Below are 55,644 nucleotides of genomic sequence, written 5' to 3' on the forward strand. Positions count from 1 at the left end.
ATGTCCCCCAGCCTCCGGCCGGGAGGTGCCCCCACCGCATGGACTCCCTCCTCCGCCTTGCGATGCACGCACCCTGACGCCGCGGCCCTCCGACCCGAGCCGACGGACACACCCGTCACGCGTACGGGTCCTTTTCGGGGCTGTAGTGCCAGAACTGGTTGTCCCCGGCGTGGAAGTCCCACTGGATGACCGGGGTGCCGTCGGCGATCACGCCGCCGGCGACGTCCAGGCTGAGCCCGCTGTTGGCGTTGACGATGTGGCGGGGGGTGTCGGCGTGGCTGACCGGCGGGTCGCTCCACTGCTGGTTGCTGCCGCCGTTGCAGGTCCACTGGCCGGCCTGGGTGCCCGGGGTGGTGCTGAAGGCGGGGATCTCCAGGCACTTGCCGCTGTGCAGGTTGATCCAGCCGTGGGCGGTCTGGGTCCACTTCTGGTTGTCGCCGCCGGTGCAGGTCCAGATCCGGACCGGGGCGCCGTCGTCGGTGCGCCAGTCGGCGACCTCCAGGCACAGGTCGTTCTGGCCCGCGTACATCCCGGTGCGGATCTCGGCGGGCCCGAAGTCGGTGGCGGTCGTCGCGGTGGCGGCACCGGCGGTCGGTGCGGCCAGCACCGACCCTCCGGTGAGGGCGAGGACGGCGGCGGCCGTCGCGAGTCTCGTGCGATGGGTCATCGGTGCGCTCCCCGTGGTCGACGTTGGAGTGTTCGACCGCGCCCGGCGCGGAAAAGTTGTGCGCCGATCCGGGGGAAGACGCGGGGGTGCCCGTCGGGTCAGAGCGTCGAGAGGTCGTTGCCCGCCGGGGCGCTCACGCCGCTGGACGGGCCGTCGGGTGCGTTCCGCCCGCTGCGGCGCAGTGCCCCGGCGCTCGGTACCAGGGCGAGGGCGAGCGCGGTGACGAGGACGAAGGAGACGGTCAGCGAGGTGGCCTGGGCGAGCCCGCCGACGACGGCCGGGGCGATCAGGCCCGAGGTGTAGGTGACGGTGGCGACGCCCGCGATGGCCTGGCTGGGGTTGGGGCCGCTGCGCCCGGCCGCCGCGAAGGCCAGCGGGACGATGACCGCGATGCCGACGCCGATCAGCGCGAAGCCCGGGATCGCGAGGGCCGGTTCGTCGGCCAGCACGACGAGCACGCCGCCCGCCGTCGCGGTGGCACCGCCGAGGCGGGTCGCCCGGACGGCGCCGAGGCGGCGGATCACCGCGTCCCCGGCCAGCCGGCTGACGGCCATGGTGAGCGCGAACGCGGAGTAGGAGACCGCGGCGACGGTGGCCGAGGCGCCGGTGATGTCGCGCAGGTAGACGCCGCTCCAGTCCATCGAGGCGCCCTCGGCGAACACGGCGCAGAAGCCGACCAGCCCGATCACCAGCGAGCTGCGCGGCGGCAGCGCGAACCGCGGCGGCGCCTCGGCCTCCTCCGGTGCCCGCAGGTCGGGCAGGCCCCGGCAGACGGCCTGGGCGAGGGCCAGCAGCACGAGGGCGGTGACGGCCAGCTGGAGGCGCGCGTCGAGGTCGAGGTGGGCGGCGAGGATGCCGAAGCCGGAGGCCAGCAGCCCGCCCGCGCTCCACATCCCGTGCAGGCCGGACATGATCGAGCGGCCGAGGCGCTCCTCGATCTCCACGCCCTGCGCGTTCATCGCGACGTCGGACATGCCCGAGGTCGCGCCGTAGACGAACAGGGCCGCGCACAGGACGGGCAGCGACGGCGCGAGCGCGGGCAGGGCCAGCGCCAGGCACCACAGCGAGATGAGCCCGCGCACGGCGGCCCGCCCGCCGTAGCGGTGGACGAAGCGGCTGGCCAGCGGCATCGCGAGGAACGAGCCGACGGCGGGCATCACCAGGGCGAGCCCGAGCTGGCCGGGGGAGAGGTCGAGGCGGTGCTGGATCCACGGGATCCGGCTGACGAAGGTGCCCGTGACGGCGCCGTGCACGGCGAACACCAGGGCGATGCTCGCCCTGGCCCGCCGGGGCGCGGGCAGCGGGTCCAGTGGTGCGGTCGTGGTCATGTGGGGTTCCCTCCCGGTCGCACGCGGCGGATCGGCCGTCCGGCGGCGGGTTGCGGCGGCGGCAGTTTGCTGCGGCGGGCGATAAATTATCAGGAAGGGACCCTGATAGAAACACTCTGGAAGGATGAGCGTCCATGACCACCGTGCGTACGGCCACGCCGAGCACCGCCCGGGCGATCAACGACCGGCTGGCGCTCAACCTGCTGCTCGAACAGGGCCCCCTCACGGCCACCGAGCTGCGGGGCCTCACCGGCCTGTCCCGCCCCACCGTCGCCGACCTGCTGGACCGCCTCCAGCGCACCGGCCTGGTCGCCGTCGTCGGCGAGCGCGGCGAGCAGCGCCGCGGTCCCAACGCCCGGGTCTACGCACTGGTCGCCTCACGGGCCCACCTCGCCGCCTTCGACGTCCGCTCCGGCGGCGTCAGCCTCGTCGTCGCCGACCTGGCCGGGCGCACCCTCGCCTCGGCCGAGGTCCCGGTCGACGGCGGCGGCACCCCCGGCACCGCCGACCGGATCGTCCGGACGCTGCTCGACGTCGCGCACGGGGTCGGGGTCGAGCGGCTGCACACCGTCGCCGTCGGCGCGCCCGGCCTGGTCGACCCGGCCACCGGGCGCCTCCAGAGTACCGGGGCGCTACCCGCCTGGCACGGCGAACTCCTCGCCGCCCTACGCGAGTTGCCCGGCACCGAGGTGATCCTGGAGAACGAGGTCAACCTGGCCGGCCGGGCCGAGTACCGGGTCGGCGCCGCCCGCGACCGGGACACCTTCGTGCTGATGTGGCTCGGCCACAGCGTCGGCGCGGCCGTCGTCCTCGACGGGCGGCTGCGCCGCGGCTTCTCCGGAGGCACCGGCGAGATCTGCTTCCTGCCCGTCCCCGGGACCGCCGGCCTGCCCAGCGCCGCCAGCTGCGAGGGCGGCTTCCACGGGCTCGTCGGCAGCGCCGCCATCTGCGAGCTCGCCCGCGCCCACGGCCTGCCCGCCGACCCGGCCGGGGACGCGGCCGCCGCCGAGGCCGCCGTCCGCGCGGCGCTCGAAGACCTCGGCGCCGTCGACGACCTCGATGCCGTCGACGGGCCGGGCCGGGCGTTCCTGGACGAGCTCGCCGAGCGGATCGCCCTCGGCGCGGCCAGCGTCTGCGTCGTCCTCGACCCCGGCTGCGTCGTCCTCGGCGGCGAGATCGGCCGGGCCGGCGGCCCCGAACTCGCCGCGCGGGTCGAGCGCCGGCTCGCCGCGCTGTCCCCGCTGCGCACCGAGGTGCGGGCCGGCACCGCGGGCGGTGGCGCGGTGCTGGCCGGGGCCGTCCTGACCGCCGGGGACGCGGCCCGGCGGGACCTCTTCGGCGAGCCGTAGCGCCGAGCCGCAGCGTCCAGCCGTGGCGCCGAGGACCTGCGCCGCTTCGCGGGCCGGGGCACCGGTACGGCAGGATGGCGGCGATGCGCCCCGCGCGCGCCCGTTCCCGAACCACCATCAGGAGTCGCACATGGGCCAGCCCGACCTGCCGGTCAACCCGTACCGCATCGGCGAGGCCGCGTCGCTGCTCGGCGTCAGCGCCGACACCATGCGGCGCTGGGTGGACGCCGGGCGGGTCGCCGCCGAGCGGGACGAGCACGGCCACCGGATCATCCCCGGCGCCGAACTGGCGGCCTTCGCCCGCGAGTTGGCCCGGCCGGAGAACGCCGAGGCGGAGGGCAGGCCGTCCTCCGCGCGCAACCGCTTCCCCGGGATCGTCACCGACGTCGTGCTCGGCGACGTGGCCGCCCAGGTGGAGGTGCAGGCCGGGCCGTTCCGGGTGGTCTCGCTGATCAGCCGGGAGTCGGCGGAGGAGCTGAACCTGGTGCCCGGCGCGCCCGCCACGGCCGTCATCAAGTCGACCAACGTGATGATCGAACGCCGCTGACGCCGCCGACCCGTCCGTCGCACCCAGTCCCAGCCAGCCCCCAGCCATTCGCAGAGCAGCCCGAGCCGAACGAGAGGCCCCGACCGGGATGACCCACCCGCACCTGCCGACCACCCAGAGCGCCGTGCTCGCGATCGAGGCCGTCGCCGGCCGGCACGGCCGCACCGCCCGCGCCCAGCACGACATCGGCCGCGACCGGACCTTCGCCGGACTGGTCGGCGCCGGCGACCCGGGCGGCGAGCTCGACGCCATTCCGCACGAGGCGCTGCTGGAGTTCGACGGCCGCCCGGCCGTCACCGTCCGCCTGTTCACGCACGACGAGGCCGTCGTGAGCGTCGAGGGCATCGCCTTCGACGTCCAGCGCGACAGCGTCCCGGCGTTCCTGAACTCGGTGTGGGGCGGCCTGGTGCAGGTCAAGGCCCGCACCTTCCCGCCGTCGACCACCATGACCGTCACCGTCCCCGGCGAGCCGACCTACCGCGAGGGCGTCGGCCTGCCGGACCTCACCCCTTGGATCGCTGGGCAGATTCGATGACCGCCGACCGTACCCCCGCCGACCGTACGCCCGTCCTCGCCGTCGCCCACCGGGGCGACCCGTACCGCTTCCGCGAGAACACCCTCGCCTCCGTCGAGTCCGCGCTCGCCCGCGGCGCCGACGCCGTCGAGGTGGACGTCCAGCTCACCCGGGACAAGGTGCCCGTCCTCCTCCACGACCGCACCCTGGAGCGCCTCTGGGACGACCCCAGGGACATCGGGCGCGTCACCCTCGACCAGCTCGACGAGCTGCGCCGCGGCCCGCTCGCGGTACCGACCCTCGCCGAGGCGATCAAGACCGTGGCCGCCGCCCCCGAGGGCCGCCGGCTGCTCGTCGACCTCGACGAGCCCGGGCCGGCCGCCGCCACCTGGTCCGTCGTCACCGGCCTCGGCGCCGAGGAGCTCGTCGCCTTCTGCGGCCCGGCCACCGCGATGCTCGCCGTGCGCGCCGTCGCCCCCGGCGCCGAGATCGCGCTCACCTGGAAGCAGCCCCGGCTGCCCGTCCGCGCCCTGCTCGACGACCTGCGCCCGCGCTACCTCAACCCGCCGTTCGGGCTCGTCACGCCGGAGTTCACCGCCGCCGCGCGGGACGCCGGACTGGCCGTCTCCACCTGGACCGCCGACCTGCGCCGCACCATGCGCCGGCTGCGCGACACCGGCGTCGACTCCATCACCACCAACCGGATCGACGTGCTGCGCTCGGTCCTGGACGGCCGCCGGTGATCGGTCCGAGGTCCCTCGGCCGCGCGGTGCTGGCCCGCCAGCACCTGCTCGACCGCTCCCGCCCGGAGCCCGCCGCGGTGGTCCGCCACCTCGGCGGCCTCCAGGCCCAGGCCGCGCCGCAGCCGCCCTACCTCGGCCTGCTCTCCCGGATCGACGGCTTCGAGCCCGGGCAGCTCACCACGCTGATCGAGGAGCGCGCCGTCGTCCGGACCGCGCTCCAGCGCGGCACCATCCACCTCGTCACCGCCGAGGACTGCCTGACGCTGCGCCCGCTCCTCCAGCCCGTGCTCGACCAGGCGCTGCGCACCACCTACGGCAAGCGGCTCGCCGGGCTCGACCTCGCCGCGCTGGGCGCCGAGGCCAGGGAACTGGTCGAGGAGCGGCCCCGCACCTTCCAGGAGCTCGGCGGGCTGCTCGCCGCCACCCGCCCCGACCGCGACCCGGCCGCGCTCGCCCAGGCGGCGCGCTGCCTCCTGCCCCTCGTCCAGGTGCCGCCGCGCGGGATCTGGGGCCGCGGCGGCCCCGCCGCCCACACCACCGCCGAGGCCTGGATCGGCCGCCCGCTCGACCCCGCGCCGTCGCTCGACGACCTCGCTCTGCGCTACCTCGCCGCCTTCGGCCCCGCCACCGCCGCCGACCTGCAGAAGTGGTGCGGCCTCAGCCGGCTCGGGCCGGTGCTCAAGGGGCTCGCCCCGCGGTTGTTCACCGACCGCGACGAGCAGGGCCGCGTGCTCTACGACCTCCCGGACGCGCCCCGGCCGGGCCCGGACACCCCGGCGCCCGTCCGGCTCCTCGCGCCCTTCGACAACCTGCTGCTCTCCCACGCCGACCGCACCCGGGTACTGGCCGACGAGCACAAGGGCCGCGTCATGACGCAGAACGGGCTCGTGCACCCCACCCTCCTCGTGGACGGCGTCGTCGCCGGGACGTGGCAGCTGACGGCCGGGCAGGACGTCGTCGTCCGCCCGTTCGCGCCGCTGCGGCGCGCCGACCGGCAGGCGGCGGAGGCCGAGGCGCAGCGGGTGGCGGCCTTCGGGGGCGGTGCCGGGTCCGTTCGCTTCGAGGACGCCCAGTAGAGGACGCGCAGTAGAGGACGCCGAGCAGTGGGCATCAAAAGGTTGCAAAACGGGCAATTCGGCTGATCGTCTGATGGGATGGGTCGGTTCGCACTGATGTGACGACCCGGAGGTCCCGTGTCCGTGGAGCCCCCGTCCGGCGGTGCGCCGGACCACCGCAGGCCGTACCTGATGCTGCCGCCCGCGATGCGGCGGGCGGCGGCGTGGTCGGTGGCGGTCATCCTGCTGATCGCGGTCGCCTCGCTGGTGGTCTTCGCGCTGGTCGAGCTGCGGGCGGCGACCGTGCCGTTCGTGCTGGCGCTGCTCGGGGCGTCGCTGCTGTACCCGGTGGTGCCGTGGCTGGTCCGGCGGGGCGTGGGGCGCAGCCTGGCGGCCGCCCTGACGTGCGTCGTGCTGGTCGCGGCCGTCGGCGGGGTGATCGCGCTGCTGGTCAACTCGCTGGTGCACAGCGCCCCGCAGATCGCCACCTCGCTCCAGCGTGCCGGACACCGGATCGCGGACTGGCTGGGGCCGTTCGGCGAGAAGATCCAGCACGCGCTCGACAACGCGAAGGGCGAGACGAACTCGCTCGTCTCCACGCTCACCAGCGGCGTGCTCTCCGGGCTCGGGCTGCTCACCCAGCTGCTCACCGGCGGGGTGCTGGCGCTGGCCCTGGTGTTCTTCTTCCTGCGGGACGGCCACCGCACCGGCGACTCGATCCGCTCCTACCTGCCGGGGCGCGGCGGTGACACCGTGGTCGCCTGCGCGGAGCGGGCGTTCGACGCGATGGCGGGGTTCATGCGCGGTACGACGCTGATCGCGCTGATCGACGCGGGCTTCATCACGATCGGCCTGGTGGCCCTGGGGGTGCCGGGCGCGCCGGGGCTGGGCGCGCTCGTGTTCATGGGTGCCTACATCCCGTTCGTCGGGGCGTTCCTGTCCGGGACGGTGGCGGTGCTGGTGGCGCTCGCGGACGGCGGGCTCGGGACGGCGCTGTGGGCGCTCGGGGTGGTGCTGACGGTGCAGATGATCGAGGGCAACATCCTCCAGCCCGTCATCCAGAGCCGGACGGTGGAGCTGCACCCGGCCACCATCATGGTCGCGGTGGTGGCCGGCTCCGGGGTCGCCGGGATCCTCGGGGCGCTGCTCGCGGTGCCGCTGTGTGCGGCGGGTGCGGGCATCGTCTCCGTCCTGCGCGGCGTGCCCGGCCCCCGCGGGGCGCGGCGCGCGGCGGAGGGTGCCGGCGGTCAGGAGTAGGTGACGGGCCGGCCGGTGCGCAGGACGAACTCGGCGGCGCGGAGGTGGACGGTGACGTGGAAGGCGGCGTCGAGGTCCTCCGTCCAGGGCCCCGGGTGGAGCGCGGCGGCGGCCTGCGCCCGGTCGGCGAACCAGCTGTTGAGGAAGAGGTTCTCGGAGGTCGCGGGGATGCCCGGGGGCAGGCCGAGGACCTCGGCCAGGTGCCGGGCGGCGGCCAGGGCCGCGGGGGCGCCGGCCACCCGGGTGGTGTCGGTGTAGGCGGACTCGGCGGGCAGCTCGATCTCCTCGTCGAGGTCGACGGGTATCAGCACCTCCCAGTCCAGCAGTTCGCCGGACACGTCGTGCGCACGGCAGAGGCGTCCGAAGCTGTCCATCGGCACGTTGATCTTCACGTCGAACCGCTCGCCCGTGCCGTCCGCCGGCTCCGGCGGGCACGTGTACGGCGGCAGCCCGAGCTCGGCGAGCTCCTCGGCGAGCTCCTGCGCGATCGGCGCGTAGGCGTCCTCGTCGGCCCAGTCGTCGGCGCCGATGTCGACCAGATAGATCCCCATGCGGCACACCGTAGGGGGTGCCACCGACAATCCGGTTGCCGGGGGCGGGCGGGAGGTGCGAGGATGTTAATGCGACGGAAGTCGCAATAGCGAACGAGGGGCGTGGATGACGCAGCGCGTGATGGAACGGTTCGAGGTCGCGGGTCCGGAGGACGGCCCGTACGGCGTCGCGGTGGGGGCGGACGGAGGCGTGTGGTTCACGCTCGTGCACGCGGGGGAGATCGGACGGCTGGCGCCGGACGGCACGGTCACGCGGTACGGGCTCGGGGCGGGCGGATGCGGGCCGGCGGTGATCACCCCGGGGCCGGACGGGGCGCTGTGGTTCACCCGGATGCGTGATCACCGGATCGGGCGGATCGGGGCCGACGGGCGGCAGGCCTCGTACGCCGTGCCGACGGCGGAGGCTGGACCGTACGGGATCGCCGCCGGGCCGGACGGCGCGCTCTGGTTCACCGAGATGAACGCCGACCGGATCGGACGGATCACCGTGGACGGCGACGTGACGGAGTTTCCGCTGCCGCTCGCGGGCGCCTTCCCGTCGATGATCACGGCGGGCCCGGACGGCGCGCTCTGGTGCACGCTCAACCAGGCGGACGCCGTCGCCCGGGTCGGCGTCGACGGCGAGGTCGTCGTGCACCGGCTGCCGGTCGGCACCGCGCCGGTCGGCATCACGGCGGGCGCGGACGGCGCGCTCCGGTACGTCGGCATCGGCGGCGGGCTGGTCGGGCGCGTCACCGTGGACGGCGAGGTCACCGAGCACCCGCTGCCCGACCGGGCGGCCCGGCCGCACGCGATCGCGGCCGACGCCGCCGGCCGGCTCTGGTTCACCGAGTGGGGCGCCGGGCGGATCGGCGTGCTCGACCCGGACGGCCGCTACGACGCGTACCCGCTGCCCGGTCGTTCGCCCGAGCCGCACGGCATCGCGGTCGGGCCGGACGGCGCGGTGCACGCGGCGCTGGAGCGCGGCGAACTCGTCCGGCTGGCGGGCTGATCCGGGTGGCGGGGCAACGGAACCGGCGGCGCAAGCAGGACGAGGAACTGCGCCGCCAGAGTGAGGCGCGGGCGGCGGTCGAGGCCGCCGCCGGTCCGTGGGAGGTGCTGTTCAGCACCGAGGACCACCAGGAGCTCAAGGCCTTCGTGCAGCGCCTGCACGCGGACGGGCTCCCGCCGGACGCCGAGGTCGTCACGGACATGCTGTGCGGGCGGCTCCTCCACCCCACCGTGTACCGGCTGCGCATGCGGCGGCTCGACGTTCAGGGCTGAGGGGCGGTCAGGGCTGACGCCGCAGCAGGTTCTCCAGGTCGGCGAGCAGGCCGAGCGCGACCGTCCGGTCCGGGGCGGGCACCGGCGCCGGGGCGCGTTCGGTCAGGACGCGCAGGGCGGCGGCGGCCTGGCGGGCGAACAGCGCGAGGAGGTCCAGCTCGGGCAGGCTCGCGCGGGCCTGGGGGGCCGGGTCGAGCACCTCCAGGACGCCGAGCACCCGGCTGCCGTGCGTGAGCGGGGCCGCCATCAGCGCGTTCGGCACGTAGGCCGTGGACTCGGCGAAGTCGCGGTCGAAGGTGCGGTTGGCGGCCAGGTCGTCGACCACCATCGGCTCGCCGGAGGCGGCCACCCAGCCCGCGATCCCCGCGCCGGCCGGGAACCGGCGGCCCACCAGGGACTCCTCGCCGCGGCCGGACACGGCCTGGAAGACCAGCTCGCCCGCCGCCTCGTCGAGCAGGCAGACCGAGCCCGCCTCGGCGCCGAAGATCGCGCGGGCCACGTCCACCACGGACTGCAGCAGCTCGCGGGCGAGCGGGTCGACGGCGGGGTCAGTGCTGAGTGTCATCGGGCGCCTCCGGGGTGGGCGTGGACGGGACGGGCCGGACGTTGGCCGCGGTGAGGTAGAGCGCGTTCTTCAGCTGGAAGGTGGTCAGCCGCGGCTGCCGGGACAGCAGCCGGGCGCACAGCCCGGCGACGTACGGGGTGGCGAAGCTGTTGCCGGTGGTGCGGATGCTCGCGCCGCCGAGCCACGGCACCCGGACGTTCTGGCCGGGGGCGAAGAACTCGACCGGCGGCGCCGGGTTGTACAGGTGGCGGGCCGGCTCGTCCTCCTGGTGGCTGCCGACCGAGATGACCGAGGAGAACCGCCAGGGAAAGCTCTCCACCGGGGTGTTGTGGGCGGAGGCGACGATCGCGGTGCGGGCGAAGTAGGCGTCGTCGGCGAGGGCGTGCAGCTCCTCCAGGAAGCGGGTCCGGGTGGTGGAGAGGCTGAGGTTGATCACGTCGAAGCCCTGCTCGACCGCCCAGCGCAGACCGGTGAGCAGCATGTCGCCGGTGCCGGTGAAGCGCTCGCCGAGCACCCGGACGCTGTAGAGCCCGCAGTCCGGGGCGGTGCGGCGGATGATGCCGGCGCACGCGGTGCCGTGGCCGCAGGTGTCGCCGGTGCGGTCCGGGCGGACGACGAGCTCGCGGGTCGCCGGGTCCCTGACGACGGCCCAGGCGCCGTCCAGCGGGCCGACCAGCGGGTGGTCCGGCTCGACGCCGGAGTCGACGACGCACACGCGCACGCCCTTGCCCGTCCCCCCGCCGTCGGCCCCGTCCGCCGGAGTGCCCTGGTCGGCGAGGACCGGGAGGTCGGCGGCGCCCCGGCCGCGCAGGCTCCAGGTCAGGCCCGCCGCGCTCACCGCGCGCCGCCGAGGCGCTCGGCCCGCCGGACGCCCGGCTGGTGGCCCTTGGCGGCGTAGTGGTCCCGCGCGGCGGCCGCGGCGACGGCGGCCTCGGCGGGCCGGTCGAGCAGCAGGAGGGCGTGCGCCCGGTCGAGCGCGGTGTCGGCCTGGAGGAGCAGGGAGTCGGTGGCCTCGGCGGCGCGGACGGCGGCCGCGGTCAGGTCGAGCGCCGGGCCGCGCTCGCCGCGGGTGGCGAGGAGCCGGCCGCGCAGCGCGTCCCGCTCGATGGCGAGGACGGGCGGCAGCGGGGCCGGGCCGGCGGTGCCGTCGGGGTCTTCGAGGCCGTCGAGGTGGCGGGCGGCCTGGGCGGGGCGCTCGGTGTCCAGCAGGACGCGGGCGCTGTCGAGGGCCAGGCGCGGCAGCGCGCCGGGCGTGCCGAGCCGGCGGGCGGCCTCGGCGGCGTCGGCGAGCAGGTCGATGGCCTGGGCCCCCTGGCCGGTGGCCGCGGCGGCGCGGGCCGTCAGGGCGGGCAGCGTGACCGTCGCGTCGGCCAGCGAGAGCTCGCCCGCCAGGCCGTTGGCCTCGGCCAGCAGGAGCTCGGCCTCGCCGGGCCGGTCGCGCATGGCCAGCAGGACGGCGAGCGGCCCGCCGAGGGCGACCCGGACGGTCCGGCGGCCGGTGCCGTGCTCGGACAGCAGGGCGCGCAGCCGGAAGACGGCGTTGGGCACGGGCTCCGGACCCGCCAGCAGGGCCTCGGCCAGGGTGCCGAGGACGGCGGCGCGGTCCAGCTCGGCGCCGGTGCGCGAGACGTGGCCGAGGGCCTCGTCCAGCAGGCGCTCGGCGGCGCCGGCCCGGCCGGCCCGCAGGTGCTCCTCGCCGAGGCGCAGCAGGGCGCGGGCCCGGCCGAGGTCGTCCCCGGCGTCGGTGAAGACGGGCAGGACGGCGCGGGCGGTGGCGGCGGGCTGGTCGGGGCCGGGCGGCAGGCCGCGGGCGGCCAGGACGAGCCGGGCGTGGGCGGCGTCCAGCGGGTCGGCGGCGGAGTCGCGGACCTGGGCGAGGACGGGCAGGGCCTCGTCGGCGCGGCCGGTGGCGAGGCGGGCCTCGCCGAGGCGGCGCAGCACCGGGCCCGCGGTGCGCTCGTTCGGGTAGTGCAGCCGGACGGAGCGCTCCAGCAGGTCGGTGGCGGCGGCGAGGTCGGCCCGGTCGAGGGCGCGGGCGCCCGCGGCGCCGAGCGCGGCGGCGGCCCGGGTGCGCAGGGTGTCGGTGCGGGCGTCGAGCAGGCCGAGTTCGAGCCGGAAGCGGTGGGCGGCCTCCAGGTGGCCGCCGACGGCGGCGTCGCCCGCGGCGCGGACGCCGGGCAGGTCGGCGGCGCGCTCGTGGCGCTCGGCGCGGGCCCGCTTGGACATCGACTGGTAGACGGACTCCTGGACGAGGCCGCTGCCGAAGCGGTAGCCGCCGTCGGCGGGTTCGACCAGGCGGCGCTCGGCGAGCCGGGTGAGCGCGGCGTGCAGGCGGGGCGGGGTGTCCTCGCCGTCGGCGGGCGGGCCCGGCAGGCCGGGCAGGCCGTCGATCGGGCCGGTGAAGACGTCGTCCTCGGGGTCGGCGAAGGCGTCCTGGTCGCTGCCGCCGCGGGCGAGCCGGGCGAGTTCGGCGGCGGTGAACGCGCGGCCGAGGACGGCGGCGAGGTCCAGCGTGGTGCGCTCGTCGCGGTCCAGGTCGGCGATCTGGGCGCTGAGCAGCGCCCGTCCGGTGGGCGGGAGTTCGTCGGCGAGGGCGGGCCCTTCGGCCTCGGTGAGGGCGGCCAGCAGCTCCTCCAGGTGCAGCGGGTTGCCCTCGGCGCGTTCCAGCAGGCGGGTGGGGACGGTGTCCTGGTGGGCGGTGAGCTCGGTCAACTGGGCGGCCAGCACGGCGGATTCGTCCCAGGACAGGCCGCCGACCGCGAGGTCGGGCAACTCCGGCCGGGAGGCCGGGAGTTCGGGGCGGGCCAGGCAGAGCAGCAGGACCGGCGCCGGGCCGAGCGCGGCGACCAGCCGTTCGGCGGCGTCCAGCAGGGCGGGGCCGGCCCACTGGCAGTCGTCCAGGACCAGCACGGCCGGGCGCTCGACGGTGCGCCCGCGCAGGATCGCGGCGAGGCGGGCGCAGGCCTGCTCGGGGCCGAGCCCGGCGGCGGTGGCCTCCTCCAGCCGGGCGAGCGCCTCGGCGGGTGCGCCGGCCCCGGGCTCGTCCAGCAGGGCGCGGAGCGCCTCCGCGAGCGGGGCCAGCGTGCTCCGCTCGCCGTAGCTGCGGCATCGGCCGGTGCCGCAGCGGGCGGTGCGCCGCCCCGTCCGCTCCAGCCACTCGCGCACCAGGCGGGTCTTGCCGATCCCGGCCTCGCCGTGCACCACCAGCAGCTCGGCGCCCTCGCCGCCGGCCACCCGGGCCAGCGCGGCGTCGAGGCGGGCGAGTTCGCGGGTGCGGCCGACCAGCGGGACGTCGAAGCGGCGCAGCAGCTCCGGGTCGTCCTCGTCCAGGCCGACCAGGCGGTAGGCGGTGACCGGCTCGGCCTTGCCCTTGAGCTGGAGCGGGCCGACCTCGTGCACCTGGGCGGCCGGGCCGGCCGCGCGCAGCGTCTGCGGGCCGATCAGCACCTGGCCGGGGGCGGCCCGGGTCTGCAGGCGGGCGGCGATGTTGACGGTCTCCCCGGAGATCAGCGCCTGGCGCGCGGACGCGTCCGAACCGGCCACCACCTGGCCGGTGTTGACGCCGATCCGGACGTCCAGGCGCACGCCCAGGGTGGCGTCCAGCTCGGTGTTGAGGTCCGCGAGGTCCTCCAGCATGGCGAGCGCGGCGGCCAGTGCCCGGTGGGCGTCGTCCTCGCGGATCACCGGGACGCCGAAGACGGCCATCACCGCGTCACCGATGAACTTCTCCACCGTGCCGCCGTGCGCCTCGATCTGACGGTGCATCTGGTCGAAGTAGCGCAGGATCACCTCGCGGAGCGTCTCGGGGTCGAGCGCGCCGGAGAGGGCGGTGGAGTCGACCAGGTCGCAGAAGACCACCGTGACCAGCTTGCGCTCCTCGCCGGCCAGGTCGAGGGCGGCGGCCCGGGGGGTGCCGCAGGAGGGGCAGAACTGGTCGTTGGTGGTGGCGAGTTGGGCGCAGAGTGGGCAGGGCATGGTGGCAGTCCTTCGCTGGTCCTTCGCGACTGGGTGCGGGAGCGGGGTGCGGGAGCGGGGTGCGGGGGCGGGGTACGAGCGGGGTGCGGGAGCGGGGTGCGGAAAGGCGGGTGCACGCCCAGGTTTTCGGGCGGGGCTTAGAGCCCGGTTCGCAGGCGCCTCGCGGGTGGTATGGCCGCAGGTGGGGAGGGGTTCGGGCGGCGCGACGGCCGTGGGCGGGGCGGCGCGGGAGTCCTCGGCGGGGCGCCGAGCTGCGGCCATACCGCCCGTATGCCGATTCCGAAGCCGGCCCGAGGTGCGGGTGCCTACCGTCGGTGCCGCGGCGGCGATCCGGCCGTCGGACAAGGTACTCGTTCCGAGAGAGGGGATCGGCCATGGCCGAGAACATCGAGCCGGTTGTCGGCGAGGACGGCTGGGACGGCTGGGAGGGCACCGAGGGCGTCGGCTGGGCCGAGGGCTCCGAGGTCGAGGCGCACGGCGAGGACGGCTGGGACGGCGCCGAGGGCGTCGACGGGAGCGAGGAGGCCGAGGTCGAGGCGCACGCCGCCAACGTCCTCGACCTCCAGGCGATGAAGATGCTGCACGAGGCCTCCGACGGCGCCTGCTTCAGCCTGATCAGCTACGTGCACGGCGCCGAGACCTCCGCCTGACCGCGCGGAACTCGGCGACGCCCGCGGCGGGGGCGGGCGCACCACCGCCCCCGGCCGGGCCAGTGCCGTGGCCCGAGGAACCCCGTCCCTGCTGCGAAGGGTGGCCATGGAAGCCACGTCACCGGAGCCCACGTTGCCGGAGCCCACATCACCGGAGCCCGCGTCGCTGGCCGGCAACCGCGACTTCCGGCTGCTCTGGATCGGCGGCCTGCTCGCCTCGCTCGGCGCCCAACTCGCCTCGATCGCCCTGCCGTTGCTCGTGCTGCGGGAGACCGGATCGGCCGCGCGGGCGGGGGCGATCGGCACCGTGTCCATCGGCGCGCTGCTGCTGAGCATGCTGCCCGGCGGTGTGCTCGCCGACCGGATCGAGCGGCGCCGGCTGATGCGGCTGTGCGACGTCGGCAGCCTGCTCGCCGTCACCGCCCTGGTGCTCGCCGTCCTGCGCGGGCACGCGCCGCTGCCGCTGGTGCTGCTCGTCGCCGCCGCCGGGGCACTCATCGCCAGTACGTACGGTCCCGCCGCCGGCGGCCTGTTGCGCGCGGTCGTGCCGCCCGAGCAGGCCCGCGCCGCGTCCGCCCGGATGCAGGCGCGGGGGGCCGCCGCCCGGCTGGTCGGGCCGCTCGGGGGCGGCGCCCTGTTCGCCTGGCACCCGGTGCTGCCCTTCGTCGCGGAGGGCGTAGGACTGCTGCTGTCGACCGTCTGCGTGGCGCTGATGCGGACCCGGTCCCACCCCGAGAAGAAGGCCGGATCGGTCTTCGACCGGGGCGAGTTGACCGCCGGGATCGCCTTCATCTGGCGGCAGCCGTACCTGCGCACGCTGCTGCTGATCTTCGGGCTCGGGATGAACTTCGCGTTCAGCGCGCTGATGTTCACCACGCTCGCCGTCGCCTCCGACGGCGGACGGTCCGGCCTCGGCGGCGGCACCGTGGTGTCGTTCACCGCGGCCGGGGCCTTCGCCGGGGCGCTGCTCGCGCCGCGGCTGGACGGGCGGGCGCGCGACGGCGGTCTGGTCGCGGTCAGTTGCTGGGCCGCCGCGCTGACCGCCGGGGTGCTGGTCGTCACGCGGGCACCGGCGCTGATCGGCCTGCTCTGCGCGGCCTGCATGTGCCTGTCGACGATCGCCAGCATCGGGTTCGTCTCCGGCATGCTGCTCGCCGCGCCGAAGGACCGGATCGGCCGGGTGCAGAGCGCGGCCGGCTTCCTGTCCACACTCGTCCAGCCCTTCGGCCCGCTGGCCGGCGGCGCCCTGCTGGGCGCGCTGGGCGGCACCCGGACCTTCGCCGTGCTGGCACTCGCCATCGCGCTGTGCGCGGCCGTCGTGACCTGGGCGCCACCCGTCCGGCGCGGGCCGCAACTCCAGACCGCCTGACGGATCCGACGAAGGAGCTGCCCGTGGCCGGCGTCCAGGAGACCCAGCTGTACTGCCTCGCCGACCGGACGTACTACGACACCCCCGGCCGCCTGCGCGACCGCGCCACCCGCTACCCGCTCGCGCTCGGCGCGCCGCCCGCCGGGTGGCGCCGCGAGGAGCGCGGGCTCTGGACGGCGTTGCGGCCCGAGGGCGGGCGGCTGCCGGAGCAGGGCTGGAAGATCCACGTGTCGGCGGTGCCGGAGGAGGCGGAGGCGACGCTGGCCGACGTCGCGCGGGTGTGCCTGGCGCGCCGGGTGGCGTTCAAGTTCCTGCGCAGCGCGGACGCGCTCCTGGTCGTCTCCGGGAAGTACATGGGGCGGGGGAGCAGCGGCAAGTTCGTCACGGTGTACCCGCGTGACGAGGACGAGTTCCTGCTCCTCGCACGGGAGTTGAGCGCGCTACTGGACGGGCGGCGCGGCCCGTACGTGCTCACCGACCTGCGGATCGGCACGGCGCCCGTGTACGCGCGCTACGGCGCGTTCGTCGAGCTGTGGTGCCGGGACGGGAACGGGCGAGCCGTCCCCGCGCTGCGCGACCCGTCCGGCGAGCTGGTGCCGGACCGGCGCGACCCGGTGTTCCGGGTGCCGTCGTGGGTCACGCTGCCCGCGGCACTGCGGCCGCACCTGGCGGCGCGGGAGGCGGCGGTCGGCGCGTTCCCGTACACCGTCCGGGAGGTGCTCCAGTTCTCCAGCGCGGGCGGGATCTACCTGGCCGAGCACCGGGAGAGCGGTGAGCGCGTGGTGCTGCGCGAGGCGCGCCCGCACGCCGGGCTGGACGCGGCCGGGGACGACGCCGTCACCCGGCTGCGCCGCGAGCGGTGGGCGCTGGAGCGGCTGGCGGGGCTGGACTGCGTGCCCCGGCTGCACGGGGTGCGGGAGGTGTGGGAGCACACCTTCCTGGTGCAGGAGCACGTCGAGGGCGTCCAGTTGTTCGGCGAGGTGATCCGGCGGTACCCGCTGGTGCACCAGGACTGCGGCCCGTCGGAGCTGGCGGCGTACGCGGCGTGGGTGGACGGTGTGGTGGCCGGGCTGGCGGCGGCGCTCGACGCGGTGCACGGGCGCGGCGTCCGGTACGGGGACCTGCACCCGGCCAACGTCGTGCTGCGGCCGGACGGTTCGGTGGTGCTCGTCGACTTCGAGTACGCGGACGAGCTGGGGAGTTCGCGCGTGCCGCGGGCGGGCGCGGGCGGGCTGCACGCGCCCGCCGGGCTGGGCGGTGCCGATGCGGACCGCTACATGCTGTGGGCCACTTGGCTGTTCATGCTGATGCCGCTGACGGAGCTGGCCGACCTGGACCCGGGCAAGCCGGCCGGGTTGGAGCGGCGGGCCCGGGAGTGGTTCGGACTCGGGGCGGAGGCGGGGCCGGCCCGGCCGGGTGCGGCCACGACTCGGGTGGTCGACCGGTCGCCGCTCGAAGGCCCGGAATTCGACGGTGTCGCCCGGGAGTTGATCGCAGGGATCCATGCCGGCGCGACACCGGACCGCCCGGACCGGCTCTTCCCCGGCGACCCGGCCGGCTTCGCGGACGGCGGGACGGGCTTCGCGCACGGCGCCGCCGGCGTCCTCCACGCGCTGCACCGCGTCGGCGCCCCGCACCTCGACGACTACACGGACTGGCTGGTCGCGGCCCTGCGCCGGGTCGGACGGCCTTGTGGCGGCGGGCTCTTCGACGGGCCGCTCGGTGCGGCGGCGGTGCTCGCACGGGTCGGGCGGGCGGCGGAGGCCGCCGAGGCCGTGGAGCGGGTGCGCGGGGAGGCGCCGGCGCCGACCGCCGCGCTGTTCGGGGGCCGGGCCGGGGCGGCGCTCGCCCGGCTGCGGCTCGCCGACGCGCTGGGCGGCGCACGGGAGTTGGCGGACGCCGTCGAGGACGGGCGGGCGCTGGCGGCGGTCGTCCGGGGAGAGTACGTGCCCGGGCTGGCCGCGCCGGCCGGGGCCGGGCTGCTGTACGGCTGGGCCGGGATCGCCTTCGTCCAGCTACGGCTCTACCAACGGACCGGCGAGGACTGGCTGTTGGCGTCCGGCCGGGCGGCGCTCGCGCGGGCCCGGGCGCAGTGCGTGACCGCACCGGACGGGTCGGTGCAGGTGCTCGACGGCGGGCGGCACCTGGCGTACCTCGACCGCGGGAGCAGCGGGATCGCCCTCGTCGCGCAGGAGTACGCGGCGCTCGGGGACGAGGGCTGGGACGGGTTCCTGGCGGGCGTCCGGCGGGTGTGCGCGCCCGGGTTCGTCCGGGAGCCGGGGCTGTTCCGCGGGCGTGCGGGCCTGCTGCTGGCGCTGGACGCACTGGGCGGGACGGCCGTGCGGGACGCCGTGCTCGGACAGGTGCGGAACCTGGAGTGGCACCTCGTGGCGCGGCCGGAGGGGCTGCTCGTGCCGGGCATGCGGCTGCGGCGCTTCTCGGCCGACCTCCACACGGGGGCGGCGGGGGTGCTGCTGGCGCTGCACGAGATCGGGGGCAAGGGGCTGCTGGACGCGCTGACGGCGGGGTGATCCGGGGCTCAGGCCAGGTCGCCGGTGCGCTCGCGCGCGTGGAGGTGGGTGAGGCGCGGCAGGCCGTACAGGGCGGCGTGGGCGGCCACCTCGCCGGTCGGGGAGGTCACGGCGCCGGTGTCGGCGAGCGCCTCCAGCGTGCGCAGGGCGACGCGTTCGGGGCGGCCGAGGGCGGTGGCCGCCTCGGGGAGGGTGAAGAGCAGCGACAGCGGGAGCGCGGCGAGCCGGCCGAGGGCGAGGCGGCCCTGGTCGGTGAGGTCGCGCCAGCCGGAGTCCAGGCGCGCGCGGACGGCGACGTCCCCGGCGACGAGTTCGTCGAGGGCGCCGGTCGGGTCGGCCAGGCGGGCCGCGTACTCGGCGAGCGGGAGGTGGCGCAGCACGGCCAGCCGGGTGCCGCCGACCCGGACGGCGAGGGGCAGCAGGCCGCAGGACTCGACGATCCGGGCGGCGGCGGCGCGGTCGGTGCCGATCCGGCCGGGGCCGACGATGCGGCCGAGCAGGTCGAGGGCCTCGGCCGGGGCGAGGAACGGCACGGTGGTGCGGTGCACGGAGCCGAGTCCGGCGAGCTGGCTGCGCGAGGTGACGAGGGCGGCGCTCGGGCCGGAGTCGGGTGCGAGTTCGCGGACGGCGGCCTCGCCGGGGGCGTCGTCGAGGACGAGCAGCATCCGGCGGCCGGCCAGCGAGGCGCGCCACAGGGCGGCGGCCCGGGCGGGGTCGGCGGGCGCGTGGCCGGGGTGGCCGTCGTCGGCGCTGCCGTCGTCGGGGCGGCCGGTGAGGGTGGCGAGCTCGGCGAGGACGTCGGGGAGCGGGCGCGGCCTGCCGTCGGTGGTGCGCAGGCGGACGAGCAGGCGGCCGTCCGGGTAGCGCTCGGCGAGCAGGTGGGCGGCGTGCACGGCGAGCGTCGTCTTCCCGACGCCGGCCGGGCCGGAGAGCACCGCGACGCGTCCGCCGTCGCCGCCCAGCGCGTCCAGCAGGCCGTGGAGTTCGTCGGTGCGGCCGGTGAAGTCGGCGGTGTCGGCGGGCAGCAGCGAGGTGCCGGGGCCGGCGGCGGGCCTGGCGCCGGCCGGGCGGGCGCGGCCGGTGGTCAGCAGGCGGCGGTAGAGGGTGGTCAGCGCCGGGCTCGGTTCGAGGCCCAACTCCCGTGCGAGGAGCTGGCGGTGGTGGTCGTAGACGGCGAGGGCCTCGGCCTGGCGGCCGGACAGGTGCAGGGCGTTCATCCGGGCGGCCTGGAGCCGCTCGCGCAGCGGGTGCCGCTCGGCGAGGTCGGCCAGGTCCTCGGCCACGGCGGCGGCGTTGCCGAGCTCCAGCTCCGTCTCCGCCCAGTCCTCGTGGACGCCCAGGCAGCGCGCCTCCAGGCGTTCGGCCTCGGCCTCGACGGCAGGGGAGCGGCGCAGGTCGGCGAGCGGCGGGCCCTGCCACAGGTCGAGGGCCTGGCGCAGCAGCCGGGCCGCCGGGGCGAGCGCGCCGCTGTCGGCGGCGGCCCGCCCGGCCCGGGCGAGGGCGCGGAAGCGCAGCACGTCGAGCTCGGGTTCGGCGACGCGCAGCAGGTAGCCGGCGGCCGAGTGGACGAGCCGGTCCGGGCCGTCGCCGCGGCCGAGCAGGGTGCGCAGGGTGCTGATGTAGACCTGGAGGTTCTTGCGGGCGGTGCGCGGCGGCTCGTCGGGCCAGACCGCCTCGGTGAGCACGTCGACCGGGACGGCCGTGTTGGCGCGGCTCAACAGGACGGCCAGCACGAGCCGTTGCTTGGGGGCGCCGAGCGCGAGCGGGCGGCCGGCGGCCTCTGCGGTGAGCGGGCCGAGCACGGAGAAGCGCAGCCGGGCGGGGTCGGCGGACGGGGCCAGGGGCATCGGCGGACCTCCGGGAGGGTGGGGGCGGGGTGCTTCGCAGGGGGACGGTCCGTACGGGCGCAGGCTAGTGGAGGGCCGCCGCTCCCCGGAGGGTCGGTCGTCCCGCACGGGCCGGTTGCCAAGCGCGTGGCGCGGTTCCGGTAAGGCGGGTGGGCGGGCTGTCGGGGCAGGTCAGTCGGCGGGGCGCCGGCGCGAGGGCCGAGCCCGGCGGGGGGTGAGGGCCGGGTGAGGGGCGGCTGTGCTCAGGCGGTTCTTGAGCGGGCGTCGGTGCGGGGGCGAGCGCGTCCCGAGGCCGGGGGGTCCTGCCGGGCGTCCCGGGCAGGCCGTGCGGGAGGTCAAGGGGAGGTCCGTGCGGGAGGTTCCGGGCAGCGGCGGTGAGGCCGAGGGGTGAAATGGGGCCGTTCGGCCCTGGGGCCGCCGCGGCGGGTGGGCGATGATGCCCTGGGCCCCGCCGTCCGTGGGCGGGGGTGAACAGAGGGGGAGTCGCGCGATGCCGGTCCGGGTGTTCCTGTTGGACGACCACGAGGTGGTGCGCCGCGGAGTGCACGACCTGCTGGACGGCGAGCCGGACCTGGAGGTCGTCGGGGAGGCCGCGACCGCCGAACAGGCCCTGGTCCGGGTGCCCGCCCTGCGGCCCGACGTGGCCGTGCTCGACGTCCGGCTCGGCGACGGCGACGGGGTCTCCGTCTGCCGTGAACTGCGCTCCCGCATGCCGGGACTGGCCTGCCTGATGCTCACCTCCTTCGACGACGAGGAGGCCCTGCTGGACGCCGTGATGGCGGGCGCCGTCGGCTACGTGCTCAAGCAGATCAGCGGCACCGACCTGGTGGCCGCCGTCCGGACCGTCGCCTCCGGCCGCTCGATGCTCGACCCGGGGGCCGCCACCCGGCTGCTCAATCGCATCCGCAATGACGCCAAGCCAGCCCAACCGTCGCCCCCTGGACCAGATCTGACGGCTCGTGAGAATGAAGCGAAGGCATGACGTACCGTCAAATAGGCGAACGTCTCTACCTCGCCGAGAAGACGGTCAAGAACCACGTCTCCCGCCTGCTCGCCAAACTCGGTGTGGAGAGGCGCGTCCAGGCGGCACTGATCGCCACCGAACTGCACCGGCCGGCCGCCCCGGACCGCCGCAGCCGGCGCTGACAACCCGCCAGGCGGAGACGGTCGGCACTTCCCCTGTGGGCTGTCGGAGACATGCCCTAGCATGCGGCTCATGGGCGACGACGGGGGCACGAACCGGGTCCACAACGAGTTCAGCGGTGGCACGGCCGACAACGTGGTGATGGCCGGGCGCATCGACCACCTCACCATCACGCCACCGGGCACCGCTGACACGCCGGTGGACCGGGCCGTGCTCGAACTGGCCCGGATGGTCGGGGCCCAGTGGCGGGCCGAGGCCGGGGTCCGGGGCGTCCTGGACGAATCGGCGCTCCGGGTCCGGTGGACGCTCGACCGGGGCCAGGGCGAGCCCGACACCCTCGCATCGGCCGAACTGGCCACGGCCTACCTGGCGTTGCGAAGGCGCCGGCTGGTCGTCCTCGGCGGGCCGGGGAGCGGGAAGACGACGAGCGCGGTGCTGCTCGTCCTGGCCCTGCTCGCCGGGCACCCCCGGCTCGCGCAAGGCGACCGGGTGCCCGTGCTGCTGTCCCTGGCCTCCTGGGATCCGGACGCGGAACACCTGCACGCGTGGGCCGCCCGCCGGATCGCCGAAGAGTACCCGCGGCTGCTGCGCGCGGAGTTCGGCGGCCCGGAGGGCCCGGGCCGGCTGGTCGAGGCGGAGCGGGTGCTGTACGTGCTCGACGGGCTGGACGAAATTCCGTCCCACCGGCGGACGTTGGCGTTGCAACGGCTCAACGAGTCGATGCCGGGGGACACCCCGGTCGTCGTGACCTGCCGGACGGACGAGTACTGGGCCGCCGTCCGGGAGTCCGACGTCCTGCGGTCGGCGGCCGTGGTCCGGGCTGATCCGGTGACGGTCGAAGACCTGGTCGCCTTCCTCCGCGCCGCCGCGCCGGCCCACCGGGCCGAGCAGTGGCGGCCGGTGATCGACGCGCTGCGCGCCGAGCCGGACGGACCGCTGGCCGCCGCCCTCGCCTCGCCCCTGATGGTGGGGCTGCTGCGCGAGGTGCACCTCACCGGGCCGGCTGATCCCGCCGTGCTCCTGGACCGGCTGCTGCTACCCGATGCCGCCGCCGTCGAGAACCACCTCCTCGACTCGCTGGTCGCCACGGCCTTCCCCGACGCACCGGCGCCGCCCGGCCGGCCGGGGCCGCACCGCCGCTGGCCGGCCCGGGCCGCGAAGCGGTGGCTCGCCAGCGTCGCGGCGGGCCTCGGCGGGCCGGGCGGCGAGGACATCGCGTGGTGGCAGGTGGGGGCACCGGCGTGGCAGCGCGGTCTCGCGGCCGGAGTGGCCGGCGCGGTCCTGAGCCTTGCCTCGTCCTGGCCGCTGACGGCGGCCGAGCCGGAGGCGACCCTCGTCTTCGCCGGTGTGGCAGCCGGCTTCTACGCGGACGCCGCGACCAAGAAGCGCAGGTACGTCTCGCGCCGGATGCCCCGCGGCCGTACCCGGCCCTGGCGCCGCCCTTCACCCGGGATGCTCCTCCTGCTGGCGATCCTGGTGGCGCTGTTCGGCCTGATCAACGCCGCCTTCGTGTCCATCGGTGCCCGGAACGGGCACCTGTGGGCCGTGCTGATCATGCTGCCCGCGCCGCTGGTGGGTCTCTGGGCGGCAGCCCTGCTGGACCGGACGGCGACGTCAGACGACGCCGTGACTCCCGCGCGGTCGGCGGCGAAGGCGCTTCGACGGGCGACGGGAGCCGCCCTGGCGATCGGTTCACTCGTGACCTTCGCGGTCGTCACCGCGGTGCTGCTCGTTGCGAACCACGTGACCGTCAAGCTGGTGGTGCTCCTACCGGTCTTCGGCCTGCACGTCTCGCTGGTTTCCCTGCTCCGGTCACAACCGGGCCGGTACCTGCTCGCCCGCACGGTGCTGGTGGTGCGCGGACGGCTGCCGTGGCGGCTGACGGCGTTCCTGGAGGACGCGCACCGGCGGGGCGTGCTCCGGCAGGCGGGGTCGGTGTACCAGTTCCGCCACGCCCGCCTGCGGGAGCGGCTGGTGCACCGCCGGGCCGTCGGGCGGCAGGGCGGGCGGTAGGGCGTGCGGCCCCGGTCCACCGTGGGGTGGGCCGGGGCCGCAGTTTCGTCCTTAGGCGGGAACGATGGCGAAGGCGCCGTTGCTGAGCCCGGTCTCGGTGTACTGGCCGCTGTCGATGGCCTGCGGCCCGTACGCGTCGAAGACCTGGCCGTTCACCGTGATGCCGGAGAAGTCCAGGCGGTCGAACGACGGGTAGCTCTGGCTCGGGGACTCGATTACGGCCTCGGCGCTGACGTTCTGGCCGTTGAGCCGCTGGGTGGTGTGCTCCGTCCAGCCCTTGGTGGTGTCGGTGATCGTCAGCGTGTAGTTCGAGCCGCCACTGTTGACCACCGAGGCGGTGAAGCTGTCGCCGGCGTCCACCGGGTCGTTGAAGTACTGCGGCGGGGCCGGGTACATCTCGTACCAGGCGGAGTAGGCCGGGGCGCCGCTGGAGCAGTCGACCTGGACGCCGGTCTGCTCGACGGTCTGCGAGCCGTAGCCGTCGATGCCGACCCAGGGGGCGAACAGGTCGTTGGAGGTGTTGCACTGCACGGCGGGCATCGTCCACGAGCCGGAGACGCTCCGGAAGCCGTTGCCCTGGGCGACGTAGCCGCCCCAGACGCCGCCGTCGTAGCGCAGGCCGCCGTGCCCGTAGCTGTGCACGGTGGCGTGGGCGGTGTGGGTGGGGGCGGCCGAGGCGGCGGGTGCGGCGACGGCCGCGGCCGGGAGGGCCAGGGCGGCCGCGAGCAGCAGCCGGCCGGTGCGGGAAAGGGCCATGGGGGGCTCCTTCGCTGGGGGTTGTGGGGTGCGCCCAGCTTGGGGGCGGCCGCGGCGGCCGGGAAGGGCGGAGGTGGGGCCGGAACCCGACATGGCGGGAACCTGTCACCAAGTCAATCCCTTGATTTCCGGCTCCGAGTGGCGCACAGTCGGGACTCGTCCGCCGGTGGAGGCGGCCGCGGGGAGGAACGTCGTGCCGAGTACAGCCAGGTTCGCGGGCTTCGGCCTCGGCCTCGGCACGGTCGAGGAGGAGATCTACCTCCGGCTGCTCGGCGTCCCGGCCGCCGACGCGGAGTGGCTCGCCACCCGGCTGCACCTGCGGGTCGTCAGCGTCGTCGCCGCGCTGACCGCGCTGTCCGACCAGGGCCTGGTCGAGGGCTCCGGCGACGGGAACTGGGCCGCCGTCCCGCCCGACGTCGCCCTGGAGGAGCTCCTGCTGCGGCGCGAGGTCGAACTGCGGCGCGCCAGGGGCCGGATCGGCGAGCTCATGCGCACCTACCGGCAGGGCAGACCCGGCACCGAGGCGGGCGAGCTCGTCGAGGTGATCAGCGGCCGCGAGTCGATCGCCGAACTGTGGCGCACCCTGCAGCTCGGCGCCCGCGAGCGGCTGCGGATCCTGGACCGCCCCCCGTACGTCCGCCGGGCCGATCCGCAGACCGAACTCTCCCTGCTCGCCCGCGGCGTGAGCGCCCGGGTTGTGTACCACAGCGGCGTGCTGCGCGACCCGGAGCAGCTCGCCGGGATCCGCACCTTCACGGCGGCCGGGGAACAGGCCCGGGTGCACCCCGAACTCCCCCTGAAGCTCGCCCTGCTGGACGACCGCTACGCCCTGCTCCCGGTCACCGCGGGCACCGAGCTGCAGAGCGTCCTGCTGATCCGCCCCTCGACCCTCCTGGACGCGCTGGCCGGGCTGTTCGAGCTCTACTGGTCGCACGCGATGCGGCTGCCGGCCGTCCCCGAGGAGACCCCCGAGGACCGGCACCGGCAGCTGCTCACCCTGCTCGCGGCCGGACTGACCGACGAGTCCATCGGCCGCCAGCTGGGCGTCTCCACCCGGACGGTGCAGCGCCTCGTCCGGGAGCTGATGGACCGCTTCGGCGCCAGGACCAGGTTCCAGGCCGGCATCCAGGCCGCCCGGGCGGACCTGCTCTGACGCGGGTCGCTAGTGCGGATCGCCCTCGATCCGGCCCGCCAGCGCGCGGGCCGTGGGCCGCAGTTCGCGCCACCGGAGGACCAGCAGCGGGACGGCCAGGGCCAGGTAGACCCAGCTGAGCGCCAGGCGGGCGCTCTCGCCGGGGAGCACGAACTGGACGGCGAAGAGGACGAACAGCAGGCCCGCCTTCCATGGCAGGAACCGCAGGTCGAGCAGCAGGACCACGGCGAGGAGCGTCTGGGCAGCCGTCAGCAGCACCTCGTCCACCTGGCGCTCGACCAGCGGGAGCGAGGCGCCGCCGCCTCCGGCCAGGTACGCGAGCGGGAGGCAGCCGATCAGCAGCGTCCACTGGTTGACCTTGCTGGACAGGTACTTCCCCTGAACATAGGGGAGAGCCATCATGGATGACGTGCTGACCAGCGACTACGACGGATGCGGCAAGTGCTTGGTCGGGGTGCTGCGGCTCAGCCGGAAGAAGGAATCCACGAGCAGCCCCGAGCGGCAGCGCGGGCAGATCTTGACATCCGTGGCCGACGTCGATGGGCACATCATCGCGTGGGCAGAGGATCTTGAGGTTTCGGGCGCGACGGACCCCATGACCCGCCCGAAGTTCGGTCCGTGGCTACGGGGCGAGATGGGGCCGTACGACGGGATCGCCGCAGCGAGCGTCGACCGGGTTGGCCGCAACGTGCGGGACACGCTGAACACTCAGGACCTGCTCACGCGGCAGGGGCGGATGATCGTCACCGCCGACCACGCGGGCGTCTGGGAGTTCTCAGACCCCAACCAGGAAAACGAGTGGCTCATGAAAGCGTGGGGCTCTCAGATGGAGCTGCGTGCGATCCAGAAGCGGAACAACGACGAGACGCTACGGGCACGCCAGGCAGGCCAGCCGAAGCAAAAGCCGTCCTACGGCTACATGTTCGTCCGGCTGGTGCCGGTGGGGAAGGTCGACCACGTCGCGATCGACACCGTCGCGGCGGAGATCATTCAGACCGTGGCCCGGCGGATCCTAGCCGACGAGACCGGAAAGATCACGTGCGCGACGGAGGCAGCGCGGCTGAACCGGGCGTCTACCCCGGCCCCGACGGACCGGCGTGCACAGCTCTACGGACGGCCGATGACGGGCGCTCTGTGGAGCGCGAAAACCGTGCGGAGCATTCTGACCAGTGAAGCGGCGTTGGGCTACCTGATGCATCAGGGACGGCCGGTGATCGGCGAGGACGGGCGCCCCGTTCGGCTGGCGGATCCGTTGTGGGACCGGGCCACACGCGATGCGTTGGTGGAGAAGACGAATCCGAAGCGATCCGCAGCGGGCCGGGCACCGATGGGGGTGCGGATGCTGGCCGGCCTGTCGTGGTGCGGCACGTGCGGCCTCCGCCTGTACATCGCGGGCAACACCGCCGTACTCGCCTACGCATGCACGGCCCGGGTTCGCGGAGTGGTCACGTCCCAGCACTGCAAGCCCGCGCCGTACATGAGGATCAACGTGCTTGACGAGCTGGTTGCAGAATGGTTCTTGGCGCGCTTCGGAGACGGCCAGGTGATGGAACGGGCCTACGACCCGGGCACCAGGTACGCCGAGCGGATCAAGGAGTTGGAGAACAGCCGCAAGCGGCTGCGCGACGACCGCGCGGCCGGCATGTACGACTCTCCCGACGACACGGAGTGGTTCCGCACCAAGTACGCGGAGATCGGCGAGGAGATCGAGGAGTTGAAGACACTCCCCGAGCGGGCACCGGGCATGAGGATGATGCCGACCGGGCGCACGGTGGCCGAGGACTGGCACAACGCGCCCGACGACGCAGCACGGCGCGAGATCCTGAACGAGTTTGCCGTCCGGGTGGTCCTGTTCCCCACAGGGGCGCCGCAGCGCTACGCGATCACCGCCGGACTCAATCCCTACGAGCAGGCCGCGTAAGGGCACGGAGATGCCCCGGGCAGGGCCGACTGTCCGGGGCATCGATCACGTACGCAGGGCCAGACGGGGGACCGGATAGCGCACGATCCGGCCCCCTAGGGTGGTTACGTCCCTTGTGGTCACCAGGAGTTCGCACAGCGGCCGATGCGCGAGCAGGACCGCCCGCACCGTTGCGGCGCCCAGTACTTCGGCCAGGCTCCAGGCACCGAAGCGCAGTTCGAGTACGCCTACCTGTGGGGTGTTGGCCAGCTGGAAGTACAGGACGTCGGCCGTCGATTCGTCGGCGATCTCCACTGCAAGGGCCGACGCCTCCGTGATGACACTCCAGGCGCCGTGATGATCTTGCCGTGGTAGTCCGCCGAGCGAGATCGACAAGGTAGACGCCACCTCACCAATGGCCGTGGTGAACCCCCACGCGGCAGGGCCGAGGCCAGGACCATGGGCGAAGGCCCACCCCACCGGCTCATTCATGGCTGCCCCCTCCCGCCGGCGATGCTCCCTCAGCCCCGCCACCAACCCGCCGCGCCCCACCCACCCACCCATGGGCTAGGTGGTCGCGGGCGATCTCTCGGGTCCGCTGAAGGTCGGCGGCGATGCCCTCAGCGATCAACGCCTCGCCGGGCCCGAGGCCTGCCCCGGCGAACCGCCAGTTCCCTACCGTGACCTCGTCACCGTTGACGCGCCCGCCCCGGACGTGTTCGCCGCGTTCTTCCCGCAGCCGGCGGTACGTCGTCGAGTAGGCACGGGTCTTGGTCAGGCAATGGCCCCGGTAGCCGAGCATGTGAGCCCAGGCCCGCAATCGCAGATGCCCCAGCTCCGGCACAGCGCCCAGCCGCCAGCAGGTTCCCACCAACGCCCGCATGTGAGCCGACAACCGCAAGGCGCGGATCTCCGCCGCACTCGTCACCCGCCGGTCCACGGCACCGGCCGACTCCGCACCCTTCGTGGTGTACTTCGCCACGTAGGCAGCGACCTTCTCCGCACTGACCGGCGCATCCTGCCCGCCGCCGATCTCGTGCACGTCCATCTGCGCGCCGAACCGCAGCCGCCGTTCACCGTAGGCCGCTGATACGGGCCCCGGCAGCGAAACCGCCGCGACCGCCGTGCGGACCGCGTCCAGCAGCACATCAACCGTCGCCCACGGCGGGGGCAGTTTGCCGGGTCCGTCAGAGCCGTCGAGGCGCACCACCGCGTGGAAGTGGACCACGCCGCGCCGCTGGTACTCCGCGACCTTCACCGCCGAGACCCGCAGTACCCGCCGAACACCGGAACGGCTCACCGAACCGTGCGCGGCCAGGTGGTGGTACAGGTTGTCGGTGAACGCCTTCCACAGTGCGCCGGCGTGGGCGTTCCACAGCACGTGCCCCGGGTAGTCGTAGCACTCGAAGCACAAGGGCTCGCCTACCAGGTGCCCGGTATCCGGGTGGGCTCGGCCGCAGCCCAGCGGACTGCCGTGCTCGCAGGTCCCCGGCTGGTCCCGGTGGCAGCGGCCCGCACGGTGCACCCGCCCGAAAGACGGCGCCGTCAGCGTCAGGAACACCAGCGGATGCGACCCCACGCCCGCCGGGACACTCTTCCCGCCGGCCAGTCCCGCGTGCACGAGGTGCCAGCTGTCGCCCTGATGCAGCCACGAGCAGGGCCCGCACCGGGAGGAACGGCGGTTGCGGCACCGCAGGGCCAGCCGCTCCCCAGGCTCCGCCGCAGTGCTGTACCGGCGCACCATCTCACCCGACACGGCGTCGAACGTGGCGGACGCCCCGGTCAGGTACACCGGACGGGCACACCCGCCGGTCGCGGCGATCTGCTCCAGCCACCGCGACAGGCCCGGCATCTGCCCCAGGCGGACCAGGTCCCGATCCACCTCGCCCAGATGCCGCAGCCGCTCTGCCTGTGCCAGGAACATCCGCCTGGCCGCAGGATCTTCGTAAGGATTGTTCATGGGGGATGTCTCCAGGGCAGGACGGGCCGTCCCGGCCACACCAGGTAGGGCCCGGTGTGGCCGAGGACGACGGACGACGGGGACCAGAGGGCCCGTGGTCGACTCACGCGAACTCCAGTTCGACTAGGGGGCGGGGGAGTGGGTCAGGCCCGTGACGAACCACGTCACGGCCGCCGCGATCGGGTCGGCGAGGTGGGTTTGCGCCAGGTAGAAGCCGAGCACCCCCACCAAGATCGTTTGCCAGATCTTCAGCTCACCGGAGCGGATTTGGAGGACGACGATCACGAAGAGGAACGCCGTAATGGGCACGATGACGATCACGAGGCACCACCCGCGTACAGGCGGTCCAGGGAGGGCGTCAGGTGCGCGAAGCGCTTTGCGGTCTCCTGTGCCTGCTCGGGTGTCACCAGGTGCGAGCGTGCCCGCATCCAGCCCCCGCCGCGTGCACCGAAGGCCACCGCCACCCCCGGCGTGTCCACGGAGATCGCCTGCACCGCATCCAGCGCTTCACGGTCCAGGTCACCCAGCGCCATCTCCGCCGTGCCCTTGTCCGACACCCGGAAGCAGACCCGGCCCGCCAACTGCGCACGCAGCGCCGTCACTCCGGGGCCGAGGTCGGACCCCACCCGCTGGCCGGCGACCACCAGGTGGACGGCGAGCGCCGCGCCGAGCTGTCCCAGCCGCAGGAACGCCGTCGAGACCTGCGCCACCTCCGCCTTGTCGGCGCTGGTCGCCGTCAGGTAGAGCTCCGCCACTTCGTCCACGATGACGATCACCGGCACCGGCTGCTGCGGGGGCGGCAGTTCCCAGACCGAGCGGACCCCGGCCGCGCGGCACAGCGCCATCCGGCCCAGGGTGATCTCCACCAGCCTGCCCAGGAGTTCGGCCGCCTCGCTGCGGTTGGTCGCCAGCGCCGACAAGCGCGGCCCGAACAACGACAGCTCCATGCCGCCCTTGAGGTCGATGCCGACCAGTGCGACCCGTTGCCGTGCCCACTGCGACACGAGCGAGGCCACCAGGGTGGACTTGCCGGAGCGCGTCGCGCCGACGATCAGCCAGTGCGGGATCTGCCGCAGGTCGATCAGCCACCGAGCTCCGTTCTCCCACAGGCCGGCGACCGCCGACAGCAGGCCGAGCGAGCCGCGGAACGGCTCCGCCGCGACGCTCAGCGGATCCCACGCACTGGCCTCCAGCAGCACTGTTCCGCGTGCATCGGACGCCGCCCGCACCGCGAAGACCCGCCATGCGTGCGCCATGGACTCCGCTGCCGCTTCGTAGGCCTCCGGAACCTGACCCGGGTGCAGCCGAACCCGGACCACCAGCCCGCCGCGCCGCCAACGAGGCATTCCCATCCGGGGCTTGATCGGCTTGAGCGCCCGCCCCTGCACCACGACGTTGCCCAGAAGCGCCATGGCCGGTCGCTTGGGTACCGACAGCCCCTGAAGGTCGGCGAGCCTGCGCCAGGTCCACACCACCCGCACCAGCGTCGCCGGGAACCCGCACAGCGCCCACCACGCGTGGGGGCTGCGGCGCCGCAGCGACGGCGACGCCACCGCCAGCACGACCATCACCAGCGCCAGCGCGCCCAGCACCCACACCCCGTACGGCACCGACCCCAGGCCGGGGTTGGCTGCCGCAGCATTGATCGTGTTCACTCCCTCACCTCCGCGATTGCGAGGATCACGTCCATCTCCACCACCAGTGACCGGCTGATCTGATCCGCCCAGGTCTGCCGCCGGTGGTGGACGACCGGCCGGATGAGTCCGAAGAAGCCGGGCGCGATGTCCACCACGTGCAGCAGGCTGCGAACGATCGACCGGGCCGGGCCCAGCGGGCGCGCGGTGTCTTCGTCCACGGTCACGATCCGCATCACCCGCTGACCGAGTGACTGACCGGTCCGACCCCGAAGCGCCCACTGCCAGCCGAAGAACGCCACCGGCAGCGCCCAGCCGAAGAACCCGAACACCGGCTGCATGTGGATACCGACCAGCAGCGCCACTCCCTGGATCAGCGCGAACACCGGCTTCGCGTAGTACAGGAGAGCGGTGTAGGCGGTCATGATCCCCGCCGCGATCGACACCTCCAGCAGCGAGCCGCACGCCCGGGTGCTCCAGTCCGCCGTACCCGGGACCGCCGGCCGAGCCTCCCGCGCGGGACGGCCGGGCCCGACCAGGGCCCGCCACCGTTCCTCACTCACCGCCATCACCGCCGTCCAGGTCCAGCGGCGGCAACTCAACGCCGTTCTCCGCCGCCAGGTTGCACAGCTCCGTCTCCAGGTCCCGCGCCAGCGCGGCGGCGTCCTGCGCCATCTGCGCGATGATCGCGAACAGGAACCGGTACGTGCCCCAGTCCAGATCCGGCGCGATCTCCGCCGCCAGGTCGCCGAGGTCGTTCAGCCTCTCGCGCAGGTCCCGCCAGTCACGAGGTCTGCCGCTCACTTCGCACCGCCGGAGGCACGCGGCCCCTCGGCCGACGCCGGCCGCACCGGGGCGGATGCGGGGACCACCGACGCCGCGCGGAAAGACAGGCCCATGCGCCCGTTCATCTCCCACCAGAAGGCCTCCAGGCCCACCAGTCGAACCGCCTGCCCGATCTCGACGCCCACCGGTTCGCCCGACACGGCCACCTCGATCAGCGCCGTCTTGCGACCCTCCGGGCGGACCGCGACGCCCACCGTCCACACCGGCAGCCCGTCCCGGTCGGCCTTCACCTGGCCCGTGTCGGGATCCGTCTTCTCCTCCACCGACACGCACAGCGCGCTGCCCAGCCGCGCCGCGTCCAGCGGCAGGTTCTTCAAGGTCATGTCCCTCTCACTCCCTCCCGAACGACCGGCCGTTAGGTCAGTCGTCATGATGAATTTCGTGGGAGGTCGATGATGAGCGCACTTGACGCCGGGCGCAAGGGCATTCATCCTGACGACTGCTGAATTACGGTCGCCGCAAGGGGCTTGAGCAGCGGCGACGGGACCTAAATTTCTGTTTGATAACGGACCTGACGACTACGAACGAGTCGTCACCAAGGGGGCCCAAGTGGCGGCAGTGAGAGGGCAGGCGCTCTACAAGCAGGTCGCGCGCGAGATGCGCAAGGCCATCGCACGCGGCACGTGGCGACCAGGCGAGAAGATCCCGACCGAGGACAAGCTCACGGCGCTCTACCAGGTCTCGCGCCCCACCGTCCGTCAGGCCGTCGCCGAACTCCGCGCGGACGGACTGCTCGACGTCCAGCAGGGACGCGGCACATTCGTGAGGGGGCCCCAGCCGGAACCCGAAGCGACCATCCTCATCGAGCGCACCGTCCTGTGCTTCGGCGACCAGTACCACTGCCCGGCCGGATGGCATGACGCGGAAGAGCCCACCGTCTTCCGCGTGCGCCTGGAACCCAGCGCGGCCGAGCTACTGGGCACCGAGGAGGGCGAAGCCGCATTCCTCGTTCAGCGCCTCTACACGCACGAGAGCAGCGGAATCCGCGCCCGCTACACGGCACTTCTGCCCATGGAGCAGATCACCGGCACGCTACTCGCCCAGCAGCCCCAGGTATTCAACACCGACGCCTACGCAGCGCTGGCCGCAGCACACGGCGCGATCGAGTGGCGCGAGGGCGTCAGCGCCCGCATGCCCAACCCCGACGAACGCGCAGCCCTGCACCTGCCCGAAGGGGTGCCCGTGCTCGTGTCCCAGCGCATCACCCAGACCCAGCAGGACGCTAAGCCGCTCATGCTCGAAACCCTGACCATGACCGCAGGCGCAACCCAACTGACGATCACCCACCGGCCGGTGATCCGGTAGCCGACCCCGTCGAAAACGTTCTTCACTTACTCAAGGAGGCGGCGCACAGCGCCGCCTGTCGGCCCGCCGCCCCGGCCGGGCTGCGGCCTGACGGCCGGTCCCGGCCGGGCGCCGGCCGACCCGGACCGGACACTCTTGAGGCGAAAGCCCGCAGGGTCAGGCCGGGCTCACTCGCCGCACGTGGATCCGCACTCATTCCGGCCCGCCATGCGGTCGAGCACCTCCCCGAGCCGCCGGGCCCCGGACGCGGTCCCCTTCAGGAACACCACGCCGTGCCCGTCGTCGGACCACCCGGCCTGCGCCCGCACAAGATCGGGCCCCTGAAGGCCCAGGGCCGCAAGAACAGCGTTCAGGTGGTCGGCCGTGGCGCGCGCCTCCAGCCACGGTCCCTCGTAGTCGACACCTTCCAGCTTCGGGCCGCCACCGAGAAAGATCTCTCCGTCCTCATCGGGCCGCCCCTCGCCTTCCCACTCCGGCATGTGCTCTTCCCCTGTGCAGACCGTCACGAGCAAACCGACAGCCCCCGACCGCAGAGGTCGGGGGCTGACGAGTGTAACGGCTGGCAGGAGCGCCAGCGGGCCTGTTGTCGAGGCCTGTCGCGTTGACTCTCAGTTGCCGAAGACCGCCAGGGTTTCGGTGACGATCGGTGGGACTGCCCAGCAGTCCAGGGCCCGGTACCGCAGGACCCCGTCCGACCACGGCCGCGGATCGTTCTTTGCCCGCGGCGAGTACTCCACCGAGCAGTAGGCGCCACCCAGGATGGTCCACCCCTCCCGGAGGCACTTCCGCAGGCCCCGCGTGTTTCCTCGGCGAGTTCCGTCCGCCAGTGCCTTGATGAATGCCCGCGACATCAGGCACCCCGCCCGGCGAGGACCCCGTGGCCGTCGGTCGCGTCATCGAGCCAGTGAAGCGGGTCGGGAAGGTCGAGTTGCGCCGCGAACGCAGCCGCTCGCCGCTGCCGGATCTTCTCCCACTGGCCCGCATGTGCGTCCGCCTGGTGCTTCAACACCGTGGCCTTCTCGGCGGGGGGAGTCTGCTCCCAGGCTTCCAGGTACCGGGGAACGAGCGGAGCCGGTCCCAGGGGCATCGTGCGGGCCAGCAGGTGAGCCGGGATCGGACGGTGCCACCCGCAGATGGCGGGCGCCTCCCGGTACTCCGGGTGGATCGGAATGGCTCGGTGTTCCCCACGCGCCGGCAGGATCAGGCGCAGAATCCACAGGAACCCGAGAACGATAAGCTTGGCCATGTCGTCGCTCCTCTAAAGCGTCGGCCATGCCCCGGGACCGTTGGCGCGGTCGCCGGGGTTCTGTGTTTTTGGTTGCGATTCGACGGTAGCTCGACCTGTCTAAGTTGTCTACATGTCTACCTGTCTAAGTTGTCCAAAGATCGGCAAGTGCTTACCCTGCCTGCATGTCCGAGAGTCCCGCGCCGCGCCCGAAGCGGATCCCGCCTTATCAGGCCGTAGCCGCCGAGTTGATCCGCGAGATCGGCCAAGGCATGTACGACTCGGACCCCTTCCCGTCGGAAGGCGATCTTGTTGCACGCTTCGGCATGGCGCGGATGACCATCCGCCGGGCCCTCGATGTGCTTCGCGAGCAGGGACTCATCACCACCCGATGGGGCAAGGGCTCGATGGTCGTCCCGGTCGACCAGCGGCCGACCTCGGGAATGCGGTAGTCCCCAAGCGAACGGCGGTTTCTAGCGGCTTTTCGCGTTTCAGACTGGCCTACCGATTGAAGTTGGATTCGTCCAGAGCCAGCCTGAGGCGGTCGTGCCAGGGGCCGAGTTCCCGGATCCCCGTTGTCTGCCACCGCTCGTGGCCCAGCACGGTGTACACAGGGCGCTGCGCGGGCAGCGGGAAGCGGACAGCAGGGATCGGCAGTACCCGTTCCGGAGCCAGGCCGGACAAGCGGAACAGCTCCTTGGCCAGGCCGAACCACGTCGTAGAGCCTCCAGAGGTGCCGTGGTAGATCCCCGGCGGCGCATCACGGCAGCGCCCAAGCGCCACCAGCTGCCCGGCCAGATCACGCGCCCACGTTGGCTGCCCGAACTGGTCGTCCACCACGCTCACCGTCTCTCGCTCGGCGGCCAGGCGCAGCATCGTCGCCACGAAGCATGGGCCGCCCGTGCCGTACAGCCAGGCAGTACGCACCACGTACCCGGTGCGGGGCAGCAGGTGTAGCACGGCCATCTCGCCGACCAGCTTGCTACGCCCGTAGGCGTTGAGCGGGCCGGGGGCCGCGTCTTCGCGGTAGGGGGTACGGGAGGTGCCGGAGAAGACGTAGTCGCTGGAGACGTGAAGCAGGGTGGCTCCGGTGTGGGCGCAGGCTCGCGCGAGGTTCCAGACGCCGTGGCCGTTGACCGCCGTCGCCTCGGCCTCGTTGGCCTCGGCTAAGTCCACTTTCGTGTATCCGGCGCAATTGATCACTGTGTCGTGGCCGTTGACCGCCTTCGCCACCGCGACCGGGTCGGAGATGTCCAGTGCCTGGTGGGTCATTGCGCTGACTTCCTCACCAGTGAGGACCTTTACGACTTCTCGGCCGAGCAGACCCCCCGAACCCGTGATGAGCCACCTCACTCGCCGTCAACTCCCTTGCTCTGGCAGGCGTACGCTGATCTCATGCGTGGAATCATCCTCACCGGCACCGATGATGACCTGGGGCCCATCACCCAGGTCGTCTGCAAGCTGCTGCTTCCGGTCTTCGATAAGCCGATGGTCTACTACCCGATGGCTGGCCTCATTCAGGCCGGCATCCGGGAGGTTATGGTCATCGCCGCTCGCGAGGATCTGCCGCACCTGCGACGTTCCCTTGGCGACGGGGATCAGATCGGCATGCGGCTCGAATACGCCGCCCAGCCCGATCCCGGCGACGTCGACCAGGCCCTCGTCACCGCCGCCGACTTCATCGGCACCGAGCCGGTGGCCGTTGTCGCCGGGGACGGCATCTTCCACGGGGACGACCATGTATCCGTCGCCGCCCTCATCTCCGACTTCGCGGCCGATCCCACGGGCGCGCAGATCTTCACGCACCGCGTGGCCGCCCCCGACCACCGCAGCGCCGTGGCCGCTGGGCTGTACCTGTTCGACGGCCAGGCCGCTGCCATCGCCCGCTCCCTGATCCCCTCCCAGCGCCACGCGACGGGCCTCAACCGGGTCAACGCCCACTACATGCGGGCCGGGCAGCTCGCCGAGACTCTTCTGTACCGGGGCACCGCCTGGATGTCGGTTCGCACGGCCGAGGACCTCGACCAGGCGGCCGGGTGGGTGCGGGTCATCGAGGAACGCCAGGGCCTCAAGATCGGCTGCGTCGAGGAATCGGCCTGGCGGGCCGGCCTGATCGACGCCGCCCAGCTGCGCGAGCTGGCCGAGCCACTGCGCAAGAGCGGCTACGGCGACTACCTTCTCGCCCTGCTCGACAATGGACCCGGTCAACTCCGCCCCCTCGCCTCGTCACGGGAAAGCACACGCTGACGCCGGGTGGATCCGTGGCGTCAACCACCCCTGAAGCGGTGGTTGGCGCCCGCCCTCCCGCGTGCCGGTGTGCCTAATGCCGTCAGCGCGAGAGGGAGTCTTGTGAGGTGTCAGGCCTTGGGGAGCCGTCCGTCACTGGGGGTCGCCGGTTCGAACGGGAGTCGTTCGGCCCGGGGCGGACGTCCCGGACGGCGCTTCTCGTACGGGTTTTCCATGGCCGGCGGACCGGCGCATCGAATGGTCATGTAGACCGGGCGGTCTCTCTCGAATCGGCGGATGCATACTTCCGTGCAGCGCACTCGTCCGGTCAGGGGGTCTGCGAGTCTCCGGCGACCGAGGACGACCCAAAGGCGGCCGTGCTTGTCTCGGAAACTCCCCTGAATCGGCGGGAGTTCGAGCCGTTCCGCGCACCTGTCAGGTTGGGGACACTCGCAGTCGCCGGTGTCGACCACCGTTAGGACCTGAGTATCCCCCTCGTAGAAGGGGCCCGGATCGGGCTTCTGGCGAGGCACCGGACTACCGCCCGTCGGGGTCGTAGGTCACCATGACGTGAGCCCAGTCTTGGCGGCCGTTCGGCTTGTACGTCCACCGTCCTTGAGCCTCGGCAATCGTCCGTCCGTGGCGGAGCAGGATTTCTCCGAAGTTCCTCACCTGCACGGGCACCTCGATGTCCCACCACCGTCGGCCGGCGTCCGCGATGAGATGTGCGGCCAACCGCTCGAACGAGTCGGCACTCGTCGACCCATGGACGTCAGACCGGCCCGGCACGCCGGGCAATCCCGGTTGCCCCTGGAAGTAGTAGACGGCACGCCATACCTCGGCAGGTCTCCCCGGACCCGAGCTGGCGTTCATGCGCCGTGGCGCTGGTCGGCGGGCTGTCCGATGTAGAGAAGCGGCTGCCTCAGCCCGCTATCCGCGTGGTCGACGGCGATCCGGATACGTGCCGCCATGTACGGCTCTACATGGTTGTCCAACTCGTCCGGGTGCACCCACGCGAGCGCCCGGATCTCCTCGGATGCGCCAACGGGGATGCTCAGTCCGGCCACCTCCGCGTGCGAGGCGAAGCCGCCGTCGCAGATGAAGTTGAAACCCTCCGGGGAGCCGGTGTTGGGGTTGGCCGGAATCTGGTCGACGCCAAGGTGGAAGGCGATGACCCGGCGCATGCCGGTCTCCTCGGCGAGCTCACGCGCGGCAGCGTCCGCTACCTGCTCGCCCTTGTGTACGGCGCCGCCGGGGAGCTGCAATCCCTTCCGATAGGTGGTGTCCTCCAGGAGGATGCGCTTCTTGCCGTCCCTGATCAGGACCAGAGCGCCGATCCGGCGGGCGGGCTGCTGCTGAACCTTGTTGTGCATCACGGACTTCCCTTGAACAGATGGCAGGTTGGAGTGCGCGGTCCCGCCCGTCCACGACGGGGGATGCATGTACAGGCGGGACCGCATCCCGCACCGGGATGCCCGCCCGGAACAGCCCCAGGCGGAGGTGCGGGGGTTGGATCCCGTTCCGGCCGGCGACTGCTACGGGAGGGCCGACGGGCGGGACGGGAGTCTCAGGGTGTTAATTGGGGGGCGGTGCCGACGACCGGCGACGTCGGTCAAGCGCGTGCCGACGAGCGATGACCCGGAGTTCGGATTCGGCGAATTCCACAGCCCTGCGACGACGCGGACTCAGCAGGAGCACGGGTCGGCTCCACTGAACGACGCCGTGCCAGAGGACGTGGACACCCATCTTCGGATTGCGCCATAGGAGTTGCAGCCAGCGTCCGAGGCGTGCCGGACGACCGTAGGGGTTCACGCGGCAACCGGCGCGATCTCGCTCCGGCGCCTCCGGCCGCACACCTGAACGGCGAACTCCTCGGGGTGCTCACGGAGGTAGTTCGGCGGCAACAGGTAGCCGAAGCGTCGGCATTCGCACGACCACGTAGGGGTGCCGTCCGGTCCCGGGGGGTCGGGCCGGATCACCTCGCCGCAGTCGCATCTGTCCGGAGGCTGGTCACTCATTCGACGCGCCTTTCTACGTGGGAATTGACCTTGTTGGAGCAGGGACTCGGCAACGACCACCGCCGAGTTGAAGACCGCGCCGAACGTCAGCACGACCACGAGCGCGCGAACCGCGTACGACTGTCCGTGGATCGCTGAGTCCGCCACCAGTGCGGCGACCAGTCCGGCAACTACGGTTGTGCTGACCAGCGCCGCGTAGACCCGGGGTGGTCTCACGAGTCGGTCTGACGTGGCGCTCCGGCCGGATCGGCGTACTCCAGATCCGGGGGCACGGGTCGGACGTCGATCGGATCTGCCGTCCACTCGCATCCGCCGGCCGCCGGACGGAGGTAGTGATGACCGCCAATGGTGTCCATGTAGACGCCGGTCCGCCGGCTGTGCCGATCAAAGACGAGTTGCCCACCATGGGGCGTGAAGAGGTCCATGCCGCCGCCTTTCGGTCACTGCTGCGCGGTAACCAGACAACTGCATGGGGTAGGGGGTCGTGTATACCTGGCATGAGGACAAACGAGCTGTCCCGATTGGAGGTTGGCATTGGCTGGTCGACGAGCAAAGCCCCGCAAGGTCACCCTCAGCCAGCCTGTATGGGCTTGGCTGCTGAGCGACAGCCGTGAGCGTGCCGGAATCTCGTGTGCGGAGCTAGCCCGGAGGGTCAGGTACAGCTCCAGCTACGTCACGAAGGTTGAAGGCCTAGAGCGAGGCCCCGTAAGGAAGTTCGCTGAGGCCTGTGATGCCGCCCTCGGCACCGCCGGACAGCTGACCGCCGCATGGGACCGAGTGGACTGGAAGCAAGAGATCCAGCACCCCGACTGGTTTGATCTCTACGCCGGTCTCGAAGCCAAGTCGGTGGGGGTGCGGGGCTACGACATCGCGCGAATTTGGGGACTTCTGCAAACAGCGTCGTACGCTCGCGCCCTCGTGCGCTACTTCAAAGGTCCGGACGCCGACCCCGCCAGCGTTGAGAAGACCGTGCGCGCTCGATTGGCACGGCAAGAACGCTTCCTTGACCCGGACGGGCCGCCTCTCGTGTCAGTGCTCAACGAAGGTGTCATCCGGCAAGTCGTCGGGGGCCCGGAGGTAATGCACGAACAGCTGCAACACCTGCTGGACCTCCCGCAGCAGTATCCGAACATCAACATCCATGTCGCCCCGTTCTCGTTGGGCGAGCGCACCGGGGCTACAGGAACCATCACGCTCATCGAGCTGACGGATGGCGAGCGATGGGCCTACGCGGAGAGTCTGGGCAGCGGCCACATGATCAACGACAGCGCTGCCGTGGCTGAACGCTTCCGGGCCTATGATCGGCTTCGTGCAGAGTCTCTGTCTGCACCCGACACCGCCCGCTTGATCCAATCCGTCATGAGAGGGCTTAGGAACATGACCACCAGTCCCGTGCCGACGTTCTACGCTACCCGCCACGCCAGCTGGAAGAAGAGCACTTACAGCGAGGGGGACGGCGGCAACTGCATTGAGGCTGCGCTGAATCTCGCCACGGTTGACGGCGTTGTGCCCGTGCGGGACTCGAAGGACCGGAGCGGCCCCGAGCTGGAGATCAGCGCCGCCGGGTGGTCTGCCTTCGTCTCCGCTGTCCGTGCCGGAGAGTTCGGAGCTGTTTGAGCTGAGCAGACGCAGAAGAAGTCCCCTGTCAGAGGCAGGGGGCTTCGTTGTGCCTATCGGGCAGATTGGCTGCCTCGCGGTGGTGCGGGCCGGGGGCGGGAAGCTTTACGCACCTCCCACTGGCGGAACCCGAGTCGGGCAAGCCCGGGGGGCCACTCGGCCAAATTGCGGTCAGGCCCAGAAGCCCTGACCGAGTCGCGCCAGCTTACGGCCCCCCGGACATGCCCGACCCCACCACCGGCAGGACACCGCCCAAAGCTTCCCGCCCCCTCGTGGGGGAGCCGCGCCGGCCATGTGGTTGATCACGAGCACATGGGCCTTGACCTGCGGATTTGATCTGCCGAGAGGTTTAGCTGACGCAGGAACAGGTAGACTCTCTATTGAGGAAGTACCTGGACAGCAGCGCCCCGAGGCCGTCGTCGCCGCGCAGCCGCCACGCGAACACGACGGCAACGATCAGCTCCGGTGCCTCGGAGGCGAGCGGCGCGAGCCACTGCACGAGGAGGAAACGGTCGATGCCGAGCGAGGCGCCCGCGTCGACCAGCGAGGTCGCGAACGGCTCGGCGCACGCGAAGACGACCCCGGCGGCGACGGCGAAGACCAGGACGGTCGTGCACCGGCGCCGCGCGCGGGGCAGGGCGGCCAGCCGGGCCGGGACGCCGACCAGTTCCTCCTCGTCGGTCTCGCTGCACCGGCCGATCCGGAAGAGGTAGTACGCGTACCAGGCGATCAGCACGGCGGCCAGCACCCACGAGATCTGCCGCGCCGCGGGCATCACGAAGGCCACCAGCGCGGCGACGCCCAGGAACGCGGTGTCGATGCGGCGGTGCTCGCGCAGCCCGATCCCGGGCGCCACCCCGCGGCGGCGCGCCGCGACGTACGCGGCCAGCGCGACCAGCGGCCAGCCGACACCGACGAGCAGCCGGTTGGCGCCGGTCATGTTGGCGGCGGCGTAGGCGGCGTACTCGGGCCGGGTGCCCGCCGCGTACGCGAACCAGAGGTCGACGGCGTACTCGGGCAGGACGGCGATGAACGCGAGGAGGGCGAGCGCGAGCGGGCCGGAGATGTCGGCGCGGGCCGTTTCGGCGGCCCACATGAGCAGCAGCGCCGCGGACAGCACCCCGAGCCCGAACAGCGCCATCCCGGCCACCGGCGACGGGTGCACCCCGGCGATCCGCAGCACCACGGCCGGCAGCGCGCCGGCCACGGCCGCGGCCAGCCGCAGCGCCGTCACACCGCCGCTCGGGGGCGGCGCCGACGGCGGCTCTGCGGTGCCCCGCGGGGCGGTCACGGGCAACTCCTGGGCCATGGGCCGTCCTCACGCGCTCGGGAACGCGAGCAGGCTAGGCCAGCGGGGCCCCGGACGGTGCAGGGGCGCGGCCGGAGTTCCCCCGGACGGCGGCTATCCGCGGCGGGTGCGGCGGTCCCGCGCGTCGAACTCGGCCAGGGCGAGGGCGCCTGGCCGCAGGGCGCGCTCCAGGTGGTCCCGGAGGTCGTCGTCCAGGCCGCCGAGGGCCTCGGCGAGCTCCTCGGCGACGTCCTGGAGGATCTCCTCGGCGACGGCGTCGGCCGGTGTCCGCGGTCCGAGCTTGCTCACCGCCCCGGCCGCGCGGGCGGGGGTGAGGAGGGCGGAGGCCTGGACGAGCAGCCACGCGGGCACCCCGGCGGCGCCCTCCGGCGGTGCGACGTACGGGCGTGAGCCGTCGTAGCGCGAGTCCTCGGCGAAGGCCTTGTGCTTGACCTTCAGGATCGGACGGGCGGAGGCGCGTTGCCATTCCCCGGCCGGCTTGAGGACGTAGCCCTCGGCGAGGTTGTCGGCGAGCGCGGGCAGGCCGAGGAGCGTCGGGAGGCGGGTGGGGTAGGCCGGCGGGAGGTCCTGGAGCGTGGTCAGCGGGCCGTACCCGAGGGCGGGGACGCACGTGAGCCCGGCGGCCCGCGCGGCCTCCCGGACGGCGCGGTCGGCCAGCCACCACGAGCCCTCGGGTGCCTCGACGGCGGCGTCGAACGGCAGCCAGTGCAGACCGGGGGCGTACCAGACGCCCGTCTGCACCGGCTCGACGCCGACGACGGCGGGGACGTCCGGGTGCGGGTAACTCCCGCCCGCGAGCTCGCCGTAGACCGTCACCACCGCGTCCGCGCCCCGGTCGGCGCGCACGGCGGAGGCGAACCGGGCCGCCGCCACCGCGAGTTGTGGCCAGATCCGGCTGACCCCGAAGAACCCGTCCAGGTCGTCGTCGCCGAGCGCCTCGCGCCGTTTCGCCGGCCGCACGCCGTCCCGGTCGCACACCACCGCGAAGTGCGCGCCGTGCACCTTCTCCAGGGCCACCCACTCCCGCACCCCGGGCACGGCGAGCGGCCGCTTCGCCGGGATCTTCGGGTAGGGCGTCAGCTCGGGGCCCGTCGGGGTACGGGACGTGGAATCGGACATACCGGAGATCATCCCCGGGCGTCCGCGCACGGGCAACGGGGATTCGCCGGACAGGCCGTAGGGTGCGGCCATGGACGAGACGGCGATGAAGGAGCAGTACGCCCGGGACGAGACGTGCCGGGCGCTCGGGATCGCGCTGGACGAGGTGGCGCTCGGGCGGGCCGTGATGCGGATGACGGTCGGCGCGGCGATGGTCAACCAGCACGGGACGGCGCACGGCGGGTACCTGTTCCTGCTCGCCGACGCGGCGTTCTCGTACGCGTGCAACAGCCACGGGCCGGTCACCGTCGCGCAGGCGGCGCAGGTGGTGTTCCTCGCGCCGGCGGCCGTCGGGGACGAACTGGTGGCGGAGGCGGTGGAGCGGACGCGGGCCGGGCGCAACGGCGTCTACGACGTCACGGTGCGGCGCCCGGCGGACGGCACGACCGTCGCCGAGTTCCGCGGCCAGAGCATCGTGATCGGCGGGCGGCCGCCCGCCAACTGAACGGCCGCCCGCGGGCGTTCAGTCCTCCGGGCGTTCGTCGAGGACCTGCTGGAGCTTGCCCGTGCGCGGGTTGGTGACGAGGTCGGCGCGCGGGACCCACTCCACGGCGAGGTGGTGGATCGTGCCGAGCGCGACCTCCTCGGGGTAGAGCGGGCGGGCGGTGTAGACGGCCTCGACGAGGCGCTCGGACAGGCCCGGCGGGGGCTGTTCGGTGCAGCCGAGCCGCAGGATGAGGCCGTCGCGGCCGTCCCAGCGGCGCTGGACGAGCTGCATCCCGGCGATGTGCCCGTCCGGGTCGGCGGCGAGGAGGACGGCGCGGATCTCCTCGGTGGGCATCGCGACCGGTCCGACCCGGGCGCCCTCGGCGGAGCGGCCGAGGAGGCGAAAGCGGCGGCACTCGCCGTCGGTCCACTCGGCGCGGTCGCCGGTGGGGTAGCGCAGGATCGGCATGAGGGTGCGGAAGAGGTTGGTGACGACGACCCGGCCGGGCACGCCCGGGGCGGTGACGACGTCGCCGGTGGCGTCGTCGATCAGCTCGACGACCGTCCGGTCCGGGAAGGCCTCGTGCACCCGGACGTCGTCGCCGGGCACCGGGGAGCCGACCAGTCCGGCGTCGTTGGAGGCGTAGCCGACGGAGGCGACGCCGGCCTTGGGGAACGCGCGGGACAGGATCGGGCGCAGGTCGGCGAAGAGCAGGTCGCCGCCGAACAGCAGGAGTTCGACGGAGTCGGCGCTCTCGCCGCGCCGCACCAGGGCCTCGGCGACGGCGCTGAGCTTCATCGGCTCGCCGGCCAGGACGTGCACGCCGAAGCCGCCGATCAGGTCGGCGACGGCCTCGTCCGGGGCCGCGCCGCCGACGGCGAGGCGGACGTTCTCCACCGGCGCGTGGTGCAGGGCGTTCTCGATGTAGAGGAAGCCGCCGTAGAGTTCGCCGGCCATGAAGAGGTTGGCGACCCGGTGGCCCGGCCTGAGCCCGGCGCGGACCAGGCCGGCGCCGAAGGCCGTCACGGAGTCGGCGTGTTCGCCGCGGGTCCAGGGGGAGAACTTGGGGACGCCGGTGGTGCCGCCGGTCTTGTAGACGCCGGCGTCGGTGAGGGGGCCGGTCAGGACGCGGTTGTCGGGCCAGGTGTTGGCGGCCCAGAAGGCGGCCTGGTCGATCACCGGCAGCTGGGTGAGGTGGTCGATCCGGGCGGGCAGGCCGCGGTACAGCTCGGCGTAGAACGGCGAGTGTGCGCGGGCGAACGCGACCAGCTCGGACACGGATTTCGCGGGCATGTCGACTCCACGTCTCAAGAAGGGCTTTCGGACTGCCCGAGCCAGGTGCGGGCGAGCCGCCGGACGGCCGAGCCGTCGCGGTCGGCGAGTTTGGCGGCGAGGTACTCGGAGGCCCAGGGGCCGGTCGGCACCCGGAACGGCGGGTCCTCCTCGGAGAGCGTGCGCACCACGACGGCCGCGACCTCCCGGGCGGGCTGGCCGACGGCCTCCCACCCCTGCGAGCCGAGCCACTCCAGGTACCCCGCGAAGGTGGGCGCGTACGGGCCGGAAGCGGCGCGCAGGGTCTCCCGGTTCACGTCCGGGAAGATGCCGAAGGAGGAGTCCGGCACGAAGCCCGGGACGACGATCGAGACCCCCACGCCGTGCGCGGCGGCCACCGGGGCGAGCGCCTCCATGAACCCCTCGACGGCGAACTTGGCCGCGCAGTACGCCTCGTTGAAGGGCTGGCCGATGACGCCGTGCACGCTGCCGATGGTGACCAGCCGGCCGCCGGAGGCCCGCAGCAGGGGCATCGCGGCGCGGCTGACGGCGGCGACGCCGAAGAAGTTGACCTCCAGGTTGGCGCGCAGCGCGGCGTCGGTGGACATCTCCAGCGTCGGGTCGGAGTTGGCGACGCCGGCGTTGTTGACGACGGCGTCCAGCCGCCCGTACGTCCGCGCGACGTCGTCCACGCAGTCGTCGACGGACGCGGCCTCGGTGACGTCGAGGTGCCGGATGTCCAGGGTGACGCCGGCCCGGCGGGCCGCCTCCCGCAGCGGGCCCGAGCGGGCGGGGTCGCGCAGCGAGGCGACGGTGGTGAACCCGGCGCGGGCCGCCGCGACGGCGGTGGCCAGGCCGATGCCCGAGGACGTCCCGGTGACCAGGAGCACCCGCTCCCGGGCGCTCACGGCGTGCTCTCCGCGAGCTCGGCGGCCGGCTCGGGGACCGCCGCGTCGAGCAGGGGCTGGATGCCGAGGGCCGGGAGGAAGGAGCAGGCGGCCAGCAGGGTGCCGCCCGCCATGACGGTCCGGGCGGCGTCGAGGATGCCGAGCGGCCCGGTCAGGAGCGTCACGGCGAGGCCGCCGACGAGCGCGGCGAGCGGGATCACGCCCCACGTGACGGTCCGGAAGGCGGCGTGCATGACGCCCTGGTTGCGGGCGGACATCCGGGACTGCCGGGTGGGCGCGCTGCACACGTTGATGCAGGACATGAAGAAGCCGTAGCAGCCCATGCTCACGGCGATCACCGGCCCGGCCGGCAGTGCGGGCGCGGCGAGCACGCCGAGGCCGACCAGGCAGTGCAGGAGCAGCGACCAGGCCATCGTGCGTCCGAGGCCGAAGCGGGTGCTGAGCCGCGGGGCGACGAGGGCGCCGGCCAGCGCGCCGAGGGCGGCGACGGACATGGCCGCGCCGAACTCCCCGACGGAGACGTCGAGTCCGCGGTAGGCGAGCACCGGCAGGACGGTGACGAAGACCGGTCCGCCCGAGTTGAGCGTGACGGCCGCCAGCACGACGCGCCGCAGCACCGGGTCGGCCCAGTTGAGCCGGAAGCCGCGGGTGAGCCGCTCCCGGACCGAGCCCTCCTCGACGGTCCGCTCGCCCCACGGCCGCATGGACCGGAAGCAGACGGCCGAGACGAGGTAGCTGGCCGCGTCGACGAGCAGCGCGCCGACGCCGAGCGCGCTGTAGAGGGCGGCGGCGATGGAGGGCCCGGCGACCTCGGCGACGGAGCCGCTGCCCTCAAGGCGCGAGTACGCGCGGACCATGCCGTCCTCGGGCACGACGGCCGGGACGGCGACGAGGTAGCCGACGTTGAAGAAGATCGTCGCGCCGCTGATCACCGCGACGCAGCCGAACAGCAGCGGCGTGGAGAGCACGTCCAGCCAGTACGCGAGCGGGATCGCGGCGACGGCGGCGAGCCGGACGAGGTCGCAGCCGAGCATCGTCCACCGCTTGTCCCAGCGGTCGACCAGGACGCCGGCGACCGGCCCGAGCAGTGGGATGCCGAGGTACTGGGCCATCGCGACGACGCCGACCTGGAGAGCGGAGGCGTGCAGCACGAAGATCATCAGGGTCGGGACGACGAAGACGGTGACCTTGTCGCCGACCAGGCTGACGGTCTGGCCGCCCCAGAACAGGTTGAACCCGCGGCCCAGCCGTGTGTTCACGCCTCCTCCCGCACGACCAGGGCGGCGGTCTTGCCGGTGCGGTCGTTGCCGATCAGCTCGGTGACCGCGCGGACGCGGACGTTTCCGGGGTCGTGCTGGAAGGCGGTGCTCAGCGTGAAGGTGGCGGCCAGCAGTTCCGTGCGCAGCCCGTCGGTGTCCGGCGAGGCATCGGGGTCGGTCAGTAGGAGGACCTCCAACTCCGCCACCCGGCCGCCCTGTTGGGTGAGCACCACCTGGGCGCGGGCGACACCCGGCGTGCGTTCCGCGTGGGCGATCACCTCGTCCACGTCCAGTCCGAGGCCGCGGACCTGGACGACGCTGTCGCGGCGGCCGAGCACCCGCATCGCCGGGCCCGGCCGGCCGCACGGGCAGGTCGTCAACTCGCCCGCGTCGCCGGTGCGGTAGCGCAGGACGGGGTTGAGCATGTGCGGGTTGAGGGTGGTGAAGTCGAGCAGGCCGTCCCGGTCGGTGTGCACCAGCTGGTCCGGCAAGGGGTGGAAGGTGTCGGGCGGGCAGTCGGGGGTGTTGGTGGCGACCACCCAGGTCTCGGTGCTGCCGAACATGCCCCAGCGGCGGGCCTGCGGGGCCACCACCGCGAGGTCCTCGGCGAGTTGGGGCTGCCACGCCTCGCCGAGCCACAGCACCTTGCGCAGCGCGGGGAGCCGGATCCCGGCGGCGCGGGCGTGCGCGAACCAGAGCCGCAGGACGCTGGGCGTCCCGCCGACGGCCGTCACGCCGCGCGCGGCCATGAACTCCAGCCAGCCGCCGTACTCGTCCCTGGCGACCGAGCCGAGGGCGATGATCCGGCAGCCGGAGAGGTCGGCGAGCGCGGCGGCGAGGAAGTGCGCGCCCCACATCCGGCCGGCGCCCCACGCGTTGACGAAGACGTCCGAGCGGTCCAGCGGCTGCCAGTGGGCGTGCACGCCGGCCATGTAGAAGCCGGTCGGCGCGTAGCCGACCTTGGGCGCGCCGGTGCTGCCGCCGCTCTGGAACAGCCAGGTGGCGGCGTGCTCGGCGGCCGGCTCCAGGTGGGCGAGGGCGGTGTTGAGGTCGTCCTTGGCCAGCGGCGGGAGCGCGGCGAGGCCGTCGAGGGTGCGGACGTCCGGGTGGCCGTCGTAGCGGCCTGCGAGTCCGGGCACGGTCCGCAGGCGGTCGAGCGTGCGCCGGGCGACGGACAGGCGCGGGGCGGCTTCCTCCGGCAGGAGGGAGAAGGAGGTCATCGGAGGTCCGTCCGGTGGTCGAGGGTCAGCGGCCGGGCGCCGTCGGCGAGCCACTTGGCGTGGCCGTCGCGGTAGGCGGTGAACCGGGCGCGGGTGACGTCCCGCTGGAGGGTGCGGTGCGGGTCGGTGTGGTCGGGGGCGATGACGCCGTCGGGTTCGAGTTCGGAGAACCAGTACGTCGTGCCGTCGTGCAGGAAGTCGACGCAGAAGAACGGGATCGGCAGCTTCTCGGCGAAGTAGCGGGTGGCTTCGGCGAGTTCGGGCGGCACGGGCGGGAACTCCATGCTGCCGCCGCGGCTCGCGTTGGCCACCGGGGAGCCGGCCTCGGGGGTGCGCTTCAGCACCGCGTACGGCTCGCCGTCGACAACGTAGACGCGGTAGTCGACGGTGCCGTCCCCGAGGTACGGCTGCACGACGAGCGTCGTGTCGCCGCCCTGGGCGAGGCTGGCCAGGCCCCGGACGTCCTCCGGGCCGCGGGCCAGGTTGATCCCGCCCCCGCCGCACCAGCCGGACGGCTTGACGATCGCCGGGTACGTCATGCCGCCGAGCGCCACCTCGTACTCGTGCTTGCCGATGTCCCGCCCGGTGCCGATCCGGACGGTCGGGATCGTCGGGACCGGGGAGCCGGCCAGGTAGAGGAGGGTGGCGAGCTTGTCGTTGCCGATCAGCGACACCTGCGGCGGGAACGGCAGGTAGAAGCCGGCCTGTTCGAGCACCGCGTAGAGCGCGTACTGGTTGAAGACGTCCATCGACTGGTACGGCAGGGAGTAGAGCGCGGTGATGAACAGCGTGTCCTCGGGGGTCACGGGTTCCTCGTCGACGTAGACGCGCGGGCGGCCGGGGCCGGTGGCGTCGACGCTGACGGACTCCGGGGCGTTCCTCGTCCAGCGCAGGCCGAGGTCGGCTGCGCACTCGGCGTAGAGGTCCCAGAAGAAGGGGTGCCACAGCGCGGCCATCCGGGAGGACTCCCGGTCGGGGAAGATCCAGCACAGCCGGCGCAACGGGCCGTCGGGAGTGGGGGATTGGCTCATCGTGCTCCTCGCGGTTCGAGAAGTTCTGGCCGTGCGGACCTGGTGGCCGGGCCGGACCACCAGCGCCGGCCGGTCTCGGGCAGGGTGTCCACCGGGTCGTAGAAGGGGAAGCGACGGTCGAGCGGGGCGTCCGTGCCCCCGCCGCCGGACTCCACGCTCGTGCGGTAGTTCTTCGTCCAGTACGAGATCCCGCGCTCGCGGTCGTAGGCCACCGCCTGGTGCACCCAGCGCTTGCCGACGTGCGGCACGTCGCACACGATGCGCGGGGTGGCGTAGCCGGGCAGGTAGCCCATGATCGCCTCCTGGAGGCGCTGGGCCTGGTGCAGCGGGGTCCGCCAGTGTTCGGCGTTGGGGATCATGTCGCAGAGGTAGAAGTAGTACGGCAGGATGTTCGCCTCGCCCTGGAGGGCGAAGCAGAGGTCCAGCAGGGCCTCCGGGGTCGCGTTGACGCCGCGCATGAGGACGCCCTGGTTGCGCACGTCCCGCACGCCCGCGTCGAGCAGCGCCCGGGCGGCCTCGGCGACCAGCGGGGTCACCGACTGCACGTGGTTGGCGTGGGTGTGCACGGCCAGGCTGACGGCGCGGCGGGCCGCGACCGCCGCCACCCGGGCCAGCCCGTCCAGCACCTGCGGCTGGAGCCAGTGCTGGGGCAGGCCGACCACGGCCTTGCTGGCGAGCCGGACGTCCCGCACCGAGCCGAGGTCCAGCAGCCGCAGCAGGAAGGACTCCAGGCGCGGCCAGGGCACGTTGGCGAGGTCGCCGCCGGAGACGACGACGTCGCGCACGGACGGGGTGCGTTTGAGGTAGTCGAGCATCTGCTCCTGGCGGTCCGCGGGGCGCAGTGCCAGGCGGGCTTTGGTGACCTGCGGGGTCGAGGTGCCGACGAGGTCCATCCGGGTGCACTGGCCGCAGTACTGCGGGCAGGTGGAGGTCAGTTCGGCGAGGACCTTGGTGGGGTAGCGGTGGGTGAGGCCCTCGACCGCCCACATGTCGGTCTCGTGCAGGGAGTCGCGCTCGGCCAGCGGGTGGCTGGGCCAGCGCGGGTGCCGGTCGCCGCGCACGGGCAGCATGTAGCGGCGGACGGGGTCGGCCAGGAACGCGTCGGTGAACGGGCCGGGCCGGGCCGGTGCGTGCGGGGCCATGGTGTTGAGCACGTGCGGCGGCAGGAGCATCGCCATGGTGGCGAACCCGGCCTGGTCGGCGGCGAGTTCGTCGTAGAAGCGGTCGTCGAGGAGGGGGCCGGCGAGGGCCCGCAGCTGCCGGGCGTTCTTGACCGAGTGGGCGCGCTGCCACTGGGGGTCGCGCCACTGGGCGGCGGTCACGTCGCGCCAGCCGGGCAGGCGGCGCCAGTCCGGCTCGGCGAGCGCGGTGCGGGTGTACTGGTACGGCTGGCGGATCACGTGGTGGTCCATGGCCGGGCTACGGGCGGGCGAGGAGGGCGGCGTGCCGGGTGCGCAGCTCGCGCTTGAGCACCTTCCCGGTGGGCCCGAGCGGGAAGTCCCCGGGCGTCCGGGCGATCCGGACGGCGGCGAGCGGGGCGAGGCCGGCGGCGGCCAGGGCCCGGTTGGCGGCCGCCTGGACCTCGTCGGGGCTGCTCGCCTCGGCGTCCGCCTGCAACTGGACGACGGCGACCGGTAGTTGGCCGTGTTCGGCGGGGACGCCGATCACCGAGCAGTCCCGCACGAGGCCGGCGCAGTCGGCGAGCAGCACCTCCTCGACCGGGAGGCTGTGGACGGGGCCGTCCGCGGTGTCGATGACGTCCACCGTCCGGTCGAGGTGGTAGAAGCGGCCGTCGGCGTCGCGGCGGGCGACGTCGCCGGTGAGCCAGTAGCCGTTCAGCTCGAAGGAGGCGGTCAGCCGGGGGTCGTTCCAGTAGCCGGGGGTCAGCGAGGGGGACACGACGCCCAGCAAGCCGACCTCGCCGTCCGGGAGTTCGGTGCCGTCGAGGCCGAGCACGGCGGCCTTCTCGACGACCTCCAGCGGCTTGCCGACGCAGCGGTCGTCGCGGGCGCTCTCGGGTGTGGTGATCTGGCCGAACAGCGCCATGCCCATCTCGGAGGAGCCGAGGCCGTCGATGAACTGCGAACCGGGCAGGGCGGGTTGCTCGGCCCGCTCCTGCGGCAGCAGCCAGGGCCGGATCAGCCCGGCCGGCCGTTCGCCGAGCGTCACCAGGCGGCGGATGTGTCCGTGGTGGGCGCTGTCGCCGGTGTTGAACCAGGAGTGCACCTTCGCGGCCCCGCGCACGGGCAGTTCGCCGGTCGCGAGCTCGACGAAGGTGCGCGGGAAGGAGGCGACCATGGTGGGCCGGAACGCCTCCATGACCGGCTCGACGGCCGCGCGCCGCCAGTCGGACATGACGACGGTCGGCAGCCCGAGCAGGACGGCGGTGAGGAAGTAGCTCAGGCCGCCCGCGTGGGTGTGCGGCATGAGCGACATCAGCCGGTCGTACGGCTCGGCCGGGAAGCGCACCATGCGCGGCTGCTTGCCGTCCCAGAACCCGCGGTGGGAGAGCATCGTGGACTTCGGGGTGCCGGTGGTGCCGGAGGAGTGGATCAGCGCGACGACGTCGTCCGGGCCGTGCCGGTGCGGGTACGCCGAGGGCAGCCCGGCCCGGTCGGCGTCGAACGCGCGCACCTCGGCGGCGAGGGCGAGGAAGCGCGGGCGGCGCTGCGGGTCCTCGCGGTAGGCGGCGGCGAGCCGGGTGGTGTCGTCCGCGACGACGCCGACCACGCCGACGTGGTCGAGGTAGCGGACCAGCACGTCGTGCCGCAGCGCGTCGTTGACCAGTGCGGGGACGGCGCCGAGCGCGGTGAGCGCGAGGAAGTGCAGCAGCGGTTCCAGGCCCTCGCCGACGACGACCGCCACCGGCTCGCCGGGGCGCACGCCGTTGGCGTGGTACCAGGCGGCGTAGCGGTCGCGCAGGGCGGCGAGGTCGAGCAGGCTGTGGCCGCGCAGCACGACCTCGCCGCGGTGGTCGGTGCGGTGGGTGAAGACGAACGGGACCGTGCGGTGCGGGTTGGCCGCGAGGGCGTGGTCCAGGAAGTTGCCCGCGCCGAGGGCGGGTTCGGCCATCAGCCGCTCTCTGGCGGCGAGCGGGGCGACGGAACTGTGGTCGTTCATGGCGGTCTCCCGACGTGGGGTGCCGGGCGCGCGGCTCTCGTGGAGCCGGTGCCGGGCGGAAGGGGTGTGGATCAGGGCCGGGCGAGGATCTCGGTGGCGGCGCGGTGGCCGGAGCGGATCGCGCCCTCCATGAGCCCGAAGTAGGCGGTGCTGGTCTCGGTGCCGGCGAAGTGCACCCGGCCGTGCGGGGCGGTGAGCGCAGGGCCGTGCGCGAGCCAGTCGCCGGGGCCGAGCAGGGCGGCGTAACAGCCTTGGCTGTACGGCTCGTTGACCCAGTCGGTGACGTGGCAGGCGAGGGGCTCGGGCAGCATGGGGAATAGCTGCGCGGCCTGTCGGACGGCCGCCTCGCGCTGTTCCCCGGCGCTGAGGGTGGCGAAGCGGTGCGCTTCGGCGCCGGTGACGAAGCCGGTGAGGACGCCCGGTCCGCCCTCGGGCGGGGTGTCGTCCACGGTGGAGAGCAGCGGGCCGTGGGCGTTGACCGACCAGCCGGACAGGCCGTGGTCGCGCCAGAGCGGCGCGGGGTAGACCAGGCTCGCCTTGATCGCGCAGCCGCGCGCCGTGCGTTCGCCGGCCCGGTGCGGCGGCGGCCCGGGGCGGTGCTCGATCGCGTCGGCGAGCAGTGGCGGCAGTGCCAGCACGGCGACGTCCGCGCGGTAACTCCCCTGATCGGTCACGACGGTGACCCGGCCCGCGTCCTGGTGCACGGCCCGGACGGGTTCGCCGAGCCGCACCCGCACGCCGAGCCGCTCGGCCAGCCGCTCGCACACCTGGTGCGCGCCGCCGGCGACCCGGTCCTGCTGGGCGCCGCCCTCGAACGCGTTGAGGTAGCGCAGTCCGCCGCCGGAGCGCAGGTAGAACGCCATGTGCAGGACGGAGAGGTCGGCCGGGTCGGCGGCCATCATCTCGCCGAGGAAGAGCGGGAAGAAGAGCCGGGCGTCGGGGTGGGCGAGGTGCTGCTCGGCCCACTCGGCGGCGGTGAGGGTGTCCAGGTGTTCGGCGCCGGGGGTGAGCCAGGGCTCCTCCGGCCGGACGGCGGAGGTGAGTTCGTCCAGCTGCTCGAACAGGTCGCCGAGCGCGACGGCGTTCAGCGGCGGGAACCGGCCGTCCCGGGTGGCGTGTTCGCCGCCGAGGGCGAAGCGGCTGGCACCGGGCATCGTCGTCGGCGCGGTCTTGAGGCCCAACTCGTCGATGAGGGACAGGAGGTCGGTGTGCCGTTCGCCGAGGTAGGCGGCTCCGCCGTCGATCCACCGGCCGGGGGCGACCTCGATACCGTGCGTGCGCCCGCCGACGCGGTCCCTGGCCTCCAGGACGGTGACGTCGATCCCCTGCGCCGCAAGGCGATCGGCGGTGGTGAGGCCGGCGAGGCCGGCGCCGACGACGACGGCGGCCCGGGGGGTCACACCGCCCCCGTGATTCTCCCGGCGAGGCCGGCCGGGGTGGGCTCGGCCAGGAACTCCTCGAAGGTTAGCTCGACGCCGTGGCCCCGCGCGACGGCGCTGAGCACCCGGGTGGCGATCAGCGAGTCGCCGCCGAGCTGGAAGAAGTCGGAGTCGGCCGTGACGTCCTCGCGCTGGAGGACGCGGCGGAAGATGGCCACGACGTCGTCGGGCGTGGCCGGGGTGGTGGTGTCAACGCTCAATGGGGGTCTCCTTCGACCTGGTCGTGGAGGTGGCAGGGGCCACGGGGTCAGACGGCGTAGCGGCGGTGGCAGCCGGCGCGGTCGACCTTGCCGCTCGCGGTGAGGACGAGCCGGGGCACGACGGTCACCCGGCTGGGTACGAGGTGGCCGGGCACGCGTTCCCGCAGGTGGGCCAGTAGTTCGGTGTCGAGGGTGGTGCTGTCGGCGTGGGGCCGCGGCACGACGTAGGCGACGAGGGCCGAGCGCCCCGCGAGGGTCGCCGCGGTGACGGCCGCGGCCGACACGCCGGGGTGGGCGGCCAGGTGGGCCTCGACCTCGGTCGGGTCGACCCGGACGCCGCGGATCTTCACCTCGCCGTCCAGGCGTCCCTCGTGGGTGAGGACGCCGCCGTCCCCGGCGGCGACGCGGTCGCCGGTGCGGTACCAGCGCTCGCCGTCGACGGTGGTGAAGCGTGCCGCCGTGGCCTCTGGCAGGCCGCGGTAGCCGAGGGCGACGGCCGGCCCGCCGATCATCAACTCGCCGTCGTCGCTGATGCGTTCGCGCACATGGGGGAGGGCCCGCCCGATCGGCGCCCGCGCGGTGCGGTCCCACGCGCGCCCGGGGGCGAGCGGGCCGTGCAGGTCCACGGCGTGCGTGATCATGGTGGTCTCGGTGCTGCCGTAGGTGTTGAGCAGCCGGATCCGCCCGGTGCGCAGCCGGCTCCAGTCGGCCAGCCGGGCGGGGCTGGCCGCCTCGCCGCCGATCACCAGCAGCCGGACGCAGTCGGGCAGGGTGAGCCCGTCCTCGGCGAGGTGGAGCACGAGTTCGTGCCAGAAGGCGGTCGGCAGGTCGAGGACGGTGACGCCTTCGCGCTCGACCATCCGCAGGAAGCGGGGGAACGAGCCGCTGTGCGCGTCGGGGTCGACGACCAGCGCGGCGCCGGTGGCGAGGGTCGGCAGGATCTCCTCGAAGCAGGTGTCCCAGTTGAGGGAGGCGAACTGGAGCACGCGGTCGTCCGGCGTGAGGCCGAACAGCTCGCGCAGGGAGGGGACCGTCGCCGCGAGTGCGCGACGGGGAGTGACGACGGGTTTCGGCTGCCCGGTCGAACCCGACGTGAAGAGAATGTACGCCGGCCGTTCCCCGGCGTCCTCGGTGGCGCTCTCGGCGCGTTGTGCGGAGCCCGGCTCCGGCGGGTCCCCGGGGAATTCCCGGGCCTCGGGTAACTCGACCGAAGGAAGCCCGACTTGGGGTGACAGGGCGGTTCCGGTGACGACTGCCGAGCGGCACTCGGCCGCGGTTGTCATGGCCTCCTGGCGAGGCCCCGGAAATGCCGGATCGACCGGGCAATAGGCGCCGCCGGCGGCGAGGACGCCGAGCAGCGCGACAACGGTTTCCGGTGTGTGCACGGCCGGTACGGCGACCGTGCCCGGATCGGCGCCCAGGCGCGTGGCCAGGGCGTTCGCCGACTCGTGGAGCCGGCGGTAGGTCAGGGCGCGTCCACGGTGGACGATCGCCGGACGGTCGGGATATCGACGTGCCATTTCGGTGAACACGTCGAACAGGTCGGGGACGACCTGGAGGGTACCGCGAATATTTGACATGCCCGCCCCAAATGACGCTCAGAAGTGCTCATCCGTGCTCGGCGAACGGCGACTCTACCTTCGAACATGCGTGGGGACAATGTCCGTTGGGAATGTTCTTCCAGGAGGGTGTGGGCGAACTGTGAATCCAGGCCCGATACTTCGGCGCTTCGGGTGGGGAAGGGCCCGGCCGGGCGACCGGGGAGTGGTGGTGCGGTGACGGAGCGTCGCCGATCCGACGAAGCGTCAGGATCTGAGCGGGGCGGACCACATGAGCCGGGTGCCGCCGCCCTCGGCCGCGCCCGCCTCGAACGTGCCGCCCACCCGCTCGGCCCGCTCGGCGAGGTTGCGCAGCCCGCTGCGCCGGCCGCCCTCCGGCAGACCCGCGCCGTCGTCCACGACGGTCAGCGAGACCCGCCCGGCGATCGCGCGGAGCGTCACCTCGACCCGGCCCGCCCCGGCGTGCCGGGCGGCGTTGCTCAGCGCCTCGCCGAGCACTGCGACCACGTGCTCGGCCAGCTCCTGCGGCACGTCGGTGTCGAGGAGGCCCTCCATGCTCAGCCGGGGCGGGAAGCCGAGCGTCGCCTGCGCCTCGGTGACGGCGCGCGTGGTGCGCGCCCGCAGGCCGCGGTCGGGCTCGCTGTGGGCCCGCAGGCCGAAGATCGTCGAACGGATGATCTTGATGGTCTCGTCCAGGTCCGCGACCGCCCGCCCGACCCGGTCGGCCGCCGCCG

At 73.7% G+C, this 55,644-nt stretch carries 52 protein-coding genes and 3 pseudogenes (1 of these 55 only partly in view); 21 read left to right on the forward strand and 34 right to left on the reverse strand.

From position 1 onward, the window contains the following. Positions 1–115: 115 nt before the first annotated feature. Positions 116–667, reverse strand: a complete 552-nt coding sequence (locus tag ACFVU9_RS29790) for an RICIN domain-containing protein (RefSeq protein WP_387598620.1) — start codon at positions 665–667, stop codon at positions 116–118. Between the two features lie 98 nt (positions 668–765). Then, positions 766–1,995 carry an MFS transporter gene (locus ACFVU9_RS29795; protein WP_387598623.1) on the reverse strand — a complete coding sequence of 410 codons (1,230 nt, stop codon included), beginning with the start codon at positions 1,993–1,995 and terminating at the stop codon, positions 766–768. Between the two features lie 134 nt (positions 1,996–2,129). Between ACFVU9_RS29795 and ACFVU9_RS29800 the strand changes: the two genes are divergently transcribed. The 6 genes from ACFVU9_RS29800 to ACFVU9_RS29825 all read left to right on the forward strand — a co-directional run bounded on the left by ACFVU9_RS29800 (position 2,130) and on the right by ACFVU9_RS29825 (position 7,460). After that, positions 2,130–3,344, forward strand: coding sequence for an ROK family transcriptional regulator (locus tag ACFVU9_RS29800; protein WP_387598626.1), 1,215 nt, complete (start codon positions 2,130–2,132; stop codon positions 3,342–3,344). A 130-nt stretch (positions 3,345–3,474) separates the two neighbouring features. Further along, positions 3,475–3,891: a TOBE domain-containing protein gene (locus ACFVU9_RS29805; RefSeq protein WP_329929323.1), complete on the forward strand. Its 417-nt coding sequence runs from the start codon at positions 3,475–3,477 to the stop codon at positions 3,889–3,891. A gap of 88 nt (positions 3,892–3,979) precedes the next feature. Beyond that, entirely contained in the window at positions 3,980–4,426 is a 447-nt protein-coding gene (locus tag ACFVU9_RS29810; RefSeq protein ID WP_387598629.1) for a hypothetical protein, read from the forward strand. Continuing rightward, positions 4,423–5,148 (forward strand): glycerophosphodiester phosphodiesterase, encoded by a 726-nt coding sequence (locus ACFVU9_RS29815; protein ID WP_387598631.1) that lies wholly within the window; start codon positions 4,423–4,425, stop codon positions 5,146–5,148. The genes ACFVU9_RS29810 and ACFVU9_RS29815 overlap by 4 nt, the downstream gene beginning before the upstream one ends. After that, positions 5,145–6,224: a winged helix DNA-binding domain-containing protein gene (locus ACFVU9_RS29820; protein ID WP_387598634.1), complete on the forward strand. Its 1,080-nt coding sequence runs from the start codon at positions 5,145–5,147 to the stop codon at positions 6,222–6,224. The genes ACFVU9_RS29815 and ACFVU9_RS29820 overlap by 4 nt, the downstream gene beginning before the upstream one ends. A gap of 117 nt (positions 6,225–6,341) precedes the next feature. Next, on the forward strand, positions 6,342–7,460 hold the full coding sequence (locus tag ACFVU9_RS29825) for an AI-2E family transporter (RefSeq protein ID WP_380443003.1): 1,119 nt from the start codon (positions 6,342–6,344) through the stop codon (positions 7,458–7,460). Here the strand turns inward: ACFVU9_RS29825 and ACFVU9_RS29830 are convergent. After that, entirely contained in the window at positions 7,451–8,011 is a 561-nt protein-coding gene (locus tag ACFVU9_RS29830) for a hypothetical protein (protein ID WP_380443005.1), read from the reverse strand. The genes ACFVU9_RS29825 and ACFVU9_RS29830 overlap by 10 nt on opposite strands. A gap of 106 nt (positions 8,012–8,117) precedes the next feature. Between ACFVU9_RS29830 and ACFVU9_RS29835 the strand changes: the two genes are divergently transcribed. After that, on the forward strand, positions 8,118–9,002 hold the full coding sequence (locus ACFVU9_RS29835; protein ID WP_387598637.1) for a virginiamycin B lyase: 885 nt from the start codon (positions 8,118–8,120) through the stop codon (positions 9,000–9,002). Between the two features lie 5 nt (positions 9,003–9,007). Beyond that, positions 9,008–9,274 (forward strand): hypothetical protein, encoded by a 267-nt coding sequence (locus ACFVU9_RS29840; protein ID WP_387598640.1) that lies wholly within the window; start codon positions 9,008–9,010, stop codon positions 9,272–9,274. Positions 9,275–9,281: 7 nt separating this feature from the next. Here the strand turns inward: ACFVU9_RS29840 and ACFVU9_RS29845 are convergent, their stop codons facing one another. Genes ACFVU9_RS29845 through ACFVU9_RS29855 form a run of 3 tightly spaced genes read right to left on the reverse strand, consistent with a single transcriptional unit; the run spans position 9,282 to position 13,814 of the window. Further along, the gene (locus ACFVU9_RS29845) at positions 9,282–9,839 is read right to left on the reverse strand and encodes a GAF domain-containing protein (protein WP_387598643.1); all 558 of its coding nucleotides are present in this window, start codon (positions 9,837–9,839) and stop codon (positions 9,282–9,284) included. After that, on the reverse strand, positions 9,823–10,677 hold the full coding sequence (locus ACFVU9_RS29850; protein WP_380495007.1) for a S8 family serine peptidase: 855 nt from the start codon (positions 10,675–10,677) through the stop codon (positions 9,823–9,825). The genes ACFVU9_RS29845 and ACFVU9_RS29850 overlap by 17 nt, the downstream gene beginning before the upstream one ends. Next, positions 10,674–13,814 (reverse strand): adenylate/guanylate cyclase domain-containing protein, encoded by a 3,141-nt coding sequence (locus tag ACFVU9_RS29855; protein WP_387598646.1) that lies wholly within the window; start codon positions 13,812–13,814, stop codon positions 10,674–10,676. Before ACFVU9_RS29855 ends, ACFVU9_RS29850 begins: the two co-directional genes overlap by 4 nt. A gap of 374 nt (positions 13,815–14,188) precedes the next feature. Between ACFVU9_RS29855 and ACFVU9_RS29860 the strand changes: the two genes are divergently transcribed. From ACFVU9_RS29860 to lanKC, 3 genes and pseudogenes are all read left to right on the forward strand, one after another. Continuing rightward, on the forward strand, positions 14,189–14,464 hold the full coding sequence (locus ACFVU9_RS29860; protein ID WP_387598649.1) for a hypothetical protein: 276 nt from the start codon (positions 14,189–14,191) through the stop codon (positions 14,462–14,464). 133 nt (positions 14,465–14,597) lie between these two features. Continuing rightward, positions 14,598–15,879, forward strand: a pseudogene (locus tag ACFVU9_RS29865) (MFS transporter); the annotation flags it as partial. Beyond that, positions 15,857–18,364, forward strand: coding sequence for a class III lanthionine synthetase LanKC (gene lanKC / locus ACFVU9_RS29870; protein ID WP_380502123.1), 2,508 nt, complete (start codon positions 15,857–15,859; stop codon positions 18,362–18,364). The pseudogene ACFVU9_RS29865 and the gene lanKC, both read left to right, overlap by 23 nt. A gap of 8 nt (positions 18,365–18,372) precedes the next feature. Here lanKC and ACFVU9_RS29875 read toward each other — a convergent pair whose 3' ends face one another. After that, positions 18,373–20,211: a BTAD domain-containing putative transcriptional regulator gene (locus tag ACFVU9_RS29875; RefSeq protein ID WP_387598652.1), complete on the reverse strand. Its 1,839-nt coding sequence runs from the start codon at positions 20,209–20,211 to the stop codon at positions 18,373–18,375. A 436-nt stretch (positions 20,212–20,647) separates the two neighbouring features. On the opposite strand from ACFVU9_RS29875, the pseudogene ACFVU9_RS29880 reads away from it, so the two are divergent. Next, positions 20,648–21,357, forward strand: a pseudogene (locus ACFVU9_RS29880) (response regulator). A 70-nt stretch (positions 21,358–21,427) separates the two neighbouring features. Continuing rightward, a complete protein-coding gene (locus tag ACFVU9_RS29885) occupies positions 21,428–23,368 on the forward strand; it encodes an NACHT domain-containing protein (RefSeq protein ID WP_387598655.1) in 1,941 nt (646 codons plus the stop codon). 51 nt (positions 23,369–23,419) lie between these two features. Here ACFVU9_RS29885 and ACFVU9_RS29890 read toward each other — a convergent pair whose 3' ends face one another. Further along, complete coding sequence (locus ACFVU9_RS29890) at positions 23,420–24,124, reverse strand: G1 family glutamic endopeptidase (protein ID WP_380443029.1); 705 nt, start codon at positions 24,122–24,124, stop codon at positions 23,420–23,422. 193 nt (positions 24,125–24,317) lie between these two features. Between ACFVU9_RS29890 and ACFVU9_RS29895 the strand changes: the two genes are divergently transcribed. Further along, positions 24,318–25,277 (forward strand): LuxR C-terminal-related transcriptional regulator, encoded by a 960-nt coding sequence (locus tag ACFVU9_RS29895; RefSeq protein WP_380443031.1) that lies wholly within the window; start codon positions 24,318–24,320, stop codon positions 25,275–25,277. Positions 25,278–25,286: 9 nt separating this feature from the next. Here ACFVU9_RS29895 and ACFVU9_RS29900 read toward each other — a convergent pair whose 3' ends face one another. Then, positions 25,287–25,679: a hypothetical protein gene (locus ACFVU9_RS29900; protein ID WP_387598659.1), complete on the reverse strand. Its 393-nt coding sequence runs from the start codon at positions 25,677–25,679 to the stop codon at positions 25,287–25,289. Here ACFVU9_RS29900 and ACFVU9_RS29905 point away from each other — a divergent pair. Then, on the forward strand, positions 25,678–27,198 hold the full coding sequence (locus tag ACFVU9_RS29905; RefSeq protein WP_387598662.1) for a recombinase family protein: 1,521 nt from the start codon (positions 25,678–25,680) through the stop codon (positions 27,196–27,198). The two genes, ACFVU9_RS29900 and ACFVU9_RS29905, sit on opposite strands and share 2 nt — an antisense overlap. Before the next feature lie 45 nt (positions 27,199–27,243). Here the strand turns inward: ACFVU9_RS29905 and ACFVU9_RS29910 are convergent, their stop codons facing one another. The 7 genes from ACFVU9_RS29910 to ACFVU9_RS29940 form a co-directional block, all read right to left on the reverse strand. Continuing rightward, positions 27,244–27,573, reverse strand: a complete 330-nt coding sequence (locus ACFVU9_RS29910; protein WP_387598665.1) for a hypothetical protein — start codon at positions 27,571–27,573, stop codon at positions 27,244–27,246. An 88-nt stretch (positions 27,574–27,661) separates the two neighbouring features. Beyond that, on the reverse strand, positions 27,662–29,137 hold the full coding sequence (locus tag ACFVU9_RS29915; RefSeq protein WP_387598668.1) for a replication initiator: 1,476 nt from the start codon (positions 29,135–29,137) through the stop codon (positions 27,662–27,664). A 123-nt stretch (positions 29,138–29,260) separates the two neighbouring features. After that, positions 29,261–29,458 carry a hypothetical protein gene (locus ACFVU9_RS29920; protein WP_218200465.1) on the reverse strand — a complete coding sequence of 66 codons (198 nt, stop codon included), beginning with the start codon at positions 29,456–29,458 and terminating at the stop codon, positions 29,261–29,263. After that, a complete protein-coding gene (locus tag ACFVU9_RS29925; RefSeq protein WP_387598671.1) occupies positions 29,455–30,792 on the reverse strand; it encodes an FtsK/SpoIIIE domain-containing protein in 1,338 nt (445 codons plus the stop codon). The genes ACFVU9_RS29920 and ACFVU9_RS29925 overlap by 4 nt, the downstream gene beginning before the upstream one ends. Then, positions 30,789–31,340, reverse strand: coding sequence for an RDD family protein (locus ACFVU9_RS29930; protein WP_387598674.1), 552 nt, complete (start codon positions 31,338–31,340; stop codon positions 30,789–30,791). Before ACFVU9_RS29930 ends, ACFVU9_RS29925 begins: the two co-directional genes overlap by 4 nt. Continuing rightward, the gene (locus ACFVU9_RS29935) at positions 31,327–31,575 is read right to left on the reverse strand and encodes a hypothetical protein (RefSeq protein WP_387598677.1); all 249 of its coding nucleotides are present in this window, start codon (positions 31,573–31,575) and stop codon (positions 31,327–31,329) included. The genes ACFVU9_RS29930 and ACFVU9_RS29935 overlap by 14 nt, the downstream gene beginning before the upstream one ends. Beyond that, entirely contained in the window at positions 31,572–31,934 is a 363-nt protein-coding gene (locus tag ACFVU9_RS29940; RefSeq protein WP_387598680.1) for a hypothetical protein, read from the reverse strand. Before ACFVU9_RS29940 ends, ACFVU9_RS29935 begins: the two co-directional genes overlap by 4 nt. 232 nt (positions 31,935–32,166) lie before the next feature. On the opposite strand from ACFVU9_RS29940, the gene ACFVU9_RS29945 reads away from it, so the two are divergent. Beyond that, entirely contained in the window at positions 32,167–32,922 is a 756-nt protein-coding gene (locus ACFVU9_RS29945; RefSeq protein ID WP_387598683.1) for a GntR family transcriptional regulator, read from the forward strand. Positions 32,923–33,089: 167 nt separating this feature from the next. Here ACFVU9_RS29945 and ACFVU9_RS29950 read toward each other — a convergent pair whose 3' ends face one another. Both ACFVU9_RS29950 and ACFVU9_RS29955 read right to left on the reverse strand, forming a co-directional pair. After that, positions 33,090–33,401: a hypothetical protein gene (locus ACFVU9_RS29950; RefSeq protein ID WP_387598686.1), complete on the reverse strand. Its 312-nt coding sequence runs from the start codon at positions 33,399–33,401 to the stop codon at positions 33,090–33,092. Between the two features lie 371 nt (positions 33,402–33,772). Further along, entirely contained in the window at positions 33,773–34,168 is a 396-nt protein-coding gene (locus ACFVU9_RS29955) for a hypothetical protein (protein WP_387598689.1), read from the reverse strand. Between the two features lie 164 nt (positions 34,169–34,332). On the opposite strand from ACFVU9_RS29955, the gene ACFVU9_RS29960 reads away from it, so the two are divergent. Then, the gene (locus ACFVU9_RS29960) at positions 34,333–34,599 is read left to right on the forward strand and encodes a GntR family transcriptional regulator (protein WP_387598692.1); all 267 of its coding nucleotides are present in this window, start codon (positions 34,333–34,335) and stop codon (positions 34,597–34,599) included. A 49-nt stretch (positions 34,600–34,648) separates the two neighbouring features. Here ACFVU9_RS29960 and rfbD read toward each other — a convergent pair whose 3' ends face one another. Then, positions 34,649–35,500, reverse strand: a complete 852-nt coding sequence (gene rfbD / locus ACFVU9_RS29965) for a dTDP-4-dehydrorhamnose reductase (RefSeq protein ID WP_387598695.1) — start codon at positions 35,498–35,500, stop codon at positions 34,649–34,651. Between the two features lie 42 nt (positions 35,501–35,542). Here rfbD and ACFVU9_RS29970 point away from each other — a divergent pair, with 42 nt between their 5' ends. Further along, complete coding sequence (locus ACFVU9_RS29970) at positions 35,543–36,394, forward strand: sugar nucleotidyltransferase (RefSeq protein ID WP_387598698.1); 852 nt, start codon at positions 35,543–35,545, stop codon at positions 36,392–36,394. Positions 36,395–37,242: 848 nt separating this feature from the next. Here ACFVU9_RS29970 and ACFVU9_RS29975 read toward each other — a convergent pair. Together ACFVU9_RS29975 and ACFVU9_RS29980 are read right to left on the reverse strand one after the other, a co-directional pair. Continuing rightward, a complete protein-coding gene (locus ACFVU9_RS29975; protein ID WP_387598701.1) occupies positions 37,243–37,746 on the reverse strand; it encodes an NUDIX domain-containing protein in 504 nt (167 codons plus the stop codon). Between the two features lie 857 nt (positions 37,747–38,603). Then, the gene (locus tag ACFVU9_RS29980) at positions 38,604–38,816 is read right to left on the reverse strand and encodes a hypothetical protein (protein WP_387598704.1); all 213 of its coding nucleotides are present in this window, start codon (positions 38,814–38,816) and stop codon (positions 38,604–38,606) included. Between the two features lie 109 nt (positions 38,817–38,925). Between ACFVU9_RS29980 and ACFVU9_RS29985 the strand changes: the two are divergent. Then, positions 38,926–39,150 (forward strand): annotated as a pseudogene (locus ACFVU9_RS29985) (helix-turn-helix domain-containing protein); the annotation flags it as partial. An 18-nt stretch (positions 39,151–39,168) separates the two neighbouring features. Beyond that, positions 39,169–40,008, forward strand: a complete 840-nt coding sequence (locus tag ACFVU9_RS29990; RefSeq protein ID WP_387598739.1) for a DUF397 domain-containing protein — start codon at positions 39,169–39,171, stop codon at positions 40,006–40,008. 349 nt (positions 40,009–40,357) lie between these two features. Here ACFVU9_RS29990 and ACFVU9_RS29995 read toward each other — a convergent pair whose 3' ends face one another. After that, complete coding sequence (locus tag ACFVU9_RS29995; RefSeq protein WP_387598707.1) at positions 40,358–41,299, reverse strand: hypothetical protein; 942 nt, start codon at positions 41,297–41,299, stop codon at positions 40,358–40,360. A gap of 111 nt (positions 41,300–41,410) precedes the next feature. Then, positions 41,411–42,436: an RNA ligase family protein gene (locus ACFVU9_RS30000; RefSeq protein ID WP_387598710.1), complete on the reverse strand. Its 1,026-nt coding sequence runs from the start codon at positions 42,434–42,436 to the stop codon at positions 41,411–41,413. A gap of 70 nt (positions 42,437–42,506) precedes the next feature. Here ACFVU9_RS30000 and paaI point away from each other — a divergent pair, with 70 nt between their 5' ends. Beyond that, positions 42,507–42,920: a hydroxyphenylacetyl-CoA thioesterase PaaI gene (gene paaI / locus ACFVU9_RS30005; protein ID WP_387598713.1), complete on the forward strand. Its 414-nt coding sequence runs from the start codon at positions 42,507–42,509 to the stop codon at positions 42,918–42,920. Positions 42,921–42,938: 18 nt separating this feature from the next. Here the strand turns inward: paaI and ACFVU9_RS30010 are convergent, their stop codons facing one another. The 11 genes from ACFVU9_RS30010 to ACFVU9_RS30060 form a co-directional block, all read right to left on the reverse strand. Further along, positions 42,939–44,195, reverse strand: a complete 1,257-nt coding sequence (locus ACFVU9_RS30010; RefSeq protein WP_387598716.1) for a phenylacetate--CoA ligase family protein — start codon at positions 44,193–44,195, stop codon at positions 42,939–42,941. Positions 44,196–44,209: 14 nt separating this feature from the next. Then, a complete protein-coding gene (locus tag ACFVU9_RS30015; RefSeq protein ID WP_380502826.1) occupies positions 44,210–45,082 on the reverse strand; it encodes an SDR family NAD(P)-dependent oxidoreductase in 873 nt (290 codons plus the stop codon). Beyond that, positions 45,079–46,341, reverse strand: coding sequence for an MFS transporter (locus tag ACFVU9_RS30020; RefSeq protein ID WP_387598719.1), 1,263 nt, complete (start codon positions 46,339–46,341; stop codon positions 45,079–45,081). The genes ACFVU9_RS30015 and ACFVU9_RS30020 overlap by 4 nt, the downstream gene beginning before the upstream one ends. Beyond that, positions 46,338–47,561: a phenylacetate--CoA ligase family protein gene (locus tag ACFVU9_RS30025; RefSeq protein ID WP_387598722.1), complete on the reverse strand. Its 1,224-nt coding sequence runs from the start codon at positions 47,559–47,561 to the stop codon at positions 46,338–46,340. The genes ACFVU9_RS30020 and ACFVU9_RS30025 overlap by 4 nt, the downstream gene beginning before the upstream one ends. Continuing rightward, complete coding sequence (locus ACFVU9_RS30030) at positions 47,558–48,592, reverse strand: RimK family alpha-L-glutamate ligase (RefSeq protein WP_380494971.1); 1,035 nt, start codon at positions 48,590–48,592, stop codon at positions 47,558–47,560. Before ACFVU9_RS30030 ends, ACFVU9_RS30025 begins: the two co-directional genes overlap by 4 nt. Further along, positions 48,589–49,992 (reverse strand): KamA family radical SAM protein, encoded by a 1,404-nt coding sequence (locus ACFVU9_RS30035; protein WP_387598724.1) that lies wholly within the window; start codon positions 49,990–49,992, stop codon positions 48,589–48,591. Before ACFVU9_RS30035 ends, ACFVU9_RS30030 begins: the two co-directional genes overlap by 4 nt. Positions 49,993–50,011: 19 nt before the next feature. Further along, the gene (locus ACFVU9_RS30040; protein WP_387598727.1) at positions 50,012–51,712 is read right to left on the reverse strand and encodes a class I adenylate-forming enzyme family protein; all 1,701 of its coding nucleotides are present in this window, start codon (positions 51,710–51,712) and stop codon (positions 50,012–50,014) included. 71 nt (positions 51,713–51,783) lie between these two features. Continuing rightward, entirely contained in the window at positions 51,784–53,112 is a 1,329-nt protein-coding gene (locus tag ACFVU9_RS30045; protein WP_387598730.1) for a flavin monoamine oxidase family protein, read from the reverse strand. After that, positions 53,109–53,351, reverse strand: a complete 243-nt coding sequence (locus tag ACFVU9_RS30050) for a phosphopantetheine-binding protein (protein ID WP_380447275.1) — start codon at positions 53,349–53,351, stop codon at positions 53,109–53,111. The genes ACFVU9_RS30045 and ACFVU9_RS30050 overlap by 4 nt, the downstream gene beginning before the upstream one ends. A gap of 47 nt (positions 53,352–53,398) precedes the next feature. After that, entirely contained in the window at positions 53,399–54,931 is a 1,533-nt protein-coding gene (locus ACFVU9_RS30055; protein WP_387598733.1) for an amino acid adenylation domain-containing protein, read from the reverse strand. Between the two features lie 225 nt (positions 54,932–55,156). Beyond that, on the reverse strand, positions 55,157–55,644 hold the 3' portion of the coding sequence (locus tag ACFVU9_RS30060; protein WP_387598742.1) for a GAF domain-containing protein. It continues 1,210 nt past the right edge of the window; 488 of the gene's 1,698 nt are visible here — the last part of the coding sequence; its start codon lies beyond the right edge, outside the window — the gene reads right to left on this strand; it ends in the stop codon at positions 55,157–55,159.

Origin of the sequence: Kitasatospora sp. NPDC057936 (genome assembly GCF_042887525.1) — a bacterium.
Classification (GTDB): Bacteria; Actinomycetota; Actinomycetes; order Streptomycetales; family Streptomycetaceae; genus Kitasatospora.

Bases quoted from the DNA above. Each gene is read 5' to 3' on its own strand.
- ACFVU9_RS29790 (WP_387598620.1), bottom strand. From the start codon at position 667: ATGACCCATCGCACGAGACTCGCGACGGCCGCCGCCGTCCTCGCCCTC.
- ACFVU9_RS29795 (WP_387598623.1), bottom strand. From the start codon at position 1,995: ATGACCACGACCGCACCACTGGACCCGCTGCCCGCGCCCCGGCGGGCC.
- ACFVU9_RS29800 (WP_387598626.1), top strand. From the start codon at position 2,130: ATGACCACCGTGCGTACGGCCACGCCGAGCACCGCCCGGGCGATCAAC.
- ACFVU9_RS29805 (WP_329929323.1), top strand. From the start codon at position 3,475: ATGGGCCAGCCCGACCTGCCGGTCAACCCGTACCGCATCGGCGAGGCC.
- ACFVU9_RS29810 (WP_387598629.1), top strand. From the start codon at position 3,980: ATGACCCACCCGCACCTGCCGACCACCCAGAGCGCCGTGCTCGCGATC.
- ACFVU9_RS29815 (WP_387598631.1), top strand. From the start codon at position 4,423: ATGACCGCCGACCGTACCCCCGCCGACCGTACGCCCGTCCTCGCCGTC.
- ACFVU9_RS29830 (WP_380443005.1), bottom strand. From the start codon at position 8,011: ATGGGGATCTATCTGGTCGACATCGGCGCCGACGACTGGGCCGACGAG.
- ACFVU9_RS29835 (WP_387598637.1), top strand. From the start codon at position 8,118: ATGACGCAGCGCGTGATGGAACGGTTCGAGGTCGCGGGTCCGGAGGAC.
- ACFVU9_RS29845 (WP_387598643.1), bottom strand. From the start codon at position 9,839: ATGACACTCAGCACTGACCCCGCCGTCGACCCGCTCGCCCGCGAGCTG.
- ACFVU9_RS29855 (WP_387598646.1), bottom strand. From the start codon at position 13,814: ATGCCCTGCCCACTCTGCGCCCAACTCGCCACCACCAACGACCAGTTC.
- ACFVU9_RS29860 (WP_387598649.1), top strand. From the start codon at position 14,189: ATGGCCGAGAACATCGAGCCGGTTGTCGGCGAGGACGGCTGGGACGGC.
- ACFVU9_RS29875 (WP_387598652.1), bottom strand. From the start codon at position 20,211: ATGCCCCTGGCCCCGTCCGCCGACCCCGCCCGGCTGCGCTTCTCCGTG.
- ACFVU9_RS29885 (WP_387598655.1), top strand. From the start codon at position 21,428: ATGGGCGACGACGGGGGCACGAACCGGGTCCACAACGAGTTCAGCGGT.
- ACFVU9_RS29890 (WP_380443029.1), bottom strand. From the start codon at position 24,124: ATGGCCCTTTCCCGCACCGGCCGGCTGCTGCTCGCGGCCGCCCTGGCC.
- ACFVU9_RS29905 (WP_387598662.1), top strand. From the start codon at position 25,678: ATGGATGACGTGCTGACCAGCGACTACGACGGATGCGGCAAGTGCTTG.
- ACFVU9_RS29900 (WP_387598659.1), bottom strand. From the start codon at position 25,679: ATGATGGCTCTCCCCTATGTTCAGGGGAAGTACCTGTCCAGCAAGGTC.
- ACFVU9_RS29915 (WP_387598668.1), bottom strand. From the start codon at position 29,137: ATGAACAATCCTTACGAAGATCCTGCGGCCAGGCGGATGTTCCTGGCA.
- ACFVU9_RS29930 (WP_387598674.1), bottom strand. From the start codon at position 31,340: ATGGCGGTGAGTGAGGAACGGTGGCGGGCCCTGGTCGGGCCCGGCCGT.
- ACFVU9_RS29950 (WP_387598686.1), bottom strand. From the start codon at position 33,401: ATGCCGGAGTGGGAAGGCGAGGGGCGGCCCGATGAGGACGGAGAGATC.
- ACFVU9_RS29955 (WP_387598689.1), bottom strand. From the start codon at position 34,168: ATGGCCAAGCTTATCGTTCTCGGGTTCCTGTGGATTCTGCGCCTGATC.
- ACFVU9_RS29960 (WP_387598692.1), top strand. From the start codon at position 34,333: ATGTCCGAGAGTCCCGCGCCGCGCCCGAAGCGGATCCCGCCTTATCAG.
- ACFVU9_RS29970 (WP_387598698.1), top strand. From the start codon at position 35,543: ATGCGTGGAATCATCCTCACCGGCACCGATGATGACCTGGGGCCCATC.
- ACFVU9_RS29975 (WP_387598701.1), bottom strand. From the start codon at position 37,746: ATGCACAACAAGGTTCAGCAGCAGCCCGCCCGCCGGATCGGCGCTCTG.
- ACFVU9_RS29980 (WP_387598704.1), bottom strand. From the start codon at position 38,816: ATGGACCTCTTCACGCCCCATGGTGGGCAACTCGTCTTTGATCGGCAC.
- ACFVU9_RS30000 (WP_387598710.1), bottom strand. From the start codon at position 42,436: ATGTCCGATTCCACGTCCCGTACCCCGACGGGCCCCGAGCTGACGCCC.
- paaI (WP_387598713.1), top strand. From the start codon at position 42,507: ATGGACGAGACGGCGATGAAGGAGCAGTACGCCCGGGACGAGACGTGC.
- ACFVU9_RS30010 (WP_387598716.1), bottom strand. From the start codon at position 44,195: ATGCCCGCGAAATCCGTGTCCGAGCTGGTCGCGTTCGCCCGCGCACAC.
- ACFVU9_RS30025 (WP_387598722.1), bottom strand. From the start codon at position 47,561: ATGACCTCCTTCTCCCTCCTGCCGGAGGAAGCCGCCCCGCGCCTGTCC.
- ACFVU9_RS30030 (WP_380494971.1), bottom strand. From the start codon at position 48,592: ATGAGCCAATCCCCCACTCCCGACGGCCCGTTGCGCCGGCTGTGCTGG.
- ACFVU9_RS30040 (WP_387598727.1), bottom strand. From the start codon at position 51,712: ATGAACGACCACAGTTCCGTCGCCCCGCTCGCCGCCAGAGAGCGGCTG.
- ACFVU9_RS30055 (WP_387598733.1), bottom strand. From the start codon at position 54,931: ATGTCAAATATTCGCGGTACCCTCCAGGTCGTCCCCGACCTGTTCGAC.